The following is a 57,671-nucleotide window of genomic DNA, read 5'->3' as shown; positions in this document are numbered from 1 at the left end:
TCGATCCCCAAGCCTTCGACCGATTCGCCGTGACTGCGACGCCGACGTTTGTGCTCGTGCGCAACGGGGCCGTGCCGAGCGACTGCGGGGGGAACACATGCTTTGCTTCCGACGCCTTCGTCTCTGTCGTTGGCGACGTCTCCCTCGACTACGCACTTGAGTTTTTCCAGCGATCGGCACCGGCTTTCGACAAGGACGCCGCAGTGTTCTTGAAACGGCTCAAGGGGTGAGCTCATGACGCGCTTCATTGTCGGCCTCAGCTGCCTCGCGCTGCTCGTCACTCAGACCTACGCAGTCGCAGGCCCGCACGAGGAAGGAATGGCTGCTGGCCAGGCCGCCAATCCAGCGATCCGGGGCACGATCAACACCCCCGGCGCCTCCGCCAATGTTCCTGGGTACACGACGACACCGCCGCAGACTTCGCTGTACAAGGCACCCAACCTGCCTGCCCAGGCCAATGCTCAGTTGCTGGCCTGCGCGCTGACGCCCAACGATCCGGTGTGCCAGGCCCAGCAAAACGCGGTGAAGTCCGCGAACACGCCACGGCCTGCGGTGGGTCCACACGATCCATCGGTCGCGGCCGCACGCGAGATTGCTCGCAATCCGGGATCCGTCCTCGGCGATCTCTCGTCGTACTACTCGGGGTGCACGACCTCCACTGTCACGACGCCGCCGGGAACCGTCGACCGGATGTGCAACCGGTACACCGGCATCGGCACCTACTCGTGCAGGCGTGAGCTGACCGTCGAGACCAAGATGACGCCGAGCTGCGAGATCGGCACCTGGTTCGCCAAGGCACAGGCCGACCGCAACGGCGCCGACCACATGTACGCCCAGGCGCAATGCCGCATCACCACGGACGGTCGGCTGCGCTTCCAGTTCTACGCCCATGGCGGCAACGGCGCGTGCACTGACTGGCAGCCGCTGTGGCTGCCCAAGGCACAGCTAACCGCGCCGATGGAAGTGACCGACCTGTCGCCCCACTGGTCCGGGTACTGCTGGTCCCCTTTCAAGGTCGTCGCGATGCCCGGCTCCGGATGCAGCGGCGGCAACTGCAGCTACAACTTCCAGCTCGGCACACCAGTCTATGCCTGCCCTGCCGGCCAGGTCACGGGCGACCAGCTGATGGTGCGCAGCAGCGGTGATGCCTCGGCGCCAGGCGACCCGGCCGTCTGCTACAGCACCACGGCCTCCGTTCCGTCCGGCGATGGTGACACATGCCCGCCGAGTACGATCAGGACGACGAACCTCTCCGGCATGTTCGTGTGCGCAGCGATGACCGGGCCTGGGAAGGTGGTTGGCGCGTCGGGTTGGACCTTGCCGCTCTCCTTCCAAGAGCCGCACATGGACATCACGCAGATCGACCACTGGGACGACAAGTGCCCGGTTCTCGACCCAGCAGGTCGATGCTCGGTCGCGTCGCCCGACCGTTGCGTGGATGGGCCGAGCACAAAGGACATTGGCGGCGTCGACGTGAGCCGGTCGTGCTGGGCATACGAGCGGACCATGTCCTGCACGTCGGGTGCGAGCAGCGATGAGTGCGCGCCGCTCGCGGCGGCCGGCTGTACCCCGTTCGGCAGCACATGCGTGAAGACCGACCCCGTCACCAGCGCCTGCGCGGTCTACCAAGACACCTACCAGTGCCCATCGGGCGCAGAGCCGATCACGACGGCATCGAACTGCCCCACCGATGTCTTCTGCATGGGGACCAGCTGCTTCAACATCGCCTACACCGCCGACGGGGACTTCGCGCGTTCCATGGCCTACATGGAAGCCGCGCGCGAGGCGGGCATCTACATGGACCTGGACAAGCTCACGGTCTTCAACGGCGAACGCCAGGAATGCCGCAATCGCATGCTGAAGAACTGCTGCTTCACCGACGGCGCCGGCAAAGGCATGACGAACCAGAGCACCTTCGGCACCGGCTCCCGACTCGTGTACGACGTGCTGATGAACAGCGAGAACCGCGAGTTCATCAGCGCTGGCCTGCAGGCGCTGATTTCGAGCGGCGGCTTCAGTGGCACGCTCAGCTCCTACGGTTTCACCTTGGCCGTGAACGGTGCAGCGCTTCCTGCCGGGAGCACCGTCCTGTACTCGTCCTCCACCATGGCCGGCGAAGGCGTGGTGCTCGCGTTCGATCCGTGGTCTCTGGTGATCGCGATCATCATCTACGTGATCATGAGCCTGATGGAGTGCGATGAGCACGAAGGCCGTCTGGCTCTTCAACGTGGCGCCGGCCTTTGCCACGAAGTCGGCAGCTACTGCTCACATAAGGTCCTTGGCGGCTGCGTGACGACCACGCACTCGCACTGCTGCTTCAACTCGACCCTGTCACGAATCATCAACGAACAGGGCCGCGTTCAGGTGGGCCGTGGCTGGGGCAGCGCACAGAACCCGCAATGCGGCGGCTTCACGATTGCGGAGCTCCAGGCGCTTCGCTTCGACGCCATGGATTTCAGCGAGTTCTACGCGTCCATCGTGCCGGTGATGCCCAACGTGACGGGCGTCCAGGGCAACAACACCAGCCGTGTTCCGGCTTGCTACTATGGCCAAGGCAAGTGCTAATCCATCCGCCGACTCCGCTTCGGGAGTCCTGCGTGGCTACCGATACCGCCTTGAGCCGGACGCTGCGATGGCAGAAGGCCTTGCCCGCTGCGCGGGCGCGGCGCGTTGGGTCTGGAACAAGGCCCTCGAGCGTCAGAAGGAGCGGATTCAGTCGGGACTGCGGCCAGCAGGATATGCGGAAATGGCGAGATGGCTGACCGAGTGGAAGGCAGAGCCCTCGACAGCCTGGTTGTCCTGCGCGATTGCTCAGGCACTTCAGCAACGGCTTCGCGATTTGTCTCTTGCGATTCAGGCGAGCCAAACCGCCGATGCCAAGTCTCAGTCGCTCCCGGTGTTCAAGGCCAAGCGGGCGCGCACGAGCTTTCGCTTGCCGCAAAGGGTTCGGGTACTGACCGACACCGACGGGTGGGCGTACCTGCAGGTGCCCAAGCTCGGTCGGTGCAAGATGCGGCTCTCTCGCCCCCTTCCGGCCACACCTCGCAATTGCACCGTCTCCTTCGACGGCGAGCACTGGTTTGCCTCGTTCCAGGTCCAGGTCCCAGGGCGCCGACCAACTTCAGGGGGTGCCCTGGGACTTGACGTCGGAGTCAACGTCTCGGTCGCAGCATCGGACGGTTCGCTTTGGAATCGCGAGAGTGGCCAGCGGAAAATGCAGGCAAAACTTGCGGAGTTGCAGCGGTCTTTGGCGCGTAAGCAACGGCGGTCCCGAAACTGGCACCGATGTCGAGCGCGTCTAGCGCGCCTCTGCGCCAGCCTTGCAGGGGCGCGTAACGACTGGACCCACAAGCTTACGAGCCACTTGGCATGCAGCGCCCGGTACATCGCGATAGAGGACCTTCGCGTGAAGAACATGCTTTCGAGCGCCCGCACATCAACCGGCCGCCCGGGCGGCTCTCATGCCCAGAAGCGCGGCCTCAACCGAGCGATCTGGGAGGAAGGCTGGAGTCGCTTTCGATACCAGCTGACGTACAAGGTCGCCGAGGCTGGCGGTACGGTCATCGCAGTTCCGCCGGCGAACACGAGTCGCCGTTGCTTTGCATGTGGGACGGTCGATGCCGCCTCCAGGCGGTCGACTCGATTCGCATGCGTCGCTTGCGGGCACGAGGATCACGCAGACGTGAACGCTGCGAAGAACATTCTCCGGGCGGCGGGGCACGCCGTCCTTGCCTGTGGAGACCCGGCCGATGGGCGGGTCAATGAAGCAGGAACCGAGGCATCCGCCAGCCAGGTGGGCGCCAAATCTCGCCCCAAAGGCGGGAGGATGCCAATACGGACAAGGATGTGCTCTTCCATCCTCTCGATCGCGATAAGTGCGATCTTCGTTGCACCGGCCGCCGAGGCCCAAAAAGCCCGTCTTCCCGTCGAAGACTTCCGCCCGCTGCTGGTGAACGCGATCGAGTCGGCGGAAGGCAGGGCCTTCGGAATCCTTATCGGGCCGATGGCGGAAGCCCTCACCACCAGGATGAAGGCGACGTCGCCGATCTTGATCGACGTCACAACCTTGCGCCGGTACAAGCAGGCGGGCTGCAGCCGGCTCAACGTTCGCTTCTCGCAGGACGGTGTCGTGCTTCCCGGCACCGACAAGCCTCGCAAGCAGACCTTCGACCTCGGCTTGAACTACTGCCGAGACGGGCAGCCTCCGAGGTCGCTTGCGTGAAACACCTCGGCTACCGCCCTACCGGGCCTCCGTGAACCCGAGCACCTGCGGTCAACGACTGCCGTCCGTCAACCCACCCCCGCTGGTCGTCGGGCGCTGTCGACCCTGAATGGACAGTCAGGAGCCATAACAGGCGCCCCAGAGAGCGGGCACTGGTCGTTCGCTCTGCTGCGGTACCGCGCAATGGGTCACCGACGAAGTCCGAGACCCTGAACTACGCAATCTTCCGAAGATTGAATCTTGAATGAGACGGGACGCGCGTGCGGGTAGCAGTCGCCGTCACACGGCACCGAATATTTGATCGACTGCCTTCACATCTTTCGCACAGCGGCAGTGGGTCAATTCGTCGGGATGCTCTCTACAAGCACCTCGACGCGTCGATTCGGGAGCAGGCAGTCCTGGAGGGCCTTCTTGGTCCTGGAGGATGCTGCGCAATCCTGCACGGGCAACTCATCGCCGCGTGCCTGCGTACGCACCTTGGCGGGGTCGACGCCCATTCGCACGAGCATCTCGCGGACCGTTTGCACGCGCCGCTCAGACAGGCGCAGGTTGTAGTCGCCCTGGCCCGTGCTGTTCAATCGATCAGCGTGACCGCTGAGGCGCACGGATCCGACCGCGATGCGCCCCTTCGCGATCGCATCGGCCAGTTCGCGCAGCGGCCCGAGGCTGGCGCCCTGGATATCGCCCTCGCCGGAGCGATCGAATGCGAAGACCACATGTGCGAGCCACTCGACCCGCGCGGGTGCGACCGGTGCGGGCGCGACCGGTGCGGGTGCGTTCGTCGGTGCCGGCACGGCGACGGGCGCGGCCGCCGGCCTGCAGCTTGCGGCCAGGGTCTGCGCCTCGACGATCAGGTCTTCCGCGATCTGCACATACGGCTTCGCATGGCGCCACTGCTGCTGGTTGAACTCGTTGCCCGCGTGCACCAGCTCGACTTCGGCGCAGGCGATCTTCTGCTGCGCGCAGACGAAGCCGGCGTCGCCCTTCAGTGCGCTCGTGACAGCCCACAAGTCCGGGCGCAGCTTCGCGGCCCCATTGACCAGCGGTGTTTCGAACGACAGCGGCGACTGCTTGCTCTCCATCGCACCGACCAGCGCCCCGGCCTCGCCGAGCGCTGCCTGCGGGAACTCGCTGCGGTCGTTGCGGGTGTATTCGTGAAAGCTCACATCGAGCCAGCACTGCGCCTTCGCAAGGTGGTAGTCGGCGACACGCCGTCCACCATCGTTCAGCGCCTTGATGCGCGCCTGCATCCCGTCGTAGGTCTGGTGATCGGATTGGATGGCTTCGTCGCTGATGCGCTTCGCGGACGGCGCGAGCTGTGCGGTGTTCGTCGATTGAGCGAGGGCCGGCGCACCGCTTGAGGCCGCGAACAGCAAGGCGAGCGCGATAAGGGAATGGTCGAAGTTCATGGTGTCATGTCGCGATAGGTTGGTCGGCACGGGGCCGCTTGTGTTCAGCGGTCCAGCGCGCGGTTCACGTTCCGGTCCTTGCCGCGCCACAAGGTCTCGTCGAACTTGAAGCGCAGGCGGATGTAGACGCCGCGCTGCGTGTATTCGTAGCCGGTGAGGTCGGAGTCGCCCTTGAAGCCGGTGGCATTCATGCCGACCGACAGCCACAGGTTCTGCTTCAGCAGGTAGCCGACCTCGGCGCCAAACGCGCTCTGGCGCGCGCCGAGCTGGCCAAACTGCGTGGCCGCGAGCAGCCCGACGTCCCAGTTCTCGGTCACGTCGTAGACGACGCGACCGGACAGCAGCACCGCACGGAAGCTGTCTTCCACGCCGCGCTCGAAGCGGTCGCGCTGCCACTTCGCTGCCAGGCGGCCGGTCATCCACCACGGGCGCGACGGATGAAAGTCGCCGACCGTCGATGCGATCCAGGCCCGCGACCGCAGTTCGCCCGCCGCCGCATCGCTCGCGTCGCGCTCGAGCTTGTGCTCGATCTTCGCCAGCGCGTTGACGCGGTTGGTGTCGGTATCACGATAGGCAACGCCGATCTGCGCACGGTCCTGAACGACGTCGCCGCGGCTCGCATAGCGGGTCAGCAACAGGTAGTTGCGCCCGAGCAGCGTCCAGTCGCGATCGAGCTTGCGCGCGACCAGCGCCTGCCACAAGGTCGTGTCGAAGGCTTCGTTGTCGGCAGTGTCGTCGACATCGCCGGAGCGCCGGAACTCGAGCTTGGTGCTGCCCTTCCAGAGCGGATTCGCGGTGTAGTCGACGCCGACGCTGACCGCATCCGCGGTGGCAGTCAGCCCCGACAGTACCTCGACGCGCTCGTAGCCGGTGCTCAGGCGCAGTCCTTCGGCGAGGTTCCAGCCGGTGCGCACGCCGGACGCGATCTCCATGTCACGCCCGCTGATCGCGTCGCGCAGCCGGTATTCGCTGAAGGCCTGCGTATCCTGCGTCGCGCTCGTGTTCACGCCGAACACGAACGCGTTTCCGCTGCGGCCGGTCGATGTAACGCCGGCGCTGTTGACCCAGCCGCTCTGGTGTTCGTAGCGGCCGTAGGCTTTCGTGCGTTCGCCGAGTTGATAGTCACCGCCCACCGATTGGCGCCGCCGTGCGTCGCCGGAGACGTCCTGCTCGACTTCGCCTCCGAGCGTGAAGCGGTCGGTCACGCGGTAACCGGCACCGAGGCGAACGCCTTCGCTCGCGAGCTTCGTGCCCGCGGGCAGATCGGTGACCGAATTCGCGAGCCCGCCCTGCGTGATGATCGGCAAGCCGGTGGCCGGGTCGATCGATTGATTGCCGAAGCCGATCGCGCCGCCGCCCGAACCGCTGCCGATGCTGCCGGTGAGGCCGGCCGTCGAGCCGAACGGCGCGGTCAGCAGGCCGTTGCCTTGCGTGCCGATGGTCTCGCGTTCCGAGCGCAGACCGCCGTCGAACGTCAGCCGTTCGGTCGCGGCCCAGCGCAGGCCGGCACCGGCGGCCGTCTTCTTGCCGCCACCGTCCGTCAGGTCGTCGCTCGACAGGTACTGGGCATAGGCGCTGAGCGTTTGCGTCAGCTTGTGCTTGGCCTGGACGTTCGCTTCCGCACGGCCGCCGTTCAGTGGCGCGGCCGCGTTGTTGAACTCCGGCGATGCGCGGCCGGCGAATGCGCGCACCTCGTCGGTTTCGTCTTCGTGCGCGAACTCGACCCGCCAGGCGTGGCCCTCGACGTCGCCGAGCTTGTTCGCGAGCCCCGGCGTGACCGTCTGATTCGTCGGATTGGTGTTGACCGTGCTCGCGCTGCGCGCGACTTCGGCGACCAGCGCAGTCTTCGGGCCGAAGCGCAGCGTCGCATTCGCGCTTTCGAGCTCGTACGGCGCCAGCTCGTTGCGGTCGGTGACCGCGGAGCCGCCGACCTCGAGCGAGCCGTTGACGCGGTACTGCGCGTCGGCGCCGCCGACCCAGAAACGTTCGCCGCCCTGGTCCACCTCGTAAGTGACGCGCAGCGACACCGGGTTCAGGTTCTCATCGAACGCTGACAGGAATGTGGTCAGCAGGATGCGGCCGGAGAACGGCTCGAAGGTGTAGTCCACCAGGCGCTGCAATGCGCGCACGCTGACGATGCGCGACGGCTGCGTGCGGTCTCGCACGATCACCTCGATCTTCTCGCTGCCCTCGAGCACCGCGTTGTTGCGCAGCCCGTACGGGCCCGACCCCTGGCTCGCGAATTCTTCGACGACCTGGTGCAGCGTGTCGTTGAACAAGAATGCACTGCCGGTGAAGCCGTCCTTCTCGTGGTGCACCCGCACGCCGGTCGCGGTGCGGTTGTAGGCACCGAGGCTGCGTTGCTTCAGCGATGCGACCGCGCCCTGCCCGATCGGCTGCGTGAAGCCGTCCCCGGTCACGAAGTCGCCGTAGAGCACGTAGCTCTTGTCCTTGTCGACGCGCACGTAGAGCCGATCAGCCGAACGCGCATCGAAGCTGCGCAGCGACGCGTCGCCGTAGACCGGGTACATCTCGTCAGGGCGCACATCGCGCAGCAGGCGGGCGCGCGTGTCCTTGTCGGAATCATAGGCGGCAGTCAGCAGATATTCCCCGCTCACCGTGCCCTTCAGATAGAACGCGGTGCGCGCGCTGGCATCGGCCTTGCCGCCATTGAACTGGCGCGACCAAGCCTGAATTTCCTGATCGAAACCGTCGTTGCTTCGTGTCGGCTGGATCACGCCGCCGCCATGGCGGCGAAAGTTGATCACGCCTTCGATCAGGCCGGCAGCGACCATGTCGCGCATCTCGGGCACGAAGCTGATCACGCCCGACGCCTGCTCGGCGCCCGCAGTGACGCGCAGCCGCACGTCCTGCGCCTCGAACGGCGCGAGGAGTGTGAACTCGGCTTCACCGCCTTCGACCTTCAATTGAACGCCCGGCACTGCGCGATCGGCGTCCTGGCGCCGCGGGCCGAGCTCGTCGGTGCGTGCGTTAGGCAGCAGCACGCGTCCGCCCGAATGTTCGATCGTCAGGAACACGGGCGCCTTCAACGGCGCGCCGTCGCGTCCGTACACACGCACTTTCAGCTTGACCGGACTCTGGCCGTCGGCCGGAACCGCATTGCGGTCCGCTTCGACCACGAGGCGCCCGACGGCTGCATTGGCCGCGTATTCTCCGGCGAGGAAGACCTTCGGCGACGCATCGCTCTCGTTCGAGCGCGGATACAGCGCCGGCACGCCAGCGGTCGGTTCGGTGTAGCGCACATCGGTGGGCGAACCTGCCGGCGGCGCCGATTGCGCGGCAACGCACAGTGGGAACGCTGCGCCGAGCGCGAGCATCAGTTGACGGCGCATGGGGCGGCGCATGAGGCTATGTTTGGGGTGACGATCAGCGCGCCGCATCGGAACCTCCCTCGGTTTCGGTGGCGGGGGTCAATGTCGACGGCGATCCCGGTGGTGGTGGTGGCTGTGGTGGTGGTGGTCCGGATGGCGATGACGCCGGCGCCACGGCGCGCGCCTTCGGCACCGTCTGGTTCGCGCCGTCCGTGCCCTGCTGCGGCGAGCTCGTGCTGGACAGGCCATGCGCCTTGCTGTCGAAGCGCAGCGCGGGGCCCTTCTTCTCCGCTTCGGGCGCGCGCACTTCGCCTTGCGCGCGGCGCGCCTTCGTCTGCTCCAGCACGGGGTTCGAGCAGCTGCCCTCGATGAAGTCGGCACGGTGCAGCTCGCCGTTCTTCAGGTCGAGCCACAGGCTTTGCGCGTCGCCGAGGTTGCGATTGCTCGAGGTCACGAGACGCGAACCGCGCGGCAGCGTTGCCGAGTCGACCTTCAGCACCGCGCTGCGCGGCGGCAGGCCGCAGTAGCTGTACTTGCCTTCAGAGTCGGAGATCAGCGTCGTGCCGTCCTGCAGGACCAGCCGCACGCCGGGGATGCCGAGCTCCTCGCGGTCCTGGATCTGGTTGCCGTTGCAGTCGACGAAGATCTTGCCGGCCATGCAGGCTTCCGGTGCAAACACGCCACCGGTGACACGCACCCGGTGCTGCGCCTCGTTGGTCGCGAGGCTAGAAGCCACCGGCGTGAACGCGGCCGTCAGGCAACCCGACGGCACGCCGCAGGCATAGCCGATCGCCCGGTTGATGCCGTCACCCTGCTGGCTGCCCACCCCGACACGCAACCGGTACTGCAACAAGAACTTGCCGTCGGCCGGCATCGGGCCGAGGTTGAACGCGAGCCGCGGCCCTGGCCCTCCCATCGGATCGGCGATCGCCACGCCATTCACCGAGGCGGTCCCCTTGATGTAGGTGAAGCCTGCCGGCAGGCGGTCGAGCACCGTGAGCTGGCGCGGCAGTTCACCCGAGGTGAGCTGCACCGCGATGCTGTAGCGCACGCTGTCGCCGACCTCGGCGACCGACTTGTCGCCGGTCTTGCTCAGCGAGATGCCGTTCGGCAACGCCGGGTCGAGCGGGATGTGGTTGTGGATGATGTTCGCGCCGGCCGAGCCGCTGACCAGGCTCAAGAAGTACGTGGTCGCCGTGCCGACCGCGCCGGTCGGCGCCGTCGGTTGCGGCTGCACGGCATGGGTACTGCCGGTCGCGCCCGGGGGTGTCAGCGAGCCGGCTTGCGGCGGAATCAGCTTCGAGACGAAGGAGTACCCGGCCGGCGGCGTCACGCTCAGGCCGAATTGGCACGAGGCCGGTGCCGAAGCCGCGAACAGGAACTGGTAGAAGCCGCTTGCGCCGACCGTCATCGAGATCGCGCTGCCGTTGACGGAATAACCGCCGAGGTTCGCGCCGACGACGGAGCTCGCCGGGTTCCAGCCGGCGCAGACACCGGTGGGCGCCAGCGTGACCACGGAACCGCTGACCGGCGTCCGCACGCCTGCGTCATAGACGACACCGCTCGGGTCGACCGGAAGGCTTTGCTGCGTCAGGTCCTGGCCCGCCGCCAGCACGATGCCGAGCTGCGGACTCGTGCCCTTGTCGACGCACGAGCTGCTCGTGCCGTTGGCAAGCGCCTGGGAAGGATTGCAGCTCGTCCCCGAGGAGCCCGGTGACTGTTCGCCGTTGACCGGGTAGCCGAACACGACGCCAGACTGCGGCTCGCGAAAGCGCACCGCGAGCGCGACGCCGGGCAGCAGGTCGGGCACGCGATAGCTGCCGTCCGTGCCGGTCACCGTGCGGGCGACGACCGTGTTGTCGGCAGTGTTCACCACCTCGACTTGCCAGCCCCCCAAGCGGGTGTCGCCGCCGTCGAGCAGCGACGACACGCTGCCGCCGTCGTACCAGACGGTGCCGGCCAGCGATGCCGCCAGTTGCACGACCGTCGGATCGCGGCACACGTTGTGAGAGATCGCCGGATTGCAGACCGGCAGCGACGCCGGGTTGTTGATCGCGGCATCGCGCTCGGCGGTCGTCGGCCGGCGCGCATCGAGCTCGCCGCCGCCTTCGACCAGCACGACGTTGTGGACCGGCGAACTCGTCGCCGCCTGCGGACCGACTGTGACCGACACGTCGATCGCGTTCGGGTTCGCGGCACCGGACGCGATCACCGCGTTCGCGCTGCAGCTGAACACACTCGCACCGGCCGCGCCGACGCAGCTCCAGCCGGCGCCGCTGGGCGTCGCCGCCAACGTCAGGCCGACAGGCAGCCGGTCGGTCACTGTGTAGTCGCCGGTCGTCGCCAGCTCGCCGGCGTTGCGCACACGGACGCGGTAGGACGCGGCGTTGTGCACCGTGAAGCGCGGCAGCGCATGGTCCTTGCTGACCAGCAGATCGGGCGAGTTGCCGATCTCGCCGAAATTGTTCTCCGTGGAGTTCACCCCGGCGGCGAGCACGATCGCCGTGATGGCCGACGGCGTGATCGACTGCGCTGTCGCACTGCCGCCGGCGCTGCCGGCGCTCGTGATGCCGTTGGTCGCACCGCCCGGCTGCTGCGGTTCGGTGACCGCATAGGTCCCCGGGCGCAGCGATGCGAACGTGTAGCCGCCGTCGGCGGCGGTCGTGGTCGTCTGGTTGATCGGCGCGCCGAGGTCGTCGGTGCCGCTCAGCGTGATCGTGACGCCGGCCAGGCCGGATTCGCCAGCATCGATGCTGCCGTTGTTGTTGTTGTCGCCGTAGACGCGGCCTGCGATGCTGCCGGCCGGGACCTCGCCGAACAGATTGGCCACCGAGTTCTGGCCGACGCCGAGCGTGATCGTGCTGATCTCGCTCGGCAGAGTGGCCACATTGGTGGCCGTGCCGCTGGGTGATCCGCCGATGGTGCCGGCGATCGTGCGGCCGTTCAGCGTGCCGGTCGGCTGGGTCGGTTCGCGCAGCGTGTACACGCCGGGCGCGAGCGTGCCGAACGAGAACACGCCGGTCGAGTCGGTCGTGGCGGTGCGCGAGACGGGGCCGTTCGCGTCGGTGCCGATCAGCTCGATCGTCACGCCGGCGATGCCGCCCTCGCTCGCATCGATGCTGCCATTGTTGTTCGCGTCCAGCCAGACGCGGCCGGCGATCGCGCTCGAGCTCGGAATTTCGGCGAAGTTGTTCGCGCTCGCGTTGGCGGCGGCCGTCAGCGCGATGCCGCTGATCGCGCTCGGCAGCGTCGCAATGTTGGTCGCGCTGCCGCCGCCGGTGCCGGGGATCGTCAGACCGTTGCTTGAGCCTGCGGGCTGCGTCGGCTCGGTGACCGTGTAGGTCCCCGGCAGCAGGTTCGCGAAGCTGTAGCTGCCGTCGGCCGCCGTCGTGGTCGTGCGATTGATCGTCGCGCCGGTCGCATCAGTGCCGGTCAGCACGATCGTCACGCCGGCCAGGCCAATGTCACCCGGCAGGTTCTGCACGCCGTTGTTGTTGACGTCGGCGAACACGAAGCCGCTGATCGTCGAGACCTGCTGTTCCCCAAAGTTGAATTGCGTGCCGTCGGTGCCGGCGCCCAGATCGATCGCGGTGATGCGGTCGGTGCCCGCGCTCGGCGTGTTCGGCTGCGCAGTGCAGCCGCTCGCGCACGCGGCGCCGTTCACGAGGCCCGGGTTCACCGGCCCGTTCGCGAGGCCGGTCGGCGAAGACGGCATCGGCTCCTCGAGCGTGTACGTGATCAGCGGGTCGAGGTTCGCGAAGGTGTAGGCGCCGGTGCCGTCGGTCGTCGTCGTGGCGACGAGCGCCAGCGTGTTCGCGTTCAGCAGCCGCACGGTCGCGCCCGCGATCGCGCTGTCGACGCCGGGGTTGCGAACGTTGTTCAGGTTGACGTCGGCGTAAACGAAGCCGGAGAGGCTCGGCTGGCGCACTTCCGGAAAGTCGTACCCGGTACCGCTCGTGTTCGCCGCGAGCAGGATGGCGCCGTAGCTCGAATTGCCCGCGCTGCCGCCGCCCGCGTAAGAGCCGCCCGCAGCCGGTGCCGGCGGAGCGGCGGGGCCATTGACGAAGCCGGCCGGCTGCGTTTCGGTGACGGTGTAGCCGCTGGCATCGGCCGGCGACAGGTTCGTGAAGGAGTAGTTGCCGCTCGCGTCGGTCGTCGTGCTCTGCGACACCGCGTTGCCGTACGCATCGGTGCCCGAGAGTTGCACGGCAACGCCCGCGATGCGCGGCTCGGTGGGTGCGGCCTGCGGCGTGCCGGCGTTCGCGCCGGTGCGGTCGCGGTCCTGGAACGCGGTGCCGGCGATCGAGGAGCGCTGCACGGTCAGCGGTGCGCAGATCGAGACGCTGTTGGTGCTGTTCGGGTCGACCTCGCTGGTGCTCGCGCTCGCGCAGTTCTGCGTGAGGCCGCCGCTCGGATAGGTGGTCACGCGTGCGGGCACCGTGACGGTCACGTTCCTGCCGGCTGAGAGCACGCCAAAGGCGCAGGTCATCGTCTGGCCCGCGACACTGCAGCTGCCGGTCGCGCCGCCGCCGCTGATCGCCCAGGTCGGCGTGCCGGCCCCGAACACCATGCCGGCGGGCAGCGTGTCGGTCAGGCCGGTGGTCTGGCTGTCGCCCGGACCGGCGTTGCTGACCACGACACTCCAGGTGAAGGGCTCGCGCAGTTGCACCGGGTTCGACGACGGGGTCTTGACGATCGACAGGTCGGCGCGCACGCGCACCGTCGTTGTCTCGCCCTCGGTGTTGTTCGAGGTGTTCGAGTCCGTCTCGTTGAGGACCGCGGTTGCGCTGGTGGTGTACGTGTCGCCGCCGGTGTTCGGCGCGGTATCGGCGCGGAAGACGAGGTGGCGCGTGACCGACGCTGCGTTCGCGACCTGGCCGGGCGCGGTGTACAGGCACGTCACCGTCAATGTCGACGGTCCGGTCACGGGAGTGCCGACTTGGTCGCAAAGACTACCGGCGATCGTGCCGCTCGAATTTGCAGCCGCGACGCCGGCCGCAGCGCCGTCGCCGCGGAACGTGATCGTCTTGCCCGCCGGCGGGCTCATCGTGAACGTGAAGCCGACGCCGGATGCGAGCGACGGGCCGTTGTTCGATGCGACGACCGCGTAGGTGATGTCGTTGTTCGCCGGCACCGACGGGTCGTAGCCGAGCGGATCAACCAGGTCGCTATCGTTGATCAGCATGTCGACCTGCGCCGGGCTGATGTTCAGCGTCTGGGACTTGTTGTTGGATGCGCTGCCCTGGCCGCCGACGCTGTCTTCGGCGGTCGTCGTGCTGACGGTCGCGATGTTGTCGAGCGTGCGCGCCGCGCTACCCGACTGCCAGTTCGGCCGCACGGTGACGGTCACGGTGCGTGTGCCGCCGTTGCCGACGGCGGCGCCCCAGCTGCACGTGATGGTCGGCGCGCCCGACGAATAGGTCGTGGCAGCGGTCAGGCCGGAACAGGAACCGCCATTCGACGCGCTCGCAGAGATGAAGGTAAAGCCGGTGTCGCCACCGGGAATGGTGAACACGTCGGTCATCGACAGGTTCGCCGCGGAGGATGGGCCGTTGTTGCGCAGCGTGATCGTGTAGATCGCGTTCGTTCCGGCGAGCACCGGGTTCGCCGCCAACAACTTCGAGACGACTTCGACATCCGCGATGGGATCGATCGTGATTGGCAACGAAGTCGAGTTGTCGCTCGGCAGCGGGTCGCCCTGCGCGCTCGACACCGCGCTCGCGTTCGCATTGGACGTGCCGTCGGCCATCACGCGGTTCGCGGCAACGGTGAACGTCACCACGTCGCCCGGGCTGAGCTGCGTGCCGCCGGTCTGCGTGCAGACGACGTTGCCGGTGCTACCGGTGCCGGTGCCGGTGCACGAGAAGGTGGCGTTCGACGTGCCGCTGGTGTTGGTCAGAACGGTGGCGTCCAGCGTCACGTTGGTCGCGCTGGTGCGGCCGGGGATGCTGAGCGTCACGACGACGCCGTTCGCATCCGCCGGGGTTGCGATCACCTTGTTGGTCACCGCTAACGTGTAAACGACTTGCGTCTCGTTGGCCTCGACGGTGGTTTGCGTGCCGCCAGCGGTGGCGGCCGACAGGGCGACCTGCAGATCCGGCGAGTTGTTCGCCGCGGTCACGGAAACCGATGCCCCGATCAGGTCGTTCGCCGAATTGAAGTCGCCGGGCGTGCCGGAATAGCTCGTGGTCGCGTTGTTGGTCGCGGTGCCGGCGGCCAGTGCCTGCGTCGTGATCGTCAGCGTGCTGCTGTTGCCGATGCCGAGCGCGGCGTTGTAGGTGCAGTTGACGTTCGGCGCGGCCGAGACGCAGGACCAGTTGGTGCCGCTGGCACCGACGTACTGCTCCTTGGCCGGATCGAGCGCGTCGACCAGCGTGATGCTGCCGCTCGCCGCGGTTCGCGGGCCGGCGTTGTTCACGACGATGGTGCTCGCCATGTTGGCGCCGAGCGCGACGAAGTTCGGCGTCTTCGACTTTGTGACAGACAGATCGAGGCCGTCAGGCGAGACAGTGACGCTGCGGGTCGCGCTGTTGTTCGACGCGTTCGGATCGGCGGGACCGCCCACGTTCGGCGCGATCGTCGCGGCGATGTTGTTGAAGACGGTCGGGGTTGCGACGCTCGGCGTCGTCGCGACGATCGTCAGCACGCCCGAAGCGCCGGAGGCGAGGCTGCCCGCGAACGTGCAGGTGACAGTCGTGCCCGGGCTCGGGTCCGGGCAGGCCCAGCCCGCGGACGGCGTTGCGCTCGAGAATGCGAAGCCTGCCGGCAGCGCGAAACTGACCTGCGCGCCTGCAGTCGCCGGATGCGGCCCGAGGTTGCTCGGATGCAGCGTGAAGGTCACCGCATTGCCCGAGGTCGCGGGATTCGGCGATGGCGGATCCTGCGAGACCGTGAGATCGGCGCCGGGATTGACCGTGACGCTCGCAACGGGACTGTTGTTCGACGAGTCGGGGTCGCCGACGCTGGACGAGATGTTGCCGCTCAGCGTCAAGGTGCCGCCTGTTGCGCCGGTGATCCGCGTGACGATCGGAAAGCTCGGATACGCGCCGACCGCGGCTGCCGCGCTGGTACAGGTCACGACCTGCCCGGCTGCCCCGCACGACCAGCCGTTGCCGCCTGAGCCGGCCGACACGTAGGTGAGCACGCCAGGCAGCGTGCTCGTGAAGGTCACCGCACCCGACGTGTTAGGCCCGAGGTTGCTGCCGCTCACGGTCCAGCTCACCAGATCGCCGCCAGTCGCGGGGTTCGGCGAGCCGCTCAGCGAGGCGCTCAGATCGGCACCGTTGTTGACCGTCGTGTTCTGGGTCAGCGAATTGTTCGCCGGATTGATGTCCGGGTCGGTGGTCGTGATGTTGACCGTGCTGTTAAGCGTCGCAACGCTCGAGCCCATCGTGCGCAGCACGACGTTGATCGTACGGGTCGGGCCGGCCGGGGCTGCGAGCGTTCCTCGCAGCGTCGGGTAGGTACAGGTGACGGTGCCGGGCGATGCCCCGTCATGCACGCACGCGCCGGGGACTGCCGCGTCCGAGACCGACACGAACTGCGTGTTCGCGGGCAGCGCGTAGGTGACGACCACGTTGTTCGCGATGTCGCCGTCAGTGTTCTCGGCAACGATCGTGTACGTGATCGGGCCGCCGCGGACCGCAGGATCGGGATTGTCCGTGAAGCCCGAAATCTGGGCGTCGACTGCGAGCGCGAGCGCCGGCGCGAATGCGCACCCGAGCGCCAGCAGCCAGCGTGCAGCGGCTCGCAAAACGGTTCGGGTGGGTGGTCGGGGCGCCCCTTCGGGATCGAGGCTGGTGTGAATGAGATCGGCCGGTGTGGCTTTGGGGTCCCGCAAGACTCGGTACTTCATCAATCGCTCTGTCGTACTGCTGGTGGCGGCAGCCTCGGCGCGTGGCGCTCAAGGTCCGCGGATACTTGTCAGGACCCGGTACAGATGAGCACCGATTTCACATTTACTGACAAAAGCGGAATTGTCATTCAAATAGTTGCAGGTTGCGCGGCCCAACGACAGGGGACTTGAGGAACTAGTTCTCGTTGTGCACGAGTCGTGTGGCGCGCCGAACACGTTGTTCCACGACGCCATCCCGACAAGTGCTGCTCGGCTCTAGCCTCGGGGCTGCGAGAAGCTTGAATGCGGCGTCCCGCGGTTCACTCGCGCTAACGAACCGTACAGGCTGACGTTCGCCAACTTCCGCACATGGTCGGGTGCCGGTACTGACGAGCGGCGGACTGCTGTCAAGCCGGTCACGGCAGAAACGCGTCCACTACCGCCAAGCACGCAATGGCGCGACCCATCCCTAGCGTCGTTGCCGGTGCTCACGCGCCCGAGCTACTACTTTGGCGCCGTACGGCGTACTCCAGCACATCCGCGACCAACGGGTCGGGCTGCCGGACCATGACGCGCATCAGCGCCTTGGAACATCTTCCTTGACGGCCTGTTCCCCCGACGGCCACCACGCCCTTCGTTCCCGCTTTTGTGGCCGGTGCACGTTCGACCGCTTGGTTCGGCTGCTGGCTGCGACCGCGGTTCGGCGCATCGGGCGTTGGCGGACCGAGATTGCTCCACTCGCCGCCCCGACGCGGCCTGCGATCCGCGACGCCGGACGGCACTGAGGCCGGCGCACGCACCCGAACGGCCAGCGCTTCGATCACGGTTGGCGACTGACGCGATTCAAGTCGGGATTTCCGCTGTGTGATCAGCATCTGCCGGCCTAGCGTGACAGACGTGCCTCCTGGAGAAACGAATGCCCACCGCTACGACACGAACCGCCGCGCGGCTCACCGCCCTACTGTCAAACGCATTCGCGCTGGCCATGTCCGCAGGCGGCGCCGCGGCGCAGATCCAGGCCGGAGAGCAGGTGGCTGCCGCGGCGCCGACTTCGGCCCAATCGCTTTTCTGGCTGGATCACCGCAGGGGATGGCACTTTTACGATGACCCTGAGCTCGAGGTCGAACCCAAGCCATTGCGTCCCGCGAAGCCAGTGACCAAACAGAAGCCCCCCGACCCGCGAGCGCCGGAGCTGGTCGAGTTCGAGGCGCTGCAGAAGCGTTTGGAGGAGTACCGCAACATCGCGATCATCCGCCCGACCGAAGCCAACGTGCGGCGCTACATGGAACTGGAGGCGCGCGTGGTGCGGCAGGCCTCGTACTTCGCTGACGTCGCGCAACGCGTGGCGTGGACCACGCCGAACGTCGACATGACGCTCGAAGGCCGGCCGGTTAACGCGCAGGCGATCCAGGTCTACGACCGCGAGCAGTCGGCCGACCGCCAGAAGTCGGTGGCCGCCCTCGGCCGGACCCACGTCGTCTTCTTCTTTTTCAGGTCGGACTGCCCGTACTGCCACGCCTTCGCGCCGACGCTGGAGGCGTTCCAAGCGCGGCACGGCATCCAGGTGGTACCGATCAGCGTCGATGGCGGCGGCCTGCCGAACTTCCAGAGCTTCCGGCGCGACAACGGCATCGCCAAGACGCTACAGGTCACGCAGGTGCCCGCGGTGCTCCTTGCCGAGCCCTTCACCGGAAAGATCTCGCCGCTCGGCTACGGCGTGCTCTCGGAGTCGCAGTTGCTCGAGCGCATCGCCACCGTCGCAGCGCCCGGCGCCGACGAGATGGTCCCGTCCGCCACCCGTCACATCAGCCTCAGGTAGGAGCCCGCCATGTCCATTCGTTCGTTTCTCGGAAGGGCGACGGCGCTGGTCGTCGCCTGGAGCATCATCCTCACGCCGCCGATGACCTACGCCGGCGACCTCAACACCGAGGTGAACAACATGTTCAACAACCTCGGCGCGATCGGCAATTACACGGCGCCCGGCGCGTTCAAGGGCCAGACATTCAACACGTACGCCGGGGGCAACCTCTACCTGCGGTCGCCGAACAAGACCTACCAGCTCGCGGCGATCCAGTTCCCCAACTCCAAAGGCGGCTGCGGAGGCATCGACCTTTTCGGAGGCTCGTTCTCGCACATCTCCGCGGCCGAGTTCAAGAACATGCTGAAGAACGTCACGGCCGCGCTGCCGGGCATCGCGTTCCAGCTCGCGCTAGAGGCGGTGTCGCCGCTGCTGGGCGGGCTGACGAAGTGGGCGAAGGGGCTGGAGACGTCGATCAACAACGCGCGGATCAATTCGTGTGAGACGGCCACGGCCATGGTGTCGTCGGCCGCGGAGGCGATGGGCTACGACTCGCAACGCGGATGCGCGAAGCTCGCAATGACGATGGGGTTGGAGTCGGACATCGATGCCGCCATGCGGCGATGCGCGTCGGACAGTTCCAGCATCCTGGCGAGCGCACGGAGCAGCTCGGACCCCAACGTGAAGGAGCTCGCGCCCTTCGTCGGGAACCTCACCTGGAAGGCGCTGAAGACCGTCGACAGCCTCGACGATCCAAGCCGTGAACTGGCAATGAGCATCATCGGCACGTTCATCTTCTACCCGGAGGCAGACAACAAGCAATCGCAGTACGTCGGCCCAAGCATCACTACGGTTGCACATCTGCTCTACGGGCAGTCGGAGGCCCCGTCCGGCAACATCAACGTTCAGCTGCTGAAGTGCAACAACTACACGGAGTGCGACGAGGTCTCTCGGTTCGACACATATGTCCACGAGCCTCTGACAAAGAAGGTCGAGGACATGCTGCGCACGATTTCCGATCACATCCGCACCCGCACCGCGATCCCGAACAACACCAACGCCGTTGGGTTCGTAAACAGCACGAGCATCCCCGTTTGGCGGATGCTTTCCGTCGGGAACACAATTCCCGGCTCCGGGCTAGCAGACACCCTGATTGCGAACTACCGAGAGGTGATCGCGGCCGACTATGCCGCCACGTTCCTCAACCAATTCACAACCATTGGACTGGCTGCACTCCAGAAGAACTACAAGCTGAATGAGGTCCAGCAGAAGCGAGCTGACGCGCTGCGCGGCGACGGCCAGCGCTTCCTCGATCGAGTCCATGCCGAACAGCAGACCATGTACGGGAAGCTGAACAGCGTCTCTACCGTTGCAACCGACCTGGAGCGGCTTGAACGGAACCTACGCACCAACATGCCGACTCACGTCCTCGACATGCTGGGCCACGCGTCGAACAGCTTGCGCTGAGGGAGACGCAGCATGTGGGAGATCTACGCCTACCACAACTCAGACAGCCTCTTTGGTGTCTTCAATGCCGTTGCCGCCATCATGGGGTCTGGGACATACCTCAGCGCGGTGGCGGCAGTCGCCTTCTGCGGGTTCGTCGCGGCGATGGTCGCCTACATGGTGGCGCCCGAGAAGCTGCAGGGCTGGAAGTGGCTCATGACCGTCGTCCTGGTGTACGGCGTCTTGTTCGTACCTCGAGTGACCGTCGGCATCGTGGACAAAACCGGCGCCGGCCCAGTCAAAGTGGTTGCAAACGTGCCCTTCGGCATGGCCGCCTTGGGGGGGCTGACCAGCACTATCGGCAACAGCATCACGGAGTTGTTCGAGACAGCTTTTCAAGTCATCCCGGGTGCCGGTGCGCTCCCTGCTGAACTCGCGTATCAGCGAAACGGCCTCATGTTCGGTAGCCGTGTCATTCAAGAGACCCGACGCGCATCGTTGCCAGACCCGTCTGTGAGGGTCGACATCATCAACTTCATTGGCAACTGCACGGCGTACGACATCAATGACGGCACCATCAGTCCTTCCGACTTCAGCAAGAACGCCAACCTTTGGAGCTTGATGGCGAGCACGAACCCGGCTCGCTTCACCCCGATCACAACTCCCACGGGCCTGACTACTGACACCTGCGCTGCAGCGTATGCCGATATCAGCTCACGGATGGCGCCTCAAGTCGCCGACCTGACGACGCGTCTGGCTCTCAAGCTCAATCCTTCTCTGGATGCAACCGCCGCCACCGCCTCGGTCCAGAACCAGCTGATCCAAGCCTACATCCGCAGCCAGATCGCCGACGCTTCCGCAACAGCAACAGACCTGGTTCGGCAGAACGCACTGATCAACGCCATCAACGACGCCGGCGAGATGGGCTGCCAAAGGATCAACGATCCGGCCTGCATGATGCTCGCAACGGGCAGGGCATCGGCCGTCGCTTCCCAGAACGCCGCCTGGATCAACGGAGCAAAGATTGCAGAGCAGGCATTGCCAGTGGTCCGCAACGTTGCGGAGGCCGTGTGCTACGCGGTATTTCCGCTGCTGGTCCTACTGCTCTTCCTCTCAAGTGGACGCACGACGGTGCTCATGTTGAGCGGCTACGCGACCGCTCTCATCGCGATCCAGCTGTGGCCTCCCCTCTTCTCGATTCTGAACTACATGGCCACGCTCTATGCACAGTTGGACCAAGCTGCCGCCGCCGAGGTCGGTGGAGGATTCAAGGCCATTTCCCTGCAGACCGCCTCGCCGATCTACTCGAACGCGGTCTCAGCGCAGGCCGTTGTCTCCTGGCTCGTTGTGGGCATCCCGATGCTCGCCTACTCGCTCGCTAATCGTCTCGTGAACTTCGGCAGCACGATGATCGGTGGCCTTGCCGGTCTCCAATCGACTATCGGCAACGCCTCCTCGGCCGCGGCGGTCGGAAACAGCTCCATGGGCAACGTGTCAATGGATCAGCGCGTCGTGACGCCGAGTACGTCGAGCCCGTGGGCTAGTCGTCAGCAGGACATGTCTGGCAACTGGAGCACCACGGCAGGCAACGGCGCTCGTGCGATCGAGTTCCTCCGGAACGCAGGAGCCGTTTCCAACCGGATCACGTCCAGCGTCTCAGAATCCGACGCAAAAGAGGCGTCCAAGGCCGTCGAGTCGGCTCGGAGCGACGTGGTCTCTGCGACCAACGAGAGATCCTCGGCCCTCGTAGATGCCGTATCAAAGGCATCCGGAGGGTCCACGTCGACGCGCAGTGGCAGCGGAAGCAGCGCGTCCAGCTTCGAGGAAATCGGCCGCTCCGCGGATCAGATCAAGCTGCTTTCCACACAAGCCTCGAAGAGCACCGGTCTCTCCGAATTGCAGGTGCAGCAGATCGCGTTCAACTTGGCTGCGGGGCTGAACACTCCAGGCAAGGGACTGCTCCCTGTCCGGGCTGAGGCCGGAGCCTCTGCAGGCAAGACCTACGCAGGAAACCTCACCAAGAATGAGCAGGAGGTGCTTAGCGCGCTGGGGTCGGATGGCATTCGCGCCTTCAAGCAGTTCGGTGATCGCGCGACGCGCGACACCTCGTTCATGAGGTCGATCGCCACAGAGAGCAGAGATGGCCAGGAACTGGCGTCGCGGCTCGGCAACACGACCTCTCGCGTTGAAGCTGCCCAGGCGGCAATGTCGCAGCGCCAGTCAGTTGCCGATCGCCTTTCGACGGCGCGTAACCAAGGTCAGGAGGTCAGCGTTGACCTTGCACAGCTGCCCATCAACTCGGACTTCGTCCGGAAGTACCACCAGCTCGCCGCGGAATACGGCCCCGAAAGCCAAGCCCTGCGCATCGCCATGGCCAGCGAGCTGGCGAACTACTCCACCATTCCCACTCGGTACTTCGGCGATGGATCCGTCGCTCCCAGCTCCGCAAGCGACGTCCGTACTGCCCACAACGACTTACTCCAATCGAACGTGTTCGATCCGGCCCGCGTTTCAGTGGCGGATCGACAGCACGACAGGGCCGTAGGCCCGCGCGCGAGGAGCGCACCAGGAGCGGCCGCCCTCGGCAGCGATCTATCCGACGTTCGGCGCGACATCGATCAATCAGCACTCGGTGCCAATGTCGACAACGAGATTCAGGGGTTCGACGCTCGCAACCAGATAACCCGCAATGACGACGGAACGGTCGGAACGCGGAAATCTCAGCTGGTCTCCAATGCCCGCCATCTGCGGGATGACGTCACGAATGTCGTTGAGAACGCGAAGGAGGTTTGGGATGGCGCGACCTCTGAAAGCGAGAAGGAACGAACGGCACGCGAAGAGCGCATCGCCAACTCCGAGCTCGTAAGGTCGCGCGAGGCAACGAAGGAGGTACCAACGATGCTTCCGCCGAGTGGGCGCAGGCAGTGACCGGAACGACTAGGGTCGGCTGTGTCTCCCAGGGTGGGGACTGTTCGCGATGTCGAACACGTCTCCGGGGAAGTGATGTACGCCCTGCTCATCGGTCCAAGGATCGCCGACCTCGGGCCGGGGCGGCGCGATCGAGCGGCCCGCAGACTTGCTGGAGCGAGCCCACATGAGCACCGCAAAGACGACAAAGAACCAGAAAAGGCCACAGCCCACCCTTACGAAGGTGCTCCCGGAGGCGGTCCAGGCAGCACCCAGGCCGCCGGCCACGATGGCTGCAAGCATGACCGTCCGCATTCGCATTTTGTAACCTCCGCGCGTCTCTCGCGACCGCCTACGATAGCGGCTTCCGCACGCCCACTTGGGAGAGAACGATGTTCCACAAGGGTGTACTCCTCACTGCCCTCGCCGCAACTCTTGCACTCGGTGCGCCCGTCGCTCACGCAGTCGCGCTGAGACCCGGCAAGACCACCGATTCGTCCGTCTGCGATCTAGGTCCGAACACCACGCTATTCCTCGCTTCACAAACACTCGTTCCTGCGGTCGCACACCCGAAGGACAAGATCTCGGCCTACGTCAGGCTGGCGGGCGCGTTCGTGACCGAGCATTGCGCCAACGGCCATCTGCTCATCCTTCACGGGTCAGCAGACGTGGATAGCGACAGTCCCGCTTTGGATGAAGTGGCCAGCTCTTCGTGCCGGGTCGCAGACATCCGTCGGACAGACGGCCAAGCCTCGGACGGGCCATACACGTATGGCACCTTTGAGCTGCGCTGCACTATCAGCAAGGCCGACGAGTTCAAGGCGAAGCTGAAGGAGCTCGAAGGCAAAGATCCAATGGAGGCACTGAAGGTGCGACTGGCTGGATCGGCGAACCGCGGCGGTGCTACGTCGAAGGCGGAGCCTCCAACTGCCAAGAAGGACTGCGGAAAGCTGGCCCTTGGGGCCCTCGTGCAAGGCGGATCCTGCAAGTAAAGCACCGTCGGCTCTCCGCCGGGCGGAGATCCTCGGGTGCATCGCGCTCCGAGACGGTTCCTGTCAACGAGCAACCCGCTACTTCAGCAGTACACGACCCGTGAGCCGCCGCGCGCGGCCGGGACCGGCGCGAATCGCCGGCCCACACGCATAAGTTCCCGCGTGCTCCGCGGTACTTGCCGAGCATCCGCTCGACGGAAATTCGGTGACCTGGACGAGCGATGCAAGCGCCTTGGCCAGGATGTTCTTCGCCGCGTTCCGGTCAGTCTGATCGCAATGCCCGGAGGCAACGCACTCGAAACCTGAGCGCGTCCTTCGGTTGGCGCGATCGACGTGACCGCAACTCGCGCAGGTCCAACTGGTGAACGCGGCCTCCACGGGCACGAGCAGCATCCCACGCCGCGAGGCCTTGTACTCGAGCATCCGTCTCGCCAGCCCCCAGCCATGCCCCAGCGCCGCAGGATCCAGCGGTTCAAACCCCTCTTGCGCTTCACGCACTTGCCCGGCTTCTCGACAGCGAAAAACTATGCAAAGACTTTGCGCGCCGCTATGCAAAGCTTTGCATAGCGCCCCGAAGCGGAGGTTCTCGGACGGCGCAAGCGGACATTCGCATCATCGTGAAGGCAACCGGCGCGAGCAAACGCCTTCGAACGCGCCTCTCGCACGCTTACATTGCAGGAACGCATGTCGTATGAAGTGTGAAGCGCCGTCGGTCACAGGCTCAGCGTCACCGGATCGGGTCCGATGCGACCGTCCGCACGGTCGAGACCCGCGATCGCAACCAAGTCATCCGGCGCGAGGCGGAAGTCGAGGACGCCGATGTTCTCTCTGATCCGATCCGGGTTCGCAGACTTTGGGATCACAATCAAGCCGTGCTCAAGGTGCCACCGGATGATCACTTGAGCTGGCGTCCTACCGTGGCGAGTGGCGATCCGACAGATGATCGGGTCGCTCAGTAGCCTTCCCTGGCCCAGCGGGCTCCACGACTGCGTCCGGACGCCAAGGTGCGCGTTGACGGCTCGGAGCGCTCGCTGCTGGTACCACGGATGCAACTCGACCTGATTGACCACGGGAGATTCACCTGTCTCACCGATGATTCGCCGCAGATGCTGCGGTGCGAAATTCGACACCCCGATTGAGCGCGCCCGCCCTTCTGCCTTGAGCCGAACCAGTGCTCGCCAGCTGGCGACGTAGAGGCCTCTTGCAGGGGCCGGCCAGTGGATCAAGTACAGATCGACAACGGGAAGCCCGAGGCGTCGAAGACTTTCGTCGAAGGCGCGCAGAGTACGATCGTAGCCTTGGTCGTCGTTCCACAGCTTCGTGGTCACGAACACTGCGGACCCTGCCTCCGCCGAGCGAACACCCTCGCCCACGCCGCGCTCGTTGCCGTAGGCTGCGGCAGTGTCGACCAGCCGATACCCTGCATCGATGGCCGTCCGTACCAATCCAGCGGCCTCGGCATCGGTAGTGCGCCATAGCCCCAGTCCGAGCTGCGGCATCAGCCTCCCGTCACCCAGCGGCAGCGTCACCAACGCTTCCCTCACCTCGCGCGCAAGAAGAAGCCGGCGATGCTGGCGCGCACATGGGCGCCGGCATTCTGATCGACCCGCGCCACGCGGTGAGGCCGATCCTCTCCCAGCAGTACCAGCCGATTGGAACTCGGAGAGATTGCAACAGCGACGTCGGCGATCATGGCCTCATCCGGGCCATCGTCCGACATCCAGGGCTGGTCGTGTCCGAGCGCCGGCGAACTTCCCGACCGGGTGGGGTCGGCCGGCGGATATACAAAGAGCTCGCCGCCCCAATGCAGCCGCCAACGTGAATGAAGGAAGAAGGTGAAGGAGCCGGTGTACTTGGCAGCATCCTGGTGTAGCGAGAGCGCACTGCCCACGGGGTACAGCCAGGGGCAGAGATACATTCCCGCCCAATCGATGCCTTCGAGGCCGGCGATATCGGGATGCAACGCCGATTGCGTCCTCACCGCGTCTATAAGATGGTCCATCGCCGTGCCGGTCGGATAGGCTAGGCCCTTGTGGTCGAAGCGACCGTCCGGGTCGTAGTGGACCGAGGGCCCGCGCTGGGGATTGCCGTCCCATAGGCGCCATACGCGATCCCACTTTTGCCCATGCACGCTTCGATAGTCGCTTGTGGCGACGTAGTCCCGCAACGCCGCCAGCGAACTCGCGCTTAGCAGGTTGTCAGCGACCAGCAACCCGTCCTGGCGCAAGGCGACGGCGCTCATAGGGAGCAAGCGGGCATGCCGACCCCGAGCGGGGTTGTAAGCGACGGTGGGAATGCACCCCTCCGACCGTCGTGAATCAGGTCAGCGCGCACGCCGTCGGCAAACACGTAGTTGAGGAACAACTGGCCGAAGCTCTCGCCGTCGAACGGCTCGCGCCAGTGGTCGATGCTGTCGCCGAGATACACGACCGCGTCGCCCGGACGCTGGATCACGGCGATGTCCGGCTCGAACCAGATCGGCGAAGCCCGACCGCCAGTAGCGCCCAAGTGAATCGTCGCAGCGATCTGACACGAAGCTCGGTCGCGATGGCGCGCCAAGGCGTCTCCCTGGAAGTACAACCGGGCGTAGGCATAGGTGGGCAGCAGCCGGCAGCCGCTCACCTCCTCGATCTTGACTTTCAGGATCAGCAGCGCCGCGTCCAGAGTGGCGTCCCCCCAATGACTATCGGCTGCCGGTGCCTGTCGGTCGTGCTTGACCTCGCCCCGCCAGCTGCGCAGCAGCAGGACGTGGTAAAGCGTATGCGCCAGTTGCTCGTCGACCAGCCCTGGGACGATCACGAGCCGGCTCCGTGCGAGTTCGGCATGCATCTTTCCCCCTTATCGGCACGCCCCACGCCGGCCGCGCCAAGCTGCGCTGCGCCAAGCCTGGCCGAAGACATCGTGCCCAGCGCCGTCCGCCAGCACGTAGCCGTCGTCGATGCCCAGGTCCCTGACCCAAACATAGCCGCGGCCTTCCAGATAGCTGCGGATCTGCTCCCGAATGGGGCCGTTGTTGTGCTCCACCGTCAGTACACGGAACCGGTACTCGTCATAGGGAAAGCTTTTCAGAAGAGTGAGCTCCGAGCCCTCCGTGTCGAGGCTCCAGTAGTCGATCGTCCGCGGCGCGTCTGCGCCGCGCAGCACCGAGCGGATCGTGCGGGCGACTTTCCTCACCGTCGGCGCCGGCGCACCATCCGGCCAGCGCTCGCCGAGCACACGGCGCGTGAACGAGAGATGGCGTGCGTCGTACTCCTCGACGATGCCACCATAGACGCCGGCCGCTTCCAAGAATTCGACGGCCCCGCCTCGGTCGTAGAGGCAGCAGTCCAGGCAGATGCAATCGCGATTGGCTTTCAACTGTCGGAACGTGTCCGCATTGGGTTCCACGCAGACGCCGCGCCACCCATGCATGCTCTCCAGGAGCCAGGTGTTGCTGCCCTTGCGCCCGTTGGACGCGCCGGAATCCAGGAAGAAGCCGCCGACCTGCTCGCCCAATACCTCCATCACGAACAGGTCCTGGCCCTGATAGGAGTAGCTCGGCATCGCGTCAAACGCCTCGATCATGGCCAGTTCCTTCGACGCGAGAGGGCAGCCGAGCGCCAAGCGGCGACCACTTCCGTAGGCGTGTGCTGCATGGGCTCCGGTTCGGCGTGGTGCTCGTCCTGGCGGCGATCGCCGTAAAGCATCGTGACATTGACTCGATGGCTCAGGTAGTCGGGCCGGAAGCAGACCGCCTCCGTGCCGTGGAACAGGTCGGAGTTGAAGATGATCGCGCGGTTCTGCCGATAGGGTATGCGGATGGCTCGAGGCCGATGTCGAGCGATGAGATCGCGGATGAGGTCAGGTCGCTCGTTGTATTGCCCAAAGGACCAGGAAAGCGGCGCCTCCAGGTCGTAGACGACCATGCCGCCGGAGTCGGAATGGAGGTTCGCGTCGTCCGGGGTGATCCAGAAGTTGACATTCACCGCTGCAAAGTCGGCGTGGATCGAACAATCGCCCGGCAAGACTTCCGTGTTCTTGAACGCCCAGAGCTGTCGCAGCGGATGGCGCTCTCCAATCAGCAGAGGGAAGGCATCACGGATCTCTTCGGCGATCTGTAGCACCAGCGGTGCGTTGAAGCCGGTAAAGAAGAGCGAGCTCAGCCGACCATGGGCGTAGCGATTGCCGGCCCAGATCGTGGAGTCCTGGCAAAAGCGCAGAAGACTCTGGAGGGCCTCCGGGGCCAGGAATTCGTCGATGACGACGACGTTGGGGCGGCTCTTCCGATAGCGGCGCTGGACTTGGAGACGGTCCCACGAGGGCGAGAGCGCTCGCGCGACCCGCGGCGCGTCGGCGACGTGAACGAGCCGCCCGAACGCCCGCCCGATCGTCGACTCGTCCCCGTCCGTGAGTGGTGCCCGGGTGGCACCGAGGCCGGCCAGCCGTTTTAGGGCCGCCTCGTAGTCCGCGATGATCTCGCCCAGCGGCAAGGCCACGCCTTGGCGACGCAGGTGTAGCAGTTGGTCGAGATCGTGACGCAGCTTGCTCGTCGAGAGGCGGGCTTCGGCGACGGGCCGAGTGTGGTTGCCCGTCCACGCCGGACGCCAGACACTGCCACGTTCCAGCGCCGTGAGGATCGCCGCCAAATCGCCGGCGAACCCGAGGTCGGGTGCTTCCAGGGCAGCAACGACCTCGGATGCGAGCCACGTTCTGCCATCCGATTCCTCTTCCACGATCGCAAGACACAGCTCTGCAGCTTCCTGCTGCCGGCCGCACCGGGCCAGCGCGAGCGCCTGGTACCGCCGCGTCACCGCTTCAGCGCAGTCGGGCGAGGAGGCAGGCTCCGCTCGTACGCGTGCATGGGAACTCATCCGATCTCCAGTCCGCTCACGTCGAGTGCGCCCTGCCGCCGCAGGCCCACGGCGTACTGGACCACCGCACCCAGAGCGATGCCAACTTGGACAGGCAGTTGCACACCCCAGACCCCGCCAAAGATCGCGCCCGGACTGACCTCGGTACCGCCAGGGCTGACCTCCGTCCCGCCGCCGGGACTGACTTCTGTGCCGCCCGGGCTCATCTCGGTGCCCTCGGCGACTCGAAGAATTTCGCTCAGGAAGAGCTGGGAGCGGCGCACTGAGGCTGCGAGCAGTCGGGTCAATTTCAGGGCGCCACCCGGACTCATCTCAGTGCCGCCACCTGGGCTCATCTCGGTACCGCCTCCAGGACTCATATCGGTCCCTTCGGTTGCCGACTTCTGCAGCGCGTTGGCGTAGCGCACCGCGACGTTCATCTCCGCAGCCAGTCGCTCCAACGGCCGTGCGCCAGGACTCATTTCCGTGGCGGTGGCGCCGGGGCTCATCTCGGTACCGCCGTCGGAGCGGACGAGAAGCTGGCTGAGACGCCGGGCGGCGAGCACTGCGCGGACGAGGCCCTCGTTCAGCCGCAGCGCACCGGGACTCATCTCAGTGCCACCAGGGCTCATCTCAGTCCCGCCACCGGGGCTCATCTCTGTACCGCTTTCCAGGCGAACAAGCTCCGCGCTGAAGCGGGCCGCGCTTGCGAGTTCGCCCCGCAGGCGCTCGGCGATGCCGAAGATGGCAGCTCCTGGGCTCATCTCCGTCGCAGTGACGCCGGGGCTCATTTCCGTGGCCGTCCCCGGCGACATCTCGGTGCCTTCCGCCGAGCGCAGGACCTCCATGCTGAAGAGCTCGGCGCGGCGCAGGACGGCGATCAGGGCCTCGAATGCATCGAATTTCCCTGGGCTCATCTCCGTACCGCCGCCCCCGGGACTGACCTCCGTTCCGCCGCCCGGGCTCATCTCCGTCCCCTCGGACGCGAGAAGCGAGGTGGCGAGACGCGCCGCGATCCTGACCTCGGTGATGAGTTGCTCGGCGCTGCGAATAGCGCCAGGAGACATCTCGGTGGCCGTCACGCCGGGGCTCATCTCCGTGGCCGTACCCGGGCTCATCTCGGTGCCGCCGTCGGCGCGCAGCAGCAACTCACTGAAGCGCTCCGCTCGCCGGATCGCGGCAACCAGCGACTGTGCTAAGCGCAGGGCTCCGGGGCTCATCTCCGTGCCCCCCGGACTCTGCTCGGTACCGCCTCCCGGGCTCATTTCCGTCCCGCCAGCCGCCGCGATCCGCCGCAGCTCGATGGCGACCCGTGCTGCACTCGCGACCTCCGCGGCAACCCGCCCGGCCAAGCTGAGCGCGCCGGGGCTCATTTCCGTGCCCGTGGCACCAGGGCTCATTTCGGTGGCCGTGATGCCAGGACTCATTTCCGTGCCCGTTTCGGCCAAAGTTCCCTTGCCCATGGCCGCCAGCACGGCGCGGAAGAAGTCGGCCATCAGCTCGAACTTCCCCTCACCCGCGGCGGCTCCGCGAACGAGCGCAAGCGCCACCAACGGATCGCGTGACGCAGCCGCCGCGTGGGCGAACTGCTTGGCGAACAGGTGCCGACTGGGAGCATGGCCTCTCAGGCGGCGTGAGTAGTCGCCCATCCAGCGGCGTAGCTGAGGACTGGAGAACACCGCGAAGACCAGCTGGTTGGCGGCCTCCATCTGCTCCCCAGACACCCGGCCGGGTGCAACGTAGTCGCAATAGACCTGCATGGGGTCGGTTGCGAACTGCTCGCGGAGAAGAATGTCTCCCGACATGGCCCGCAACATTGCATGGGTGCGCCATGCCGCCTTGGCCTCGGTAAGCGCGTGAGTTGAAGTGCCCATGTTTTCTCCTATGAAGATGGGGGCGGCTAACTCATCGGCGTCCCCGCGCGATCTCACATGTCCTCGTTCGCCTCATGACGTTGGGCTAAGCCGGTGCATCGCCTAACGTGTCGTGAGCTTCATTCGAGTCTTGCAAACGCGTCGGGAATGCGCATCCCCATTCTTGTGTAGAGCACGGAGTCCTTTCCTACGCGATGACTGCGGTGGGATTCTTCCAATCGTGCACGGCGTCGTCCCAGTGAATGGAGCCCGGGTCCTCGCGCACGTTCAGGGTCGTTCGCGACGAGTAGGGTTCGAGTAACGGCTTGGCAAACAGTCTCGAGCGGAGCAATGACGCGAATCCTCGGACCTTGACCGGAAGCACTGCGCGCGCCATCTCGCGTGCCGAGCGTCAGCTTTCCGCCAGCAGCACGCACTGCCGCTCTTAGCCGGTCGGCAACGTCCAAGCCCGCGCATCGGTTGCGTACCAGGACCGGTCATTCGCCCAGCTGGGCGATGCCCGAGTAAGCGCATCCGGGTGCCCGTTGCCTCGTGCATTGTTCCGGCGCTTGGGGCCCGTCATACCCCGTTGTCGAGCGGAAACTCCTAGTTGAGTTAGTTGCCACGCCGACCGCGCCGCGGATGCATCACACCGCGCAAGAGCGTCGACGGCATCGTTGCGCAGCATGACGGTTGTGATCGACATCGTCACCCTCGCCTGGGAACTGTAGGTCGGACGCCTGAAACCTGCCACGCATGCCGAGCCCGCTGCCGCCGCTTGGGCTTGCTGCTCGGTAGAGCGCGCACCCTCCACGCGCCACTTGGTCCTTCGACGCGATCCGTGAGCGCTTTTCGGGTGGATGCGACCAAGTAGCGACCCATACCCTCGTCGCTCAGCGCGCCAACCCAGATGCAGGAGCAACCATGCAAAGTGACTCGCAGAACCACCCCACAGCTCAGCAGTCGCCTCTGGCTGCGGACACAACGCCCACCAATGTCCTCCTGGAGATGTTGCGCGAGCTGCGCGGCCAGCGCGAGGCCTTTGGTGAAGCACAACGCCTGGCCGCGAACGAGCGGAAGGCCGAGCGGCACTGGAAGATCGCCTTCCAGGTCCTGGTCTTCGGCGTGCCGGTCATCTTTGGCATCATCTACCTACTGTTTTTCCTCAGCACGACCGGCTTCAAGCTCGGGCCCTTCGGCAACGTGATCGGCGTGGTCCGCATCGAAGGGGCGATCGGCGCAGACGAACGCGCGTCGGCCGAGGCCATCGTCCCACTACTGGAGAAGGCATTCACAAACGACAAGGTGAAAGCCGTAGTGCTGTCGATCGACAGCCCTGGAGGCGCACCCGTGGAGTCCGAACGCATCTACACGGCGATGAGAATGTTCAAGCTGAAGCATCCCAAACCGGTCGTAGCGGTGATCAACAACATCGGTGCCAGCGCGGCGTACATGATCGCTGTGCACGCCGACAAGATCATCGTCGGCAAGTACAGCTTGGTCGGTTCCATCGGCGCGATCGTGGCGCCCTGGCAGTTCGATCGCGCTCTCGCAAAGGTGGACGTCAGTCAGAAGGTGTATGCCTCCGGCAAGCTCAAGGCGTTCCTCAATCCCTTCACGCCGCTGACGCCCGAGGTCGACGCCAAAGCCCAACAACTCGTCGACCAGCTCGGCGGCGCCTTTCTTCAGGAGGTCCGCGAGAAGCGCGGCTCGCGGCTGAAGCCGGACGTCAACGTGGCAACGGGCGAAGTCTGGCCGGGTCCGGAAGCGAAGGCATTGGGCTTGGCCGACGAGGTCGGCACGATCGACGAGTACGTCGCCACGTCATGGCGTGACCTGAAGCCGTACGACTTCGGTCCCACGCCGCAGAGCCTGCAGATCTTCGGCCGCACCATGCAGGACGTCCTGGTCGGTGCCGTCCAGCGCCTCGTCGTTCAGGCGCCGACGGTGCGCTGAGCGTGTCCCGTGAGCCCTTCTCGGCTGACCGCGCGCCGCGGTGGGCGCTGCCGCTCCTGGCCGCCTACAGGGTCGCTCAACGTCGACCTCAGTACTTGCGTCGATTGCCCGACCCAGAGTTCGCGGCGCCGGCCGAGGGCTGCGACCGGTCAATCCTCGGGTCCACGCTCCCCGACATGGCGTTCGCGATCCCCTTCTTGCCGTCGCATGGAGCGATCGGAGTCGTCGCGGTTGCGTCCCTTTGGGGGCTGACGGTACTCGGCTTCGTGGGTGCCCCGATCGGCGCCGAACGGCGGCGCCGTAGCCGTAGCTCTCCCCGGCCGTAGCGCCTGGCTTCAGTTCGATTCGCTGTCGACGGAGCCGACCAGGTGAAGGTCACCTGGATTGAGGCCAGCTGTTCACTCCTGCCTGCCGATGCACGCCGCTCGGTGGCCGCAGTGAAGGCACTGGTTGTCCGAACGCGCCGGCGTCGGCGCTCGCCCCACACCGGCTTCGATCTCGAGGTAGTGCGTCCGCAGTGCCTCCACCTCGGCAGCGCTCAGCAGAGTGACCCGATGCGAGTGCCTCTTGCCGGTGACGCTGTTCTGCGTGACGACCCACGCGGTCATCGACACTGGCACCTGGCGTTCGTCCTGCAAAGCAACGCGCTGAACCGAAAGTTCGAGGATGTCGGCCATGTACGCCACGTCAGTGCGCCGCGTCTTGAACTCCACCAGGACGAGCTCGCCGGCGACCTCATAGGCACGATCCAAGCGCGCGACGAGGCGCCGCGCGGCGGACCGGAAGGTCTCCTCGGCGTGCGCCAGACGGGCACCTCTCAACGCCGCAGGAAGACCCCGCTCGTCGTCCTCCAAAGTGCTGTGCCGCCGGGACAGGGCATAAAGGGTCGCCACGACAACGACGCCCACGACCGTGAGGAGGCCGATTGATTCAGGTGCAATGGCTTCGCTCCTTCCGCAGTTGCATGTGAACGGCGATGGCTGCAGCCACGGCGAGCACCCTCAATGGCCCGCGGATGAGCATCAGCAGACGCCGCCGATGTGCGAGAGCGTCGCAGGCCATCGGCGAGTACCTGTAGTACACGGCAATGAAAGCCCTGCCCCACACGCTGCGCCTGAGAAAGACATCGCGGAACTGGCGCAGCGCGAGCGTCTGCGGCGCGTCTCCCAGCGCCAATGTTGCGAAGAAGCACTTGCCGCGCCGGGCACTTCGGTCCGCGAGTCGCATGCTCTCTTCGTAGAAGGTCCGATGGGCGGATTCACCTCGGCGCCGCGCGGCACGCTGTGGCTCCGAGGTCTGACGTCCTCTGAGCACATCGAAGCGGATCTGGCGCTCGCAGTAGGCCAGACGAGCGATCTCACTGGCGCTCACCATGCGCTCGCCTTGATCGGTGCCTGCAGGGCTGGTTCGGTCATGCGGTCGCACCATCACCCCGCCTTGTCTTCCCACAGCGCGATCGATACCGCGTCACCAAGAACATCAGCCTCTTGTGCGGCGGCCGCCGGCGCCGGCTGCAGTGCCGACACGGCAAGTCCACCGGCGCGCTCGATCAGGAGACCTGTTGCCGCCAGGTCCTTGAGCCGCCGCGTCCTCCGCCTCGGCTCTGCGATAGCCACCAGCACCCGGTGGAGCTCAGGATGCTCGTCCCTGGTCACCGTGAGCTTGATCTGCAGATCCTGGAGATCCGATTGCATGCTCAAGTTCCAGCTTCGGACGACGCTGCGCCCTGAGGCGCAGCGTCCGGTGCCGGGCCGCCAACCTTCTTGCGCGCGTGCTGCTCGCCCAAGCACTGGAAACCCCGCACATTCGCCAGCAGAGGATCGGCCACCTCGAGGATTTTGTGGCGGTCGAAGACCTTGGCAACAGACCGCCTGTAGAGCGAGGCTCCGCCACCGACGAGCACCACGTTGCGTATGTCGTAGATCTTGCCGATGCGGGTGTACATCTCCCCCACGGCCTGGTCCGCCACCGCGTCGATATCGGCCTGGAACTTCTTGAGGTCGTACTGCTTTTGGTAGACCCCCAGCGGCTTCCGTTGCCGGAGCGCGCGGTCGATCCCATCCAGGTCAGGGAGTTCGGACATCCCGTTCTCGATCCCGATCTTCCGAGCGATCGCGCCGAGCACCTGGGACACCCCGATCGATACCGAGTAACTCATATTCGCGTAGACCTTCAGCCCCTCGGTGGTGAGCCAATCGAACGTGCGATAGCCGACGTCCACCACCAGGTTTCGTGTCTCGCGGATTCCGGTTCCCTCACCGTGTTGCCGCAGGTAATCGAAGAGGGCCCCGTGCGGCTGGGCCAGCACCAGCACCTCCTTGATGGTCACCGCGCCGCCGCCGCCGATCGGAATCGGCTCCTTCTTCAGCAGCTTCTCGAGATCCTTGCGCTTGGCGAGGTACTCGCTGACCGGCAAGCCCACCACCAGCAGCTCGATGGTCTTGCAGCCCATGTAGCGCAGGGCGCCGGCGGTCAGAGCCATGTACTCGGCCGTCTCGATGTACCGCTCGTGCCGCGGGCGCGCCTTGAATGCAGAGGCGGCCTGCTCGACGTCGTATCCGACCTCGTACCAGACGCCACGCACCGGCACGCACACCGTCTTGCGCTTGCCGACGAGATCGACGACGCCTTTCTCGCCCGGCGCGAGCACCGCCAGCGATGGGAAGTGCGAACACTCGATCTTGCCGTCGACCGATGAGGTGATGAACTTCGTGTTGCCGAAGCCCAGATCAATCGCTCGTACCACCGCAGCCATGATTGCTTCCTTGTCGCAGAGAACGTGCCGCGAGGATGGCTCGGGCAGGCGTCCCGAGACAGCGGAAATGCCGACTCCGATCGCCTCATGGGCCACCGCAAGGGCCTCTTGCGCGGACCCTACGAGGCCCAACGCGCTGCATGCCACCAGGTGAAGTCGGTGCATCGGTCCTCCCATGCGGACCGATTGCCCGCGTGCCCTCACGTGTGACGTCGGCTCAGCCGGTGCGACCTCCCGTTCAAACCTGGATTGGTCCGAAACAGAGGTGGAGGGAAACGCTGTCAAGTCCGAGGTGAGCACGGCGACGGACCGCGCGTTTCAATGCTGATTGGCCGTGTGAATGCAGATTCGGAGCTGTCAAGGCAGGGTTGACAACGGCAGGCTTCGTCGTGTCAACTACCTGCGAGGCTTGTGCGCCTGCCACAGCATCCTTCGGACGCAAGCAGGTCGGTCGCTGCACCGGGGCTTCCTCGCCCGCCGCAGCCGTTAGCGGTCGTGACCCGCACCTGCCCCGCTGCTTCCACAGAGAGCAGCATGCGCAACCCGCGCGACGCCCTGTCTTCCTATCGATCCGTCCTCGACGGACCTGCGCATGCCCCCTGCCCCATCAAGCGCGGCGGCATGAACTGCGCTGCGACGTCAGCAGCGCCTGAACCATCCCGAGCCTTTGTCGTACGCCCATGAGGCGCCGCCTGCTGTGCACCCGAATGGAGGTGCGAGCCGGCGTGCGATCGGACAGAGGCCCCGCTACTCGCCTGTTGGAAGGGCGAAGGGTCAGCGGGAGCGCCGGGATCCACGAACAAGCCCGCGATTCCAGGCATGGCCCTGGAGGGGCGGTCCGCACCCACGGAGGTGCTGACGCCCATGCACATCGCAGTGCAACCCTGGGGGTCGCCGAGCGGAAACGCCAGCGACTCACCTGAGCGAGTTTTATTTACGTCTTCCAGCAGTCGCGCGACTGCAAACGCATCGACCCCTTCTGCACAGAACCGAGGTCCCTCTGTGCCGTCGTCATCCCTCGACCTCAAGCAGCTGCCCCATCCGGACGCGGGGCGGCAGCTCTCGATCCGCGTCCCTCCGGTTCACGGCCGCCGTCGCCTCTGGCGGCCACGTTGGAGTTGCTACATGTCATCGACCCGCACCCACGGATCAGGCTCCGGCCTGCCGCCTACCACCACTCACGCTTGGCGCGAACAAAGGGGCTCGCCCGACGATCCCGAGACCTACCTGGCGGCCAATCCGCCGGGGCCGAAGACGGACTACATCCGCGTCCTCGGCGCGCTGCTCAAGCTTTACAACGACGGGCACGCCACCAAGCGCAAGCTGATCTCGTTCAAGACCAAGGGAGACCGACAACGCTTCCTGGTGTCGTTCTTTCGGGAACTGCGCCGTCACACGCCGTACAAGAACCTCGATCCGCGCCAGCTCGCTGGTCGCCACGTCCAGCACATGATCGGCCGATGGCAGGACCGCGGGCTGTCGACCGCCACGGTGCACAACTACCTCAGCTTCCTGCGAACCTTCGCCGGTTGGCTCGGCAAGCACGGCATGGTCCGCGAGCCGGAGTTCTATGTCGGCAAGGATTCGCCGCTGGCGCATCGATCGCAGAACGCGGTCGAGGACAAGAGCTGGACGGCCAAGAACGTCGACATCGCCGCCAAGGTGGCCGAGGTGACAGCGTTCGACCGGTGGGTGGGCCTCCAGCTCGAGCTGTGCGCCGAGTTCGCGGTGAGGCCGAAGGAGGCCCGGCACTTCCGTCCGCATGAGGCAGTGATCCCGCGCGAGGCAGCGAACGAACGGGATGCAGCGGCCTTCCCCGACTGCGAGACGTTTGTGCGGGTCAGCCACGGGACAAAGGGCGGGCGCCCGCGCGACATCCCGCTGGCAACCGCATCACAGCGCGCCCTCATCGAACGCCTGAAGCTGCTTGTCCGCCCGGGCAAGTTCGTAGGCAATCCGGACCACACCGCGCTGCAGGCGCAGCACCGCTTCTACTACGTGGTTCGCAAGTTCGGGATCTCGAAGAAGGAACTCGGCGTGGTGGCGCACGGCTTGCGGCACCAGAAGGTCAACGACGTGTTCGGTGAGGAATCGGGCGGCCCTTCGCCTGTGCGCGGCGCCAACGAACGTCCACCGCTCGATGAGGAGGCACGGAAGAGAGCAGCGCATCTGCTGGGGCACAGCCGCCTGCAGGTCACCAACTGCTACCTCGGGAGCGCAGCAGCGTTGCCCGAGCACGTGGGCCCGGCTGAGCAGGCGGGGTCGGAGGTGGCAGCATGACCGCCGCGACCGCACTCGCATCCGCGTGCCTTGATGGCAACCGGTTGGTTGTCATCGAAGCCGATATAAGCCGCCGCTTCGTTCCGACGATCCGTGTCCACCATCGCACCCCGAAGCGGTGGCTGGCCGTGGCCCAGGTTGCCAAGCCTCGTGAACACGCGGAGGCCTTGCTCCCCAAGATGGAGCATGTCATGTGCGAGAAGCAAGGCGAGATGGTGACGGAGAACTACCCATCGGCGCGCGTGCTGATGGAGGTAACGACAGCATGATGGCCGAACCTACCCAGCCGAGGCAGCTCACGCGCCTGATCAATGGCCTTGTGTCAGCGAAATAGCCGTGAACTCCTCTATCGAGCTAGCCACACGGTCGCCTGGCTGAGCCCGTGGCTTCGTCGCGGCCAGCCAGCCTCCGCGCTGGTTGCGCGGCGGTCACACCGATGCAGGCAACTGGAACCGGATCAGTCGGCGGATCGCCTTCCCTCCCGCCCGCGTTTGACCGGTCCCGACTCCGCGGTGTGCGCTACAACTGATCCAGCTCTGCCAGCTGCTTGTCCAGTCCCCCTCGATCAGCCCACCAGCACGCGCAGTAGTCGGGCGTAACCTGAGGTCAGCGGGAAGGCCAAGAATTTCATCGTCACCGCGAAGCCCACCACCGCCACGCTGGCGGCCCGGAACCAGCCGTACCCGGTGTTGTTGTGGCGAAGAGATGCGTAGACCGTGCGCGCGACCCACAAGTAGCCGATGACGATAAACGCCATCTCGATCTTGGCCAGGGTGCTCAGATCGACCGCCTTGCCCGCCACAAGCTGCCGCGTCCAGGCCTCGCTGTAGTCGGGTGTCAGCAACGCAACAATGCACAGCACCGGTGTCGTGCACAGCACGTTCCACAGATGGAGCCGGAAGGAGCTCGACCAATTGGAGACCTTCGCCAGCGCCGCGTAGATCGCCGACATGCAGAACAGGTTGGCCACGTTGAAGCTCAAGGTGGCCAGGAAGAAGACATCCAAACTCTTGACCGGCAATATCGACGCGACGACGCCGTAGTACAGGCAGGCTAGGCAGACGACGGTCACCGCCAGGATTTCGAGCGCTTCTCGCTGGCGAGACTCCTGGTGGCGTGAGCGGTTCCAGAAGAACGCGCTGGGTTGGGCAATCAGCTGGCAACCCATCGGAATGAATTTCCCCATGGTTCGCAGCGAGACCTGGACTTGCTCGATCAGTTCGTGAATCTTCACGTGAACCTCGGCGTTGAAGCGACGCACGCCGCGTCGTGTGGACAATCTAATCGTTTGCGAGAGCGCGTCGCATCCATCCTTGTGAGGAGAGCCAGTATTGCGTTGTAAAGGTATCGGTTCGGCGTCATTCCGGTCCGGCGTTCTGGAGCCGTCCTCTATCACGCCAGGACATCGCCGAGCAGGGGGTGCAGTTCCTCGAGGAGGTTCTGCTTGTGGGCCTGGATCCGGGCTGATCAACCACATTCAAAAAGTGAGGCCCAGCACATTGGGCTGCAGCCGACAAAGTGTGCAGGGGACAGCGGCGACAACCCCCTTCCGGCTGCTGCGCAAGAGTGGCAGACTGGAGATGCTTCCTGTCAGTGCTCGTACTGGCACAGCTCTCGTTGCAAGCCGTCGTCGGCTTGTCGTTCGAGATCCAGCCCACGCCCGTGGACTGGCGTTCGCAGTCGTGACCTGCACTTGAATCGGCCACCTCGTGGGGCCATGTCGCGCGAGCGACGAATGTCTCTGCAAGAGACCGGACAACGCCTCTTCGGCGTGGTTCGCATCCATGCGGCTTGTGCAGCGCCTTGCGTCTGCCTGGCCGTTCATCCTCGGAAGGCCTCTCGGCCCTCCTGAAGCGTGCGAAAGACCCGAGCTCCGGCACGGGTCTCTTCGCCATCCAGGCACACCGTCCGGTGCTGCCTCAACCCGGAATGGGGAACATCGTTTCTCCAACCGGGGGCGTGGTGTTCCCCTTTTGCATTCGCAAAGGAGAACGACCATGTCGACCAACACGACAACCCATGCCGTGTGCCGCCTTCTGGGCGGATCTGGCCGTGCACAGCTCACCGCCGTGCCCGTCCGAAAGCTCCCTGCGCTGCTCGCACCGTCCAAGCCCTCGCCGGCCGCGACGTGCGCCATCCCGTTCAGCCCGCCACTGGCCGCCTGACATGCGATGGACAAGCACCTGTGGATGAGCCTGCTTCGTCTGATCGACGAAGGCAGCGCCGAAGAGCTACAAGCGAAGAAGGAAGAACTCCTTCAGGCCTTGGAGCGCCATCGCATCGGACGCGGGTCCGTGCGTGGAGACGTCATGCGAGTCGTTCGCCTGATCGATGAAGAGCTGCTTGCTCGGTCGAGTCTGGCCCAACGACGGACAGGGCGTCGTTAGCGGAAGGTTCGAGGCGCCTTGCGAGGGTTTGCTTGTCGGATCGATCAAATAAGATCGCCCACATGTACTCCCTCTCGAGCGCTTCGCGCCCTCCGTTGATCGCCTGAAGAGAAGTGCCGGAACGAGTCATCGTGAAGGCTTTCATGTGGGGGCCGCTGAGAAGCGGATTTCCATGCTACCCCAGCGGGGACCGACTGTCCCATCTGGGCATTGGCTCCCCTGCTGCCAACAGAAGGAGCCGACCATGTCCGAAGAAGTCAGTCAAGGACAGCCGTCCCTGCCGATCGCTCACCTGGTGAGCCGCCGCTCCGTCGAGGAGGATCGCGCATGGTCCCAGCTGTACGCTGCCATCCACCAACCCTCCGCCGCCGAGGAAGTGGTCAAGCAGCTCGATGGTGATGCGCAGTCGAAGCGCAACCACCTGGCGCTGTACATCCGGGCCAAGACCACACTGCGCGAGCAGAAGGCGAGCGAGGCGCGGAACCAGCGCGTCGGTGCATTCGTGCGCACGGCCCTGACCTTCGTGGTCATGGGGCCGCTGCGGCTGGTGACCAAGGCGTTCGCCGCGACCCGCGACGTCGTCGTGGCTTCCATGCCGCCCGCGAAGAAAGAGCCCGCAACTGCACGCACTCGCGCGCTGAAGAACGATCCCGAGTTCACCTCGTTGACCGACCTCTTCAGCTCCGTCGCTGCAGCCCCTGTGTCGGCGAAGACCTCGTCGAGGGCGTCACGCAAGGCAGCGTGACCTCTGCTCGTCGAGGAGGAAGTGCAGGAAGCGCGTGTCCTCGGACTCGCCCCAGTAATGGGCCTTGCACTTCCGGACGTACCTGTCCAGGTCGTCGAGCGTCCTCACGTTCACCGGCTCGAAGCCAGTGATCTTCGTGAAGCGCTCGACCTCCCGGCGGGTGAGCCTGATGCTGTTGCCAAGGCGAATCATCTCGGTGCCCTTCTTCCACTCCTGTTCGCTGCTGCGCTCGCGCGTGGACGACAGCAGTGTCGGGCATCGGGTTCCCTGAATCGTTTTCAAGGATCAAGTCATGCCCATGACGACGGAAGCACTCGACACGGTCTAGCTTGACGCTGCGATCCCCCCTTCTCGCCCACCATGTCAACGTGGTGCGCGAGTCGATGGCTGACGCGACGCACGAAGTTCAAGAGCACGCGAAGGCGCTGCTCCTGAAACTCGAGCACATGGTGAAGAACCAGCGTGCCGAGCACACCGCGGCCACCCAGGACTACCTGGCGCCGTGCATCACGCTCGCTGCACCGGAGCGAGTGGCGACCTAGCAGCCGCGAATCTCGCAGGTGCCATCCCGGTACATGCATTTCAAGACCCGAGCCGGGGCGCCCTGCCCCGGTCGGCCTGAGGCGTTCTTGCCCATAACCACAATGCGCGACAGCGCAAACTCAAATGTTGACCCGGCTCCGGCAGGGGGGACGCCCTGGTGACGGTGAGACTGCGTCCCGTCAGCGACCGCCATCGGTAGCCACGGAACATACCGAGATTCAGGCAATTTTGTCCAACAAATGAGCCAAGTGGGCGCGAAGACTCTTTGCCCTCGGTTCCCCTTCCGAGTTGACGCCGACACCAAACCCGTCTCGGCGAGGAGCGCGATGATGATCAACCTGTTGGCGTCGATCCCGAGCCATTTTCGTGGACTCTGCCGGCGATCAGGTGACTGAGGCGAATCTCCCAACAACGCGCGCGGGAGGTCGATTTTCTGCCCAGCCAGGCGGCGCAGTTGAACGTCGGTGCGGTGGCTCAATCGGCATCAGCGCCAACAAGCGTGGAACACTGCACTAGCGCACCCCGTACTTGCGCGCGAAACGAAGGGCGAGCAGGCTCACGACGGCACCAAACAGAACGTAGTACGCCGGTGCGATCTTGCTGCCTGAAGCATCGATCAGCCACGCGCTGATGAATGGGGCGAAGCCGCCGAAGATCGCCACACCGCAGCTATAGCTGATCGACAGACCGGTGCTGCGGGTCCGGGACGAGAAAAGGTCCGACATGGCGGCCGCGAGCGGTCCCCAGTACGCTGTCGCAACAAGACCCAACACGAGCTGCACCAGCACCAGCGACGACGCGGAAGGGTTCTGCACCAGGAACGCGAATGCAGGGACGACCAGCACCAGGTGGATCACTGCCGCCACTGCCATGATCCGGACCCGGCCCAGGCGGTCCGACAGGGCACCGAAGCACGGCACCAACGCGAACTTAACGACACCGAGCACCAAGGTGCCGACGAACGCTGTCGAGGCCGGCAAGCCAAGCTGGTTTACCGCGAACGTCGGCATGAAAAGCCCTGTGTAGGCGAGGATCGTCGCCAGCACGATCAGACCGACCGCGGTCAGCACGCGGCCGCCCTCATCGACCAGCGCCGTACGCACCGGTGCCTTCACAGGAACCGAGCGAACGAACTCGGCGCTCTCATCAAGGTTGCGTCGGATGTACAGTCCCGCCGGACCAATTAGGAGCCCGAACACGAACGGGATGCGCCAGCCCCATGCCATCAACTGCGCAGGAGTCAGGAAGTAGTTGATGCCGAAGCCGAAGCCCGCCGCCAGCAGCGTCGTCAGGCCCTGGCTCGCGAACTGCCAGCTTGCGAAGTAGCCACGGCGAGGTGCGTCCTGTTCGGCCAGCAACGCGGTCGCGCTGCCAAACTCGCCGCCAGCCGCGAAGCCCTGGATTAGGCGAGCGGCGATGACGATGATCGGCGCCGCAATGCCGATCTGCGCATAGGTGGGTACCGCGGCGATCATTAGCGTGCCGAGCAGCATCATCGCAATCGACAGTGTCAGCGCCTTTTTGCGGCCGGCGCGATCGGCATACGCGCCGAGCGCGAAGGCACCGACCGGCCGCATTACGAAGGTGACGCCGAAGGTGCCGAGTGTGATCAGCAACGAGACAGTCTCGTTGCCAGTGGGAAAGAACAACTTGGAGATCACCGCGGCGAAAAAGCCGTAGATCACTATGTCGAACCACTCGAGCGCGTTGCCGATCGAGATCGGCACGATGGCGCTGGCGGGACGTTGCCGCTCGGATGCAATGGGCGCTGCAATGGCGGTCATGGGCTGGGCTCCGGTTGGGTGGATCGATCCGCACGTGCCACGCGCGGCAGGTAGCTCCGCAACAGGGTCGATATGTCGTTGCGATAGCTGTGCGACAAGCTGCTGCAGGACGTGATCGAGCCAACCGAGAACACCGATCCGCCGGCTGGCGTGTCGAAGGAGCGCGTCGAGCACTGGGCCACCATGCGCTGCCACGTCCTTCGGATCGCGCGAGAAGCGTGTGCTACAGATTCCAGATGCGTATTCCTGCCGGATTCGGACCACCTCTACTCGTCAACCGGCGAATTCCAAGAGCGGCTATCCGTTCCATGAATCGCCGGAATCGTCAATCCGCGGCCGTGTGGATTCAGGTCGCTCGGCGCAGGAGTCGCCCGCTCAGCGGTTCACGGCAGATTGCCCATAGTCGATTGGCTGCTCGATCGCCTGCGGCAACCACGACGGCCCCGGGATCACTGGGCCGTGAGGCGACGATAACGGCGGACATACCTGTTGCGCGAACGTGAAGGCCGCTTGAGGATCGTACTTCCGCTTTACCCGGTCCAGACTACCTTGCGCTTCCCCCCAATAGCAGGCGCCATAGTCTGACTGTCCCAAGCGCGGATAGTTTTGGTAGATCTCGCCGTTCCACATCGGCGCCATGTACTCGATCCAGCCGTTGAGGAAGCGCTCGCAGGGTTCGCGCTCGCCCTCGTTGAACCAGAGCACGTCGAGCACCGCGTTGAAGGCCGCCCGACGGTGGACGAACGCATTGTCGTATTCCGCCGGCGAATTGATAGCGCCTCCGTAGAATTCCATGTAAAAGTATGAATAGGGATTAGGCGATGAGACAAAGTAGTCAAGCAACCCTCGCCATTCGCGTTCGTCAAGCGCCCGCGTCACATAGCGCGACGCCTTGTCTTCACAGGGCATCGTCGCTTGTTCTGCCCCAAACCACGGCATGCTGAACGGGTAATCAAGGAGACGGACGTTGAGATCGTTGAAACTGTCCATTCGAGTCCACTGCGTGATCGCCCCGGGCAACTCGCAAAGTGGCTGGATCGCCTTTTCTCCGTCCGCCTGTGTCCCGACATAGAGTCCGCGCACCATCAGGAAAGGTCGCGCAGCATGTATCGTCTCCAGCCCGATGCCCGGCTGCCAGCATAGCGAGACCTGGATGTTCAGGGCCTGGCGAAGCTTGTCCAGCATGTACCCCGACTGCAGCGCCATCAACGCGCCGGTCGCATTCTCGAAATCATGGTCTGTCTGCAATGGCCATATCAGTGCCCATCCGAACACATCGCCCAACAGCCGCAAGCGGTAGCGAACCGTCAGAAGGACGCCGAAGTTGCCGCCGGTACCGCCGCGCATCGCCCACCATAGATCGGCGTTGAGGGTCTTGCTTGCCACGACGATACGGCCATCGGCAAGCATCACCCGCATGTCGATCACGTTGTCGCAGTTCATACCGAAGGTGACAGATGTGAAGCCGTAACCCCCACCCTGAACGTAGCCGCCGATGCAGACGTCCGGGCATTCACCCCCGGGAACGTGTAGATCGTAGTGCGCAAGTGCGGAGTTGAGCTTCGCGAAGGTGCAGCCGGTACCAACGGTTGCAACGCGCGCATTGGCGTCAATGCACACATCGTCGAGGTTGCTCACGTCGATCAGGAGGCCCCGTCCAGCGGAGAAGCCTGCCGTGCAGTGGCCTCCGGAACGCACCGTGAACGGTACCGTCGAATCCTGGGCCAGTCGCAGCGCGATCGCGATGTCGCCGTCAACGGCGCAATACACGATGAGGTCGGGATACGAATCGAACACAGGGTTGAACAGCTTACGGTCTTCGTCATATTCGGGATCCCCCGGCAAGACGATGTGACCCAGCAGTTGCGCTTGCGCTTCGTGCAACCGCTCCCGCGGTATCCGATCGAAGAGTCGACTGTCGAGCTGATCCCACCGCTCGAACAGGGCACGATCTCGAAGACGCTTGTGGCTGAACTGGAGGAGCATTAAGGTACCGCCTAGGGAGTTGATAAATGAAGAGCCTATGAGACACCACAATGCATTGCAAGCGTTCAGCGATCCACTGTGCACTCGCACTAGTGTGCGGAAGCTTTAGACACTTGACACAACGAGGCGGGTCATGACAGTAGCCCCTTCGACGCAGAGCGTGGATGAAACGCGCCGTGACAATTCCCCCCGAGGGAATCAACAGGCCGATGTTGCCGACATCACCCCGGACGCTTTGCTCGATCAAGCCCGCGCCTCGCTAAACGAAGGCGAGCATGACAAAGCCAACCGGTTGGCGCAGTCGGCGTTGGATTGGGCTCAGAACGGCGCCAACCTGCAGCAGGAAGCACGCGCGTTGTCGTTCCTTGCACATTGCGACCGTCTCTCGTGGCGGCAACGCCGCGCGAGCGAGAGGAGCCGCAGGGCGGCCCAACTCTTCGAGTGCGTGGGTGACGTGCAGGGCGAGGCCGAAGCGCTCGTCACGCTCGGACAAGTGTCCCTCCACCTGATTGGGCGCAATGACGAGGCAGTCGAGGCCGCGCTGCTGTCGGTTCAACTTTGCGGGAAGCTGGCGCCAGGGCCGACGGCAGTCTTGGCTCATACGTGCCTGGGACTGACCTATTCGTGGTGCTGCGACGACCCAGATCGCGCAGACGAGGCTCTGGAGACGGCCGCCAAAATCGCACTTCGATGCGAGCCGAAGGTCAGCACCTACCAGCCTCGGCTCAACCAACTCTCGGTCGAGGCTTCACGACTGATCGAGGTGCGGTACCAAACGGGTCGACTGGGCAGCCTCGAAAAAATGCAGGCACTGGCCGAGGAATGCTGGAGACTCGAGCGCGTCGGCGAGGCCCGCCACAGCCTGCCTGGAATGCAGGCCATGGGGCGCACGATCTCGCTTATCTTGACTGGGCTTCTCCGGGCATGGGAAGGCGACTACGACGCCGCGGCGCTAGCGATTGAGTCGGCCAACTCGATGCTGCTCGGCACAAAAAACTGGCTGCACGCCTACCGGATTTGGGCTCTTGCGGAGCTCGCCTGGACGCAGCAGGACTGGCCCACCGTCGAGATCGAACTCGTGCGCATGCGCGAATCGGCGCTCGCCCTAGAACACGAGCAACTCGCGTGCAGAGCGCGCAGGTTGCTGGCCCAAGTCTACGATATGCAGGGCAAGCATGAGGCCGCTTCCGTAGAGCAGCGCACCCTGCGGCAGCGTGAACGCCTTCGGATCGCCGAGAGCATGAGTCGCCGCAAGGATCTTGTCGCGTGGCAGGTGGACGCACGCCAAAGCGAACGCCACTTGGTTCAGGTGCTCGTGGAATCTCGAGAAGTCGCCGAAGCAGACCGCGCGAAGACACAGTTCCTCGCTGCGGCCAGCCACGACCTACGCCAGCCGCTCCATAGCATGAATGTGCTGGTCGCTGCATTGAGCCTGCGCGATCTCGATGAACGCTCACGCGAGATCGTGGGGCTGCTAGAAACCGTAACTCAGACACTGTCCAAGCAGCTTGACGGACTGCTGGACATCTCCAAGCTAGACGCGGGGACAGTCCAGCCGGAGTTCGCTGTCCACCGCATAGACGAGTTGCTGGCGTCTTTGCATGCGACGCTCGCGCCCGTCGCCCGCGAACTAGGCATACGGTTAGAACTGGACCTCGCCGCCGAAGCCAGTGCGCTCACCGACGGCGCGCTCCTGACTCGCGCGTTCAGCAATCTAGCCGACAACGCCTTGAAGTTCACCGCGCGCGGCAACACCGTCAGGTTCTCTGTGGGGCGTGATGGGCAGCACGTTGTCGCGGCGGTGTCGGATACGGGTCGCGGCATTCCGCTCGATGAACAGACGCGAGTCTTTCAGGAGTTCTATCAAGGCGACAATCAGGAGCGCGATCGATCCAAGGGACTGGGCTTGGGTCTGTCGATCGTCAAGCGCCTGTGCGGTCTTCTAAGCGCCGAGCTATCGCTCGACTCGCGACCTGGCGAGGGTACGACGGTCACCCTGCGCCTACCCGAAGTGACAGCTCAGCCACGGCCAGCCCTGCGAGCGCGGCGTTTCACCGTGCCCAAGGGGCTGAGCGGGATCATCGTGGACGACGAACCGTTGGTGCGCGAAAGCATGCGTTTGCTGCTCACCGAGCTCGGTTGCACCGTGCATTTGGCCGACTGTACGGCGCAGGCCGAGCGCATCGCGCAGGTCTGCCACGTCAACGTCGTGCTGTCGGACTATCGCCTACGCGAAGGTGAGAATGGCTTGAACGCGATACGTGCGGTGCAGCGGATTCACCCCGATGCGAGTGGCACGTTGATATCCGGCGACATAACATCGAATTGCGTGCGTGATGCCAAATCGGCCCGGCTCCTTCTGCTGAACAAGCCGGTGACGCTGTCCGACCTGCTGAAGGTGCTAGGGTCAGAACAGTCAGTTCCCGGAGACGCCATTCTGCCGAAGAACCCAAACTGAAGTGATCATCGGCTATGCGGCGAACGGCCGGCGCGGGTTCTCCTCGGCTTCAGCCAATGGTGACGCCGCTCTTAGCGAGCAAGTACACCGCCTCGGTTCGACTTTGAACGTCGAGTTCGCGGAATATCGCGTTGAGGTGCTGCTTGACTGTTCCGTCCGAGATGTCGAGGTCGCGCGCGACCTGCTTGTTGGACATCCCGCGTGCGACGCGAGTCAGGACATCGGCGTGACGTTGCGTCAACCGTGGAAAACCTTCGCGAATACTGCGTAGGCACGTTGCACCATCGCCTCCAGCGGCTGAGGAACTTGGCGGCGAACCAGTTCTGGCCGTCGTGGCAAGCACCGCGACGGGCAGGTAGATACCTCCATGCCCGATGATGGTCAAGGCATCGATCAACAGCGCTGGTGAAGACTCCTTGGGAACGAATCCGGCTGCGCCGCCCTCGATTGCCGAACGGATGCAGCTGGCACTGCTTTCGCCCGAGACGATCACGATACGGCCATGCGGCAGCATTTCTTTGAGGGTGCTGAGCAACGCCGTTCCCGACAGACCGACCCCCAGGTGCCAGTCGAGCAGTACGAGTTCGAACGAGGTTTGCGCCGCCAGTTCGACCGCTTGCGGGCCTGACTCACAGCAGGTGATATCAGAGATCGAAGTCGACCCGGCCAACAGGAGGCGCAGGCCCTCGCTGAACAGAGAATGATCGTCGACGATAAGTGCGCGCACGTGCAGTTTCCAAATAGGCCAGGCTGGCCACCTGAGAACGCTATCACATGCAGTCGAGGCCTTCCTCTTCCATTGGTTATAGATCGTCCAGAGCCCGTCGGATGACCATTCGGCACATGTTCTGGCGCGCGGGGTCGGCCACAGTAGCTACCAAGGCGACGCAATCGCCCTGCTCGACATCGGCCTGCCGCAACGGCGCCGAGCTTCATTCCGCGGCTGTACCGAAAAGAGATTCACATGTCCCAATATCAACTCAACATCGGCTTCCTCCAGGCCGACCTCAACACGCTGCTGGCGGCGAACGAACTCGTCACGATCGTCAAGCAGACGAGCGCAGGTGGGGCGCCGACGATCGCCTGGGTGACGTTCAGCCCGTTCCTGACGAACAGCGTGACTTGGGAGGATGAATACACCCTGTATGCATCGAACACCGCGATCGAGGGCAACGCGACGATCGAGATGATGTCCCAGACTGCCGCTGCCGAGACGCAGAGGCTGATTTTCTCTTCGGGCTCCTTCCAGGGCGCGCAGCCGGGCGTGACCTTGCCCGGCGACACCTACGGCGTCCTGAACGGGGACACGGGCGTGCCGGCGCTGACGTTCGGGCTGGCGCAGCAGGCCAATGTCTCGGGCAACGCGGTGCCGTCCAGCCCGATCAACGCCCAGCTCGTCCCGATGCAGCAGAACGCGGCCTTCACCCCGCTCGACGTCATCCAGGTGTTCATGCAATCGAACACCAGCAATGGCATGGTGCTGTCGAACGTGACCGGCCCAGCGATCACGCTGACCTTCGGTGACGGTATCAATGAACTGGCGATCCAGTACGACGCCTCGGTCGGCGGCTTCACGCAGGCGGCAGTCGAGGCACTCGTGGCCGCCTGAGGCCTGGGTGTGAGGCGGCCGGCGCCAGCCCAGCCCGCTCCGTCCGCCTCGCCGTCGATCCGATATCAAACCGAAATTCCAGGAGTTCTCCATGAACGTACGCATCGCTTGCCTGCGGCAAGTCATTTTCCTGGCTGCCGCCGCATCCATCGCCGCATCCGGGGTTCACGCCCAGCCCGGCGTCCCGGCACCGCAGTCGCAAACGTCCGCGAGCGCGGATGTCGGCACCCAGACTGCCATCGCACGGGTCCAGTTGCCGAAGAGCCCGCCGTCGGCCTGCAAGGGCGACGGCGGCCTGACGGCCTCGGCAACTATGAACGGCTGCACGCCGGCCGCATGCAATGCCACACGACAGTCCGCGATCGCGAAACTGCGCGGCCAAGTCGACCCCGTCTGCAGCAATTTCGTCCGCGCCGACGCGGACTGCGTCTCGAAAGGCTGTTGACGAACGTCAGATCGATTCATTGAGCACAGGCGCGTCATCGCTGCCATCACGTTGAAGCGCCTGCTCAGGGGGTAAAGCACGAGAGCCGTAGTAGCCCTTCGCCCTCGAGTCGGTCACCCAGGCGAGTACCCGGACGACGATGCCTCATTGCGTGCTGGCCCCGGCACGCACGCCTGCCTGGGCCTGGCGCCCGGCGAGCACCGTCATGACCGTCGTCCAGTTGGCAGCGACAAGCGAATCAATCAGGAACGGAGGCTCGTCGCCAGCGATCCAGTTGCGAACCGAAAACGCAGCCACGACTTCGCCGCCACGCAGCACCCGGACCTTCGTGTTCACCTCCTGCTCACCGCGCTCGTAGCGCTCCTTGCCGGCAACGAACAGTCGGGTCGGCGCCTTGCCGGACCCGAACAGCGCCGGCGTCGCGCCCCCGGACACCATGTAGGTGCCGAAGGCCGGCGAGATCCAGCCTCGCACCATCCCCAAAGCACCCGCCGCGATCCGGAGCATGTCCGGCTTTTGCTCCGCTCGCGTCGTCGCCTGCGTCGGCACGCCGTCGAGCTGCGCCTGCGTGTACTCGGGCAGGCGAACGAGGCGAGCATTGAAGCGGTTCGTATACACGTAGAACGACGAATCCACTTCGACCCTGAGCTCGCTTGCCGCTTGATCACCGGCGCGCACGCCCTGCTCCTTGGCCAGGTCCTGCAGCGCCCCTTCCAGCCGCTCGTACGCCTGTTCCTTGACCGCGGAACCAGCGTAGCGCCTGACGCCGATCGTCAGTGGCTGCCCTTGTATGGCGACCGCGGCCTGTTGCAACTCACCGACGAGCGCCACGTTTGCGGGCCCGTCCTTGGTTGCCTCATCTCCGGCAGATACGCCCGCTCCGAAAGTCAGAAGCAGAATGCCAAGCCACTGTCGCATGTTCCTTCTCCCTTGGTGTCACGGCGGCCAGGAACGGTCGTCCCTTCCATTCTGCTCACGGCCCACTTCTCCGCAACCTTGCCCCTACTGCTTGTCGTGCGCGCGCCGCCATTCCCATGGCGGTATCGGGCTTGCGTCCGACCAGAGACCGATGTGGCTGTTGCGCACCTGCTGCTCAATGGCAGCAAGCCCCGCGTCGCGGGAGTACGCGGTGTACTGCCACGCCATGCCAAGCCGCACCAGTGCTTCGCTCACGTCGGTGCCGTCGACACGAACCTCGGCAATCGGCCGGCAGTTCCGATCCACCTGATGCCACCGCATCTGCACCGTGCGCCTCCAGACAAGGTCGCGCAGCGCCTGCTCCGCGCGGTGGCCGAAGGCCTGACGCTTCTCGGGTGCATCGATTCGCGCAAGTCGGATGCGCCGAGGAGCGCCTCCGATGTCCGCAACGAACGTGTCGCCATCCACCACGCCAGCGGCAATGACCTCGGCGCTCCCAATGTGGGGCAATCGAGGAATACCGCGTCGTTCCTCGTCCGCACAGCCGCTGCCTGCCCAAGTGCTGGAGATGGCCAACGAGAGGACCGCGGCGGCAAGCAACTGCCGGATCACGCGCAGGGATGCCTCGTCTCCGATCATGACCTCAGTTTGGTATGGGGCTGGCGAGCTCGGCGACGCAGTCCTGCAGTCGTCTCGCCACCCGTTGCACATCGGCGTGGCCCAGATGTCGCACCGCGCCTCGCACGCGCGCCAGAGCGCCCGCGACTTCGTAGTCGAACGCCTCCTCGTCCGCGGTGTCGCGGCCTTCGTACTGCGCCACCTCGGTCTTTCCTCGCATCTGCTGCGCCGCGATGTCGAGGAAGAATCTCCTGTTCGGCGTCTGCACGTGGTAGAGCAGCTGGGTCGAGACGTACACGCAGGCGTCCCCGCACGGGCCGGTGATCACGATGGTCTCCGCATCGACATGTACCTCATGCCCGCAGCCGCACTCGTACCCCAGCGCCTGGGGCAACCACGATTGCGAGAACAGCACAACCGTGCAGTCCTTCTCGGCCGGCCGCGTGGTCAGCGGCTTGCCGGAGTGCGTGCTCAGGAGATCGGTCGCCACCGGCGACTCGACGCCATTGAGATCACGCTCCAACGCACGCATCAGGGCCCAGGTCAGGCTTTGAACGGGATGTCGCAGGTCCATGGAAACTCCTTCGTGACGTGAGTTCAGGTTCGCGCTGCTCGTCTTCGCATCAACCCTCAGCGCCCGCCCATTCCCCCTCGCGTACCGCATCCACGGTACGAAGCATCTGGCGCCCGAGTTCGCCGGCCCGCCAGAGGAACGCCTCACGAGTGCGCGCAGGCACCGCTCGATCGACGGCCGTCAACGCGCTGTTGCGAAGACCTGCGCCATCCCCAATGTCGACCAGGAGGTCGAAGTGCCCGCTGCCGTCGAGTTCGACGCACATGGTGTCCGAGAAGGCGATGCCGAAGCCACCGATCAGGCGCCGGTGCGCAGCATCGATGAGGGCACACGCCGCGTTGGTCACCGACGCTCCGTCATTGCGACCCCACGGCCCCATGTCCACCAGCAGCAGGCTGGCCAGACCGGCGGACTCCTTGATGGCAGCCACCGCGAGGACTCCATCGCGTCCGGGAACCGGTCTCGCGGTCGGCGTCGAACAGTGCAGGCGCAGGTAGCGAACGATGGGCTTCATGGAACGGCTCTCCTTTGCGGAGATGTTCAGTGGCGGTGGATGACGACCAAGGGCCGCGCTCACGCCGGCATCAACCGACGATGGCGAAGCCACTCCTCCAGCGACTCGGACAGCCGGATCGCTGCGCGTGCCCGCGTGAGCGCCACGTACAGGATGTGGACCTCTTCCTGCACCACTCCGTCCGGACCGACCTCCTTGCCATCCTCGAAGAAGCGCATGTAGTCGTCCGCCAGCCACACCTGATCGAACTCCAGCCCCTTCGACTTGTGCGCGGTGCTGAGGAAGATGCCGTCGAATCGGCGCCATGCTTCCTTGTCCATCTCGACGTGCCGCGACTTGATCTCGTCGACGAGATCCGGCACACGCTGGCCGTACTCGGCAACGACACGCACGAGGTGCTTCAGCTCGGGGTCTTCCGCTTCCTCTGCCAAGCTGGCCAGTGCCTCGAACGACTCGAACGACTTGAGGTACGGGTCACGCATCAGCCCTCGATCGCCGCAGGACAGGTAGTAGGCGTCGAGGATCTTCTCGAGCTTGTAGCCCTCCGTGCCGCCAACGAAGTGGAAGCGCCGGTTCAGCGCGAGGAACGAGACCGCTTCCTCGAAGATGCAGGCATTGGTCCGCGCGATCACGGCGAAGCCCTTCTTCGTGTCCACCGCGAACCGCGTGCGTTTCGGCTCGCCGGCGCCGACCAGAGGCTGATCGAAACCGGGCGTGAAGGCAGACAGCAGCGCGTTCGCCACCGCCGCGATGCCTTCGCCGAAGCGAAAGCTGCGCGTGAGGGGAAGCCGCTCGTCGGCGTCGAGAGCCTGGAGCGCGTCGATCGACCCTCGGAAGCCGTAGATCGAGTTGTGCGTAACGATTCCGTTCGCGATGAAGTTATGGGTTCGCTCGATGTTAAGGTCGAACACCTTGCAATCGCCTTCCCTGACCTCGACCTCTTGAACGAGGTCCAGTTCCCCCTCGTCATTGAGCATCGCCATGCCCGGCTGAACGCTCGCGGCGGGCATGAATCGCAGGGTCACGCCCTGCCCTACGCTCAGCTTGCGCACGATGAGCGCGCCGCCCAGAGCTTCCGCGACCTTCTCGGCCGCCTTCTCGGCAGCGCCAAAGTCGCTGAACGAGCTTTCCAGCCTCCATCCCCTCGACCGCTTTGCCGGCCGGGTGGGGAAGCCCGAAGCTGCCATGGCTCGGGCATCCGCATCGTCCGAGCCGCTGACGGAAAAACGGTGCAGCGGTTTTGATTCTCGCGGATCGCCGCACAAGGTGATTGCGATGTTCCTCCGCCCCTCGCCCTTGCAGCGGCTCAGGAAGTGCGGCGCCCCTGAGGAGAAGCCCAGGTCATGCAGCAACTTGTCGCCTCCCAAGTGAGAAGGCACGCGCTGAAAGATTTCGTGGATCGAGGTCTGGAAACTTGCAGCGCCCTGCGAGGTCCATGCAGGCGTCCTCCTATAGAACACTATCGTCGGAAGTCCATAGTTGGCCGCCACAACCGCCTCTTCGACGCGAGCGGCCAGTTCGCTCGGATGCGTACTGACAATCCAGCCGCAGTCCGCCTGTTCCTGACTGACGCGGACCTTCACGCCGTATTGCGACTCGCCCTTTCGTGCGATCGGGGAATACATGCGTGTCGTCCCAACCCGAAACCAGTCGCCTCTCCGCATCAAGTACACCATGTGCGGCGAGTTCGATCGGAGGTACCTTCCCGATGCTCCCTCCACGAACTCGGCGAAGTGCGTGTGCTCCGGCGTCGATGTGAGCTCACGACCCGATACGAGCCGGATTCGAACAAGCTTCCCGACACGCTTGCGTCGGAAAACGTTGGCAACAACTGCCGAAGAGAACTTGCCACCGCCTACGGTCGTCCGGACACGATCTCCCGGTTCGATCCGCTCGATCGGTACGACCGTCCCGTCGGCGCGCGCAACCAGCGTCCCTTCAACGACGCACTGGTGGGCATCTCCGACGAGGACCATCGGCACGCTCTGCCGCCGCACGATGTCGAACGTGCAGAGGTTCAGGTCCTGCGCTTCGTCGACCAGGATCGTGTCGAAGCCGCGCAGCACCGGCTGCTCCATCTGGAAGAGCTTGAGGTAGCCGTCGTGCGGAAGCCTGATGTCCGGCACGCGCCCCTGGACCATCGCCGACCACACATCTCGCGCGACCGCGATGACGACGCTCGGGTCAGCCATCCTGGCCGCCAGTTCGGGGGGCACATGCTGCTGTCCGATCGTCGGTTCGAGCGCGCCGCACCAGCGCGCAATCGTCTGCAGCGCAGCGGTTGCGGTCAGAGCGCCGCAGCCGAATGCACGGGCGATGCTGGATGGGTAGGTGTTGCCCATGCGATCCTTGGCTCTTGCGCCATAAAGCTCTGCGGCCTTGCGCCACGACATCGAGTGGGTCGTGCGCGATGTGACGTTGGCCGGCATCCGCTCCTGTGCTTCGAGCTGGATCGACTTGTTGAACGCCAGGTAGAGAATTCGACGGCTGGGCCTGGCAGCGGCGTACTCGCACAGCGTCGTGGTCTTCGCGGCCCCTGCGCCTGCCTGGACTGCGAGTCGGCCGGCCCCGGAGCGCACGACCCGGTGCTGCTCGTCCGTCAGTTCCATCGCACGCGCCCCCACCACGAACTGCGTCGATCGACCATGGGTCGGATCGGCTGTTCGTCGAGAAGCCACTGGCGATACGACCAGAGGCACATGAGCGTGTTGGTCACGTACATGCCGATCGACCACCACAAGCCGACGTAGGCCGCCAAGCCGATCATCACGACGTTCGCCGCGACCCAGAGGATGAACCCCTGCCTGCGCCGAAGCCCGTTGAGCACCTGGCCGAGCAACGTGAGCGCCCAGCCAACGATCTGAAGTGTTTGCGCCAGGGCGCTTGTTGATGGTTCCATGTTGACCTCGCTTTCGAATCCATTCTTGAGCCGCGCCGCGATGCGTCAAGGTGGCGCAGGGGGAAGCGGCCAGTCGCTTCTCCTCCAGTCGCCCGCCGAGGGCGACCTGCAGCGAGCCGAGGATCGATGAGGTCGCCCGGATGCCATCGACGACGATGACCACGGCCGCGTGGCCGCTCACCGAGCACTGAACAACACGCCGGTCGACCTGCCGACTCGCTTCAAGCAGCAGGCCGCTCTTGCGCACGTCGCGCATCTCTTGGACATCGGTACACGGATGCTGCAGGCGCGGGCGTGCCCCCCGCCAACGGAAATTCCGCCTCCAGTGGCGCCTGTCGGCCCTACCAAAACTTTTCGGCCACAGAGGAACGCGATCAGGCCGAGGCGACCAGCGATTGCCTGCTGCGCCTGCCGACTGCTGGACGACGCTTCGACCGCTGCGGTTCATCCGCTGGATACCCGAAGCGCCGCCAAACCTCCGGCTTCACCTCGATGGGCGCGGTGCGCAGCGTGTCCAAGTTGATGACCGCACCGTGCACCGACAGCCGGCCTTGCGAGAACAGGCGATAGAGCAGTTGGCAGCCGAAGGTCACGACGGCATCGTTGACGAACAGGCCTTGCGAGGCCAGGGACATGCGCACGGAGCACGAGGGCGCGTTGTCGTCGCGGATCGAAGCGTCGAGGATTTCCCGATAGAGGTCGGTGACGACCGGCAACCGAGGACCGTACTTCCTCTCATCCCAGGCGCGTCCTTGCGGCTGGCCCAGCACGGCCTGTGCCGTGGACTCGGTGTTGCCCAGGTCGAGCCAGTAGCTGGCGCCGCGCGTTGAGGTGTGGAGTTCCCGCCGCGCGGAGCGGGAGTCAACGCACGACACGACGAGCGTCGCCTCGCTCGGCCACGTCGTCGGCTCGTATCGCGCCGGCACCGCCGCCCAGTCGAGCCCGTAGAAGAGGTTCAGCCGGTGGACCGTGAGCACGGCCTTGTTGTGACCAACATCAGAGGGGCTGTAGAGCTGGCGCCCCACATTCGACTCGCTCACCTCATCCGGGTCCCAGGCCGTGACGCGCAGGCCTTCCGGATGGCCCAATGCGCGCATCGCGATGTCCAGCCGGGCAAGACGCGCCGCCATCTGCGCACCGTTGCCGCCGACCCCGACCAAGTGGACATGAACCCGCTGCTGCAGGAGGCGTGGATCGATCAGATGTTCCATTGGCTGTGCGCTTCGAATCCCATCGAAGCCAGTGTCGGGCAGCGACCCTGCAGATCAACCTCTTGCGGCAGCTGTCGCCGGACCCATGGATGCGGCAGCTTGAGGAAGTGGCCGTTGATCGCGAGCCGGAGTGCCGCAGAGGGCTGGGCCCGGTCCAGGTTCCCGAAAACGCCGCAGACCTTCACACCCTGGTCGTCGGCATCGTCCGTCGTGGACCAGAAGGCACCCAGGACCCCATGCGTGTGGAGGTCGACCGCCAGTTCCTCGTCGGCGTCCATGGCATCGATGCGATAGCGGATCGCCGCGGGCCCCGCCTCCAGCGCTTCATGCAGCACCAACCGAAGAGCGCCGCGCGTCTTGGAGAAGACCAGCGCGCCGGCCGCCTCGTTGGGCAGCGAACGCCGCCCATGAGCGATGAACTCGTCCAGCAATCGCAGCGGGATCACGCCGAACGCGAAGGACAGGTGCTCGTGCACCACTCCATACGGCAACGGAGGCGTCGCCGGCAGATCGCCGAGCTTGAGGACGCAACGCATCCAGGTGCGCGTGACCTCCAGGAACACCCCGTTCCTGGCCAACAGGACGCGCTGTCCAGGCTGTGCCGAGGGCAGCTCCCCGAATCGGGGGACAGGTACGACGGGACAGGCCGACTGCAAGGCCGCGTCGCGCGGGTCGATGGTCATGCCTGCCCTCGAAGCCCGAGCACCTGGGCCAGTGTCCGATGGCATGGCACCAGCACGTGCTCGGGGAATTCCTGGTGGCGCCCGTCCAGCATGTCGGTCCAGAACTTGAAGGTTCCACCCTTGTACGTCACGAGCTTTCCCTGCACGTTCGGGTGTGTGAAGAACGAACCGAAGAACGCATCGTTCCACGCCCTGATGCGCTCGGCCGTGGTTCCTTCTGGCAGATGGACGTTGCCGGTGCAGATCCCTCCGTCCGCATAGACGTTGAAGTACGGGGCCTGATAGAGCGGCGTCTCTTCGGTCGGGCGCGCGGAGCCCTTCAAGGCCCACACGCACCAGCGTCGGCCGTGTTCGGCGCGAAAGACAAGGCCCGGGTGCGGCACCACTTCTCCCCGCTCCGGCGATCCGAGACTCTCGGAGCGAAACGCGATGTGTCGGCGCGCCGGCGGCACCCACCAGGCCATCGCGCTGCCCTCCAGGTACAGCAGTTCGGGCGGCACGAAGCCGCCACGCATGGCGTTGTTGGACAGTTCGAGCGCCAGGCGCACCGCCGCTTCGGATGCAAAGGCCATCCCCTCAAGAATGACCGGATGCTTGCCGGTAGCGTCGATGCCATGCACGCTGGCGAAGCACACGCCCGCGTCGCCTTCGTACAGCAGGATCGCCTGCGACAGCTTGAGCGGC

46 protein-coding genes (2 of these 46 cut by a window edge) are annotated in these 57,671 nt (G+C 65.2%); 17 read left to right on the top strand and 29 right to left on the bottom strand.

Features of this window, described 5'->3' with window-relative positions; translation table 11 throughout:
- The 3 genes in view from trbC to ASC87_RS33485 are tightly spaced (at most 4 nt apart) and all read left to right on the top strand, a layout consistent with a single transcriptional unit that may run on beyond the window.
- A protein-coding gene (trbC, locus tag ASC87_RS00405) for a type-F conjugative transfer system pilin assembly protein TrbC (RefSeq protein WP_235581987.1) crosses the window boundary here: on the top strand, nucleotides 1-230 show its 3' end. 481 nt of this gene lie to the left of the window's left edge; only the last 230 of its 711 coding nucleotides appear in the window; its start codon lies beyond the left edge, outside the window; its stop codon occupies nucleotides 228-230.
- Between the two features lie 4 nt (nucleotides 231-234).
- Nucleotides 235-2,565: a conjugal transfer protein TraN gene (locus ASC87_RS00400; protein WP_056654938.1), complete on the top strand. Its 2,331-nt coding sequence runs from the start codon at nucleotides 235-237 to the stop codon at nucleotides 2,563-2,565.
- Nucleotides 2,546-4,222 carry an RNA-guided endonuclease TnpB family protein gene (locus ASC87_RS33485; protein ID WP_082568254.1) on the top strand — a complete coding sequence of 559 codons (1,677 nt, stop codon included), beginning with the start codon at nucleotides 2,546-2,548 and terminating at the stop codon, nucleotides 4,220-4,222. Before ASC87_RS00400 ends, ASC87_RS33485 begins: the two co-directional genes overlap by 20 nt.
- Before the next feature lie 338 nt (nucleotides 4,223-4,560).
- On the opposite strand, the gene ASC87_RS00390 is transcribed toward ASC87_RS33485, so the two are convergent.
- The 4 genes from ASC87_RS00390 to ASC87_RS31440 all read right to left on the bottom strand — a co-directional run bounded on the left by ASC87_RS00390 (nucleotide 4,561) and on the right by ASC87_RS31440 (nucleotide 17,672).
- Nucleotides 4,561-5,631: an OmpA family protein gene (locus ASC87_RS00390; RefSeq protein WP_056654934.1), complete on the bottom strand. Its 1,071-nt coding sequence runs from the start codon at nucleotides 5,629-5,631 to the stop codon at nucleotides 4,561-4,563.
- A 44-nt stretch (nucleotides 5,632-5,675) separates the two neighbouring features.
- Nucleotides 5,676-8,969: a hypothetical protein gene (locus ASC87_RS00385; RefSeq protein WP_157603762.1), complete on the bottom strand. Its 3,294-nt coding sequence runs from the start codon at nucleotides 8,967-8,969 to the stop codon at nucleotides 5,676-5,678.
- 49 nt (nucleotides 8,970-9,018) lie between these two features.
- Nucleotides 9,019-16,818, bottom strand: coding sequence for an SdrD B-like domain-containing protein (locus tag ASC87_RS00380; RefSeq protein ID WP_082568253.1), 7,800 nt, complete (start codon nucleotides 16,816-16,818; stop codon nucleotides 9,019-9,021).
- A gap of 467 nt (nucleotides 16,819-17,285) precedes the next feature.
- On the bottom strand, nucleotides 17,286-17,672 hold the full coding sequence (locus tag ASC87_RS31440; protein ID WP_157603761.1) for a hypothetical protein: 387 nt from the start codon (nucleotides 17,670-17,672) through the stop codon (nucleotides 17,286-17,288).
- A gap of 41 nt (nucleotides 17,673-17,713) precedes the next feature.
- On the opposite strand from ASC87_RS31440, the gene traF reads away from it, so the two are divergent.
- The 4 genes from traF to ASC87_RS00355 all read left to right on the top strand — a co-directional run bounded on the left by traF (nucleotide 17,714) and on the right by ASC87_RS00355 (nucleotide 23,940).
- On the top strand, nucleotides 17,714-18,616 hold the full coding sequence (gene traF / locus ASC87_RS00375) for a conjugal transfer protein TraF (protein ID WP_056654928.1): 903 nt from the start codon (nucleotides 17,714-17,716) through the stop codon (nucleotides 18,614-18,616).
- A 9-nt stretch (nucleotides 18,617-18,625) separates the two neighbouring features.
- Nucleotides 18,626-20,062, top strand: a complete 1,437-nt coding sequence (locus ASC87_RS00370) for a conjugal transfer protein TraH (RefSeq protein ID WP_056654925.1) — start codon at nucleotides 18,626-18,628, stop codon at nucleotides 20,060-20,062.
- 12 nt (nucleotides 20,063-20,074) lie between these two features.
- A complete protein-coding gene (locus ASC87_RS00365) occupies nucleotides 20,075-22,969 on the top strand; it encodes a conjugal transfer protein TraG N-terminal domain-containing protein (protein ID WP_056654923.1) in 2,895 nt (964 codons plus the stop codon).
- Nucleotides 22,970-23,340: 371 nt separating this feature from the next.
- Nucleotides 23,341-23,940: a hypothetical protein gene (locus tag ASC87_RS00355; protein ID WP_056654919.1), complete on the top strand. Its 600-nt coding sequence runs from the start codon at nucleotides 23,341-23,343 to the stop codon at nucleotides 23,938-23,940.
- 78 nt (nucleotides 23,941-24,018) lie between these two features.
- Here ASC87_RS00355 and ASC87_RS30430 read toward each other — a convergent pair whose 3' ends face one another.
- The 7 genes from ASC87_RS30430 to ASC87_RS00325 all read right to left on the bottom strand — a co-directional run bounded on the left by ASC87_RS30430 (nucleotide 24,019) and on the right by ASC87_RS00325 (nucleotide 30,643).
- Nucleotides 24,019-24,438, bottom strand: a complete 420-nt coding sequence (locus ASC87_RS30430; protein ID WP_157603760.1) for a zinc ribbon domain-containing protein — start codon at nucleotides 24,436-24,438, stop codon at nucleotides 24,019-24,021.
- 215 nt (nucleotides 24,439-24,653) lie between these two features.
- A complete protein-coding gene (locus ASC87_RS00350; RefSeq protein WP_056655813.1) occupies nucleotides 24,654-25,439 on the bottom strand; it encodes an aldo/keto reductase in 786 nt (261 codons plus the stop codon).
- Nucleotides 25,440-25,480: 41 nt separating this feature from the next.
- Nucleotides 25,481-26,182, bottom strand: a complete 702-nt coding sequence (locus ASC87_RS00345; RefSeq protein ID WP_056654917.1) for a 2OG-Fe(II) oxygenase — start codon at nucleotides 26,180-26,182, stop codon at nucleotides 25,481-25,483.
- Nucleotides 26,179-26,769 (bottom strand): hypothetical protein, encoded by a 591-nt coding sequence (locus tag ASC87_RS00340; RefSeq protein ID WP_056654915.1) that lies wholly within the window; start codon nucleotides 26,767-26,769, stop codon nucleotides 26,179-26,181. Before ASC87_RS00340 ends, ASC87_RS00345 begins: the two co-directional genes overlap by 4 nt.
- Nucleotides 26,770-26,778: 9 nt before the next feature.
- On the bottom strand, nucleotides 26,779-27,504 hold the full coding sequence (locus ASC87_RS00335; RefSeq protein ID WP_056654913.1) for an FkbM family methyltransferase: 726 nt from the start codon (nucleotides 27,502-27,504) through the stop codon (nucleotides 26,779-26,781).
- Nucleotides 27,501-28,790, bottom strand: coding sequence for a hypothetical protein (locus tag ASC87_RS00330; RefSeq protein WP_235581985.1), 1,290 nt, complete (start codon nucleotides 28,788-28,790; stop codon nucleotides 27,501-27,503). The genes ASC87_RS00335 and ASC87_RS00330 overlap by 4 nt, the downstream gene beginning before the upstream one ends.
- Nucleotides 28,787-30,643: a hemagglutinin gene (locus tag ASC87_RS00325; RefSeq protein ID WP_235581984.1), complete on the bottom strand. Its 1,857-nt coding sequence runs from the start codon at nucleotides 30,641-30,643 to the stop codon at nucleotides 28,787-28,789. The genes ASC87_RS00330 and ASC87_RS00325 overlap by 4 nt, the downstream gene beginning before the upstream one ends.
- A 903-nt stretch (nucleotides 30,644-31,546) precedes the next feature.
- On the opposite strand from ASC87_RS00325, the gene ASC87_RS00320 reads away from it, so the two are divergent.
- On the top strand, nucleotides 31,547-32,578 hold the full coding sequence (locus tag ASC87_RS00320; RefSeq protein WP_082568251.1) for a S49 family peptidase: 1,032 nt from the start codon (nucleotides 31,547-31,549) through the stop codon (nucleotides 32,576-32,578).
- A gap of 398 nt (nucleotides 32,579-32,976) precedes the next feature.
- On the opposite strand, the gene ASC87_RS00315 is transcribed toward ASC87_RS00320, so the two are convergent.
- The 4 genes from ASC87_RS00315 to ASC87_RS00300 are packed head-to-tail and all read right to left on the bottom strand — an operon-like array spanning nucleotide 32,977 to nucleotide 35,498.
- Nucleotides 32,977-33,471 (bottom strand): PD-(D/E)XK nuclease family protein, encoded by a 495-nt coding sequence (locus ASC87_RS00315; RefSeq protein WP_162255107.1) that lies wholly within the window; start codon nucleotides 33,469-33,471, stop codon nucleotides 32,977-32,979.
- Nucleotides 33,472-33,508: 37 nt separating this feature from the next.
- The gene (locus ASC87_RS00310; protein WP_056654905.1) at nucleotides 33,509-33,952 is read right to left on the bottom strand and encodes a CFI-box-CTERM domain-containing protein; all 444 of its coding nucleotides are present in this window, start codon (nucleotides 33,950-33,952) and stop codon (nucleotides 33,509-33,511) included.
- Between the two features lie 53 nt (nucleotides 33,953-34,005).
- Entirely contained in the window at nucleotides 34,006-34,272 is a 267-nt protein-coding gene (locus ASC87_RS00305; protein ID WP_056654903.1) for a hypothetical protein, read from the bottom strand.
- A gap of 2 nt (nucleotides 34,273-34,274) precedes the next feature.
- Nucleotides 34,275-35,498: a PRTRC system protein D gene (locus ASC87_RS00300; protein ID WP_162255106.1), complete on the bottom strand. Its 1,224-nt coding sequence runs from the start codon at nucleotides 35,496-35,498 to the stop codon at nucleotides 34,275-34,277.
- A gap of 960 nt (nucleotides 35,499-36,458) precedes the next feature.
- Here ASC87_RS00300 and ASC87_RS00295 point away from each other — a divergent pair.
- Both ASC87_RS00295 and ASC87_RS00290 read left to right on the top strand, forming a co-directional pair.
- A complete protein-coding gene (locus ASC87_RS00295) occupies nucleotides 36,459-37,613 on the top strand; it encodes a phage integrase N-terminal domain-containing protein (RefSeq protein WP_056654899.1) in 1,155 nt (384 codons plus the stop codon).
- Complete coding sequence (locus tag ASC87_RS00290; RefSeq protein ID WP_056654897.1) at nucleotides 37,610-37,882, top strand: hypothetical protein; 273 nt, start codon at nucleotides 37,610-37,612, stop codon at nucleotides 37,880-37,882. The genes ASC87_RS00295 and ASC87_RS00290 overlap by 4 nt, the downstream gene beginning before the upstream one ends.
- Before the next feature lie 296 nt (nucleotides 37,883-38,178).
- Here the strand turns inward: ASC87_RS00290 and ASC87_RS00285 are convergent, their stop codons facing one another.
- On the bottom strand, nucleotides 38,179-38,874 hold the full coding sequence (locus ASC87_RS00285; protein WP_056654895.1) for a hypothetical protein: 696 nt from the start codon (nucleotides 38,872-38,874) through the stop codon (nucleotides 38,179-38,181).
- 736 nt (nucleotides 38,875-39,610) lie between these two features.
- Between ASC87_RS00285 and ASC87_RS31435 the strand changes: the two genes are divergently transcribed.
- The 3 genes from ASC87_RS31435 (at nucleotide 39,611) to ASC87_RS00280 (ending at nucleotide 40,745) form a co-directional block, all read left to right on the top strand.
- Nucleotides 39,611-39,778 (top strand): hypothetical protein, encoded by a 168-nt coding sequence (locus ASC87_RS31435; protein WP_157603758.1) that lies wholly within the window; start codon nucleotides 39,611-39,613, stop codon nucleotides 39,776-39,778.
- Nucleotides 39,779-39,784: 6 nt separating this feature from the next.
- Complete coding sequence (locus ASC87_RS31430) at nucleotides 39,785-40,000, top strand: hypothetical protein (RefSeq protein WP_157603757.1); 216 nt, start codon at nucleotides 39,785-39,787, stop codon at nucleotides 39,998-40,000.
- A gap of 244 nt (nucleotides 40,001-40,244) precedes the next feature.
- Nucleotides 40,245-40,745 (top strand): hypothetical protein, encoded by a 501-nt coding sequence (locus tag ASC87_RS00280; RefSeq protein ID WP_056654893.1) that lies wholly within the window; start codon nucleotides 40,245-40,247, stop codon nucleotides 40,743-40,745.
- Here the strand turns inward: ASC87_RS00280 and ASC87_RS00275 are convergent.
- On the bottom strand, nucleotides 40,728-41,027 hold the full coding sequence (locus ASC87_RS00275; protein WP_235581983.1) for a hypothetical protein: 300 nt from the start codon (nucleotides 41,025-41,027) through the stop codon (nucleotides 40,728-40,730). The two genes, ASC87_RS00280 and ASC87_RS00275, sit on opposite strands and share 18 nt — an antisense overlap.
- A 47-nt stretch (nucleotides 41,028-41,074) precedes the next feature.
- Between ASC87_RS00275 and ASC87_RS00270 the strand changes: the two genes are divergently transcribed.
- Nucleotides 41,075-41,287 carry a hypothetical protein gene (locus ASC87_RS00270; RefSeq protein WP_056654891.1) on the top strand — a complete coding sequence of 71 codons (213 nt, stop codon included), beginning with the start codon at nucleotides 41,075-41,077 and terminating at the stop codon, nucleotides 41,285-41,287.
- 513 nt (nucleotides 41,288-41,800) lie between these two features.
- Here the strand turns inward: ASC87_RS00270 and ASC87_RS00265 are convergent.
- Together ASC87_RS00265 and ASC87_RS00260 are read right to left on the bottom strand one after the other, a co-directional pair.
- Entirely contained in the window at nucleotides 41,801-43,072 is a 1,272-nt protein-coding gene (locus ASC87_RS00265) for an MFS transporter (protein ID WP_056654889.1), read from the bottom strand.
- Nucleotides 43,073-43,447: 375 nt separating this feature from the next.
- The gene (locus tag ASC87_RS00260) at nucleotides 43,448-45,058 is read right to left on the bottom strand and encodes an FAD-binding oxidoreductase (protein WP_056654887.1); all 1,611 of its coding nucleotides are present in this window, start codon (nucleotides 45,056-45,058) and stop codon (nucleotides 43,448-43,450) included.
- A gap of 133 nt (nucleotides 45,059-45,191) precedes the next feature.
- Between ASC87_RS00260 and ASC87_RS00255 the strand changes: the two genes are divergently transcribed.
- Nucleotides 45,192-47,516, top strand: coding sequence for a hybrid sensor histidine kinase/response regulator (locus tag ASC87_RS00255; RefSeq protein WP_056654885.1), 2,325 nt, complete (start codon nucleotides 45,192-45,194; stop codon nucleotides 47,514-47,516).
- 49 nt (nucleotides 47,517-47,565) lie between these two features.
- Here ASC87_RS00255 and ASC87_RS00250 read toward each other — a convergent pair whose 3' ends face one another.
- Nucleotides 47,566-48,243: a response regulator transcription factor gene (locus tag ASC87_RS00250; protein WP_056654883.1), complete on the bottom strand. Its 678-nt coding sequence runs from the start codon at nucleotides 48,241-48,243 to the stop codon at nucleotides 47,566-47,568.
- A 237-nt stretch (nucleotides 48,244-48,480) separates the two neighbouring features.
- Between ASC87_RS00250 and ASC87_RS00245 the strand changes: the two genes are divergently transcribed.
- On the top strand, nucleotides 48,481-49,125 hold the full coding sequence (locus ASC87_RS00245) for a hypothetical protein (RefSeq protein WP_056654880.1): 645 nt from the start codon (nucleotides 48,481-48,483) through the stop codon (nucleotides 49,123-49,125).
- A gap of 91 nt (nucleotides 49,126-49,216) precedes the next feature.
- Nucleotides 49,217-49,570: a hypothetical protein gene (locus ASC87_RS31425; protein ID WP_157603756.1), complete on the top strand. Its 354-nt coding sequence runs from the start codon at nucleotides 49,217-49,219 to the stop codon at nucleotides 49,568-49,570.
- 144 nt (nucleotides 49,571-49,714) lie between these two features.
- Here the strand turns inward: ASC87_RS31425 and ASC87_RS00235 are convergent, their stop codons facing one another.
- The 9 genes from ASC87_RS00235 to ASC87_RS00195 form a co-directional block, all read right to left on the bottom strand.
- Nucleotides 49,715-50,488, bottom strand: coding sequence for a hypothetical protein (locus ASC87_RS00235; RefSeq protein ID WP_157603755.1), 774 nt, complete (start codon nucleotides 50,486-50,488; stop codon nucleotides 49,715-49,717).
- 84 nt (nucleotides 50,489-50,572) lie between these two features.
- Nucleotides 50,573-51,127: a thermonuclease family protein gene (locus tag ASC87_RS00230; protein WP_056654874.1), complete on the bottom strand. Its 555-nt coding sequence runs from the start codon at nucleotides 51,125-51,127 to the stop codon at nucleotides 50,573-50,575.
- 4 nt (nucleotides 51,128-51,131) lie between these two features.
- On the bottom strand, nucleotides 51,132-51,680 hold the full coding sequence (locus ASC87_RS00225; RefSeq protein ID WP_056654872.1) for a hypothetical protein: 549 nt from the start codon (nucleotides 51,678-51,680) through the stop codon (nucleotides 51,132-51,134).
- 49 nt (nucleotides 51,681-51,729) lie between these two features.
- Nucleotides 51,730-52,194 (bottom strand): hypothetical protein, encoded by a 465-nt coding sequence (locus ASC87_RS00220; RefSeq protein WP_056654870.1) that lies wholly within the window; start codon nucleotides 52,192-52,194, stop codon nucleotides 51,730-51,732.
- A 59-nt stretch (nucleotides 52,195-52,253) separates the two neighbouring features.
- The gene (locus ASC87_RS00215; protein ID WP_157603754.1) at nucleotides 52,254-54,803 is read right to left on the bottom strand and encodes a 3'-5' exonuclease; all 2,550 of its coding nucleotides are present in this window, start codon (nucleotides 54,801-54,803) and stop codon (nucleotides 52,254-52,256) included.
- Entirely contained in the window at nucleotides 54,794-55,093 is a 300-nt protein-coding gene (locus ASC87_RS33645) for a nicotinamide mononucleotide transporter (RefSeq protein WP_056654865.1), read from the bottom strand. The genes ASC87_RS00215 and ASC87_RS33645 overlap by 10 nt, the downstream gene beginning before the upstream one ends.
- 374 nt (nucleotides 55,094-55,467) lie before the next feature.
- A complete protein-coding gene (locus tag ASC87_RS00205) occupies nucleotides 55,468-56,304 on the bottom strand; it encodes a PRTRC system ThiF family protein (protein WP_056654863.1) in 837 nt (278 codons plus the stop codon).
- A complete protein-coding gene (locus ASC87_RS00200; RefSeq protein WP_162255105.1) occupies nucleotides 56,292-56,987 on the bottom strand; it encodes a PRTRC system protein A in 696 nt (231 codons plus the stop codon). Before ASC87_RS00200 ends, ASC87_RS00205 begins: the two co-directional genes overlap by 13 nt.
- Nucleotides 56,984-57,671, bottom strand: partial view of a PRTRC system protein B gene (locus ASC87_RS00195; RefSeq protein ID WP_056654859.1) — the 3' portion only. Its footprint extends 41 nt past the window's final position; the window shows 688 of its 729 coding nt (coding positions 42-729); its start codon lies off the right edge, out of view — the gene reads right to left on this strand; the stop codon is at nucleotides 56,984-56,986. Before ASC87_RS00195 ends, ASC87_RS00200 begins: the two co-directional genes overlap by 4 nt.

The sequence above is a fragment of the Rhizobacter sp. Root1221 genome (assembly GCF_001425785.1).
In the GTDB taxonomy this organism is placed as follows: domain Bacteria; phylum Pseudomonadota; class Gammaproteobacteria; order Burkholderiales; family Burkholderiaceae_C; genus Rhizobacter.
Note: the sequence above shows the minus strand (reverse complement) of the source record. Positions and strands in the feature narration are given on the sequence as shown.

Bases quoted from the DNA above. Each gene is read 5' to 3' on its own strand.
- ASC87_RS00400 (WP_056654938.1), top strand. From the start codon at position 235: ATGACGCGCTTCATTGTCGGCCTCAGCTGCCTCGCGCTGCTCGTCACT.
- ASC87_RS33485 (WP_082568254.1), top strand. From the start codon at position 2,546: ATGGCCAAGGCAAGTGCTAATCCATCCGCCGACTCCGCTTCGGGAGTC.
- ASC87_RS00390 (WP_056654934.1), bottom strand. From the start codon at position 5,631: ATGAACTTCGACCATTCCCTTATCGCGCTCGCCTTGCTGTTCGCGGCC.
- ASC87_RS00385 (WP_157603762.1), bottom strand. From the start codon at position 8,969: ATGCTCGCGCTCGGCGCAGCGTTCCCACTGTGCGTTGCCGCGCAATCG.
- ASC87_RS00380 (WP_082568253.1), bottom strand. From the start codon at position 16,818: ATGAAGTACCGAGTCTTGCGGGACCCCAAAGCCACACCGGCCGATCTC.
- ASC87_RS31440 (WP_157603761.1), bottom strand. From the start codon at position 17,672: ATGCTGATCACACAGCGGAAATCCCGACTTGAATCGCGTCAGTCGCCA.
- traF (WP_056654928.1), top strand. From the start codon at position 17,714: ATGCCCACCGCTACGACACGAACCGCCGCGCGGCTCACCGCCCTACTG.
- ASC87_RS00370 (WP_056654925.1), top strand. From the start codon at position 18,626: ATGTCCATTCGTTCGTTTCTCGGAAGGGCGACGGCGCTGGTCGTCGCC.
- ASC87_RS00365 (WP_056654923.1), top strand. From the start codon at position 20,075: ATGTGGGAGATCTACGCCTACCACAACTCAGACAGCCTCTTTGGTGTC.
- ASC87_RS00355 (WP_056654919.1), top strand. From the start codon at position 23,341: ATGTTCCACAAGGGTGTACTCCTCACTGCCCTCGCCGCAACTCTTGCA.
- ASC87_RS00350 (WP_056655813.1), bottom strand. From the start codon at position 25,439: ATGCCGCAGCTCGGACTGGGGCTATGGCGCACTACCGATGCCGAGGCC.
- ASC87_RS00345 (WP_056654917.1), bottom strand. From the start codon at position 26,182: ATGAGCGCCGTCGCCTTGCGCCAGGACGGGTTGCTGGTCGCTGACAAC.
- ASC87_RS00340 (WP_056654915.1), bottom strand. From the start codon at position 26,769: ATGCATGCCGAACTCGCACGGAGCCGGCTCGTGATCGTCCCAGGGCTG.
- ASC87_RS00335 (WP_056654913.1), bottom strand. From the start codon at position 27,504: ATGATCGAGGCGTTTGACGCGATGCCGAGCTACTCCTATCAGGGCCAG.
- ASC87_RS00330 (WP_235581985.1), bottom strand. From the start codon at position 28,790: ATGAGTTCCCATGCACGCGTACGAGCGGAGCCTGCCTCCTCGCCCGAC.
- ASC87_RS00325 (WP_235581984.1), bottom strand. From the start codon at position 30,643: ATGGGCACTTCAACTCACGCGCTTACCGAGGCCAAGGCGGCATGGCGC.
- ASC87_RS00320 (WP_082568251.1), top strand. From the start codon at position 31,547: ATGCAAAGTGACTCGCAGAACCACCCCACAGCTCAGCAGTCGCCTCTG.
- ASC87_RS00310 (WP_056654905.1), bottom strand. From the start codon at position 33,952: ATGGTGAGCGCCAGTGAGATCGCTCGTCTGGCCTACTGCGAGCGCCAG.
- ASC87_RS00305 (WP_056654903.1), bottom strand. From the start codon at position 34,272: ATGCAATCGGATCTCCAGGATCTGCAGATCAAGCTCACGGTGACCAGG.
- ASC87_RS00300 (WP_162255106.1), bottom strand. From the start codon at position 35,498: ATGCACCGACTTCACCTGGTGGCATGCAGCGCGTTGGGCCTCGTAGGG.
- ASC87_RS00295 (WP_056654899.1), top strand. From the start codon at position 36,459: ATGTCATCGACCCGCACCCACGGATCAGGCTCCGGCCTGCCGCCTACC.
- ASC87_RS00290 (WP_056654897.1), top strand. From the start codon at position 37,610: ATGACCGCCGCGACCGCACTCGCATCCGCGTGCCTTGATGGCAACCGG.
- ASC87_RS31435 (WP_157603758.1), top strand. From the start codon at position 39,611: ATGTCGACCAACACGACAACCCATGCCGTGTGCCGCCTTCTGGGCGGA.
- ASC87_RS31430 (WP_157603757.1), top strand. From the start codon at position 39,785: ATGGACAAGCACCTGTGGATGAGCCTGCTTCGTCTGATCGACGAAGGC.
- ASC87_RS00280 (WP_056654893.1), top strand. From the start codon at position 40,245: ATGTCCGAAGAAGTCAGTCAAGGACAGCCGTCCCTGCCGATCGCTCAC.
- ASC87_RS00265 (WP_056654889.1), bottom strand. From the start codon at position 43,072: ATGACCGCCATTGCAGCGCCCATTGCATCCGAGCGGCAACGTCCCGCC.
- ASC87_RS00260 (WP_056654887.1), bottom strand. From the start codon at position 45,058: ATGCTCCTCCAGTTCAGCCACAAGCGTCTTCGAGATCGTGCCCTGTTC.
- ASC87_RS00255 (WP_056654885.1), top strand. From the start codon at position 45,192: ATGACAGTAGCCCCTTCGACGCAGAGCGTGGATGAAACGCGCCGTGAC.
- ASC87_RS00245 (WP_056654880.1), top strand. From the start codon at position 48,481: ATGTCCCAATATCAACTCAACATCGGCTTCCTCCAGGCCGACCTCAAC.
- ASC87_RS31425 (WP_157603756.1), top strand. From the start codon at position 49,217: ATGAACGTACGCATCGCTTGCCTGCGGCAAGTCATTTTCCTGGCTGCC.
- ASC87_RS00235 (WP_157603755.1), bottom strand. From the start codon at position 50,488: ATGCGACAGTGGCTTGGCATTCTGCTTCTGACTTTCGGAGCGGGCGTA.
- ASC87_RS00230 (WP_056654874.1), bottom strand. From the start codon at position 51,127: ATGATCGGAGACGAGGCATCCCTGCGCGTGATCCGGCAGTTGCTTGCC.
- ASC87_RS00225 (WP_056654872.1), bottom strand. From the start codon at position 51,680: ATGGACCTGCGACATCCCGTTCAAAGCCTGACCTGGGCCCTGATGCGT.
- ASC87_RS00220 (WP_056654870.1), bottom strand. From the start codon at position 52,194: ATGAAGCCCATCGTTCGCTACCTGCGCCTGCACTGTTCGACGCCGACC.
- ASC87_RS00215 (WP_157603754.1), bottom strand. From the start codon at position 54,803: ATGGAACTGACGGACGAGCAGCACCGGGTCGTGCGCTCCGGGGCCGGC.
- ASC87_RS33645 (WP_056654865.1), bottom strand. From the start codon at position 55,093: ATGGAACCATCAACAAGCGCCCTGGCGCAAACACTTCAGATCGTTGGC.
- ASC87_RS00205 (WP_056654863.1), bottom strand. From the start codon at position 56,304: ATGGAACATCTGATCGATCCACGCCTCCTGCAGCAGCGGGTTCATGTC.
- ASC87_RS00200 (WP_162255105.1), bottom strand. From the start codon at position 56,987: ATGACCATCGACCCGCGCGACGCGGCCTTGCAGTCGGCCTGTCCCGTC.